This is a genomic window from Jannaschia aquimarina, assembly GCF_000877395.1.
GTDB lineage: Bacteria > Pseudomonadota > Alphaproteobacteria > Rhodobacterales > Rhodobacteraceae > Jannaschia > Jannaschia aquimarina.
Genome location: NZ_JYFE01000003.1, coordinates 1 through 42,592, shown reverse-complemented (window position 1 = coordinate 42,592; position 42,592 = coordinate 1). Strand labels below are relative to the sequence as shown.

The following is a 42,592-nucleotide window of genomic DNA, read 5'->3' as shown; positions in this document are numbered from 1 at the left end:
AGTTCGGTGTCGGCCGGACGCTTGGATCTGCGCCGACAGACACGCGGATCTATGCCGGCCAGGGCACAGGCCCGCCGCTGTGAGCAGCTCTTCTCCGTCATGGCCCAGTCCACGGCATTCCTCCTCGAACCGGGCCTCAGAAGTTTTTTCCAGGCATCTCTTTCAGCGTGGCCACATCCATCATCTGCTCGGCCAGCATCTTCTTCAGCTTCGCATTCTCAGCTTCCAGTGCCTTCAGCCGCTTCGCATCGGCGACCTCCATGCCGCCGTACTTGCGGCGCCAGTTGTAGAAGGTCGCATCGCTGATCCCATGCTTGCGGCACAGGTCCGGCGTGCTCATGCCCGCTGCATGCTCCTTCAGGATGCCAATGATCTGCGCTTCGCTGAAACGGCTTCTCTTCATCTCCTGTCTCCTCAGTTGGAGAACAGCCTAACCTCAAATCGAGGACGTTTCAGGGGAGCAGGTCATCTGGTGCTTCCTGTTCGAAGTCTGCATGCTGTCCCGTGGGTTGCTCGGTCGTCGAAATTCCAAAAAGGCTACTGTAAATCCCACTCTGGGCGGCCACCGTTTCTGGCGGCAACCGTCCCTGTGATGAGATATCCCCTGCCTCGAACAGACCGCCGATCAAATCATCGACTCCCGTTCCGGTTCTCTTGTTCCACTCCGGCGGCACGTAGGAGATGCCAGGTCTGAGCGACCCATCTTCAGCGTATTCAAGATACGTCTTAATTACGAGACCACTTTCTGGATCTACGTGCCGCACAAACGGAACCTGCGATCCATCCGGGAGCACTTCAGTTCCGATAATGCGAACATTTGTCGGATTATCGCCACCCTTCGTCAGAAGATCTGCGATAGCTTATATGCCACTTTCCCCGAGGCCTCCACCTAAAAGCGCGCCACTCAATCCACCGACAAATGCTCCGAGTGGACCATAAGTGCTTCCTGCCTTTGCAAAGAGCGTACCAAGGGTAGCAGCACCTCCCAATGTCCCGGCAATCCCCGATGCTTCAATAAGTGCTTGGCGGTAATTCTCGTCGCCTAGCTCGTCTGCCACGTCAATTGCGCCAAGTGTAACCGTGACCGCCGTACCACCTCTCTTCCCGAATCCTCGCAGGATATCGTCGTCTAGCTCTCTCGCGACATGGTCGACCCCTTCGAAAACAATCGTTGCGCCATAGCCGAGCAGCTCTATTTCCTCGTCCGATGCGTTGACCTCTGCCATTTCTATTTCTTTCTTCTCACCTGACCGGGAAGTTTGATCAGGATAACAGCGCCCGCACTGAAGATGTAACCGACGAGGCATAGCGTGAATACGACAGGCGGGAAGTTAAAAAATCTCGCAGTAATTAATGGGTTACCGCTGGCGCCAATAGGGACAAAAAAAAGGAAACCCAAAAAAGAACGAGGACAAAGGTTGGGAATAAAAAATATATAGATAGCCACTCTATCTTTGGTCCTGGTATCACTGATTTCGTCGATACAAACAAGCCCAAGGCGATATATATCGCAGAAGCGGCAGGCAGAACCGCTAGTGCGGCCATATAATAGGGTATGGTCTCTGGATCGTAGTTCTCGTAATATTCAAGTCTTGCGTCCGCAGTGCTTCTGATAGGCTCCGCAAGAGCGATGATGGCTTCTTGCGATCCGAGCCAGAATATCAAAAGGCTCGAAGCCAATGTATAGGCGATGAAGTTATGACGCTCGATTAGGCGGAACACCGGACGCTCCCTCGGTGGATTTCATTTGCAGGCTTACGGCCCCTCGGAAGCCGCTTCTTTTCGATCAGACGAAACAAGCTTGGTCGGGACCTGCTTTCAAGCCAGGGCGAAATACAATAGATAATTCGGCGTCTATTCTTCATTGTGTTGAGGGGGTCACAATCGGTCAGGCGATTTATTTGCACCAGCTCTGTTGCGCAAATCGCCTGACGGCCGGATTTCCCCTTTCTCCATCTGACGTCAGCCGACGGGCCGCGTGACGGGGATGCCGAGTGTAGTGAAGCGGTTGAGGATGGCGATGCGGACTTGGAGTTCGGCGGTCTGACGGTCGAAGTCTCGTGACGTGAGCTTCTGACCGAGAATTTTCATGCAGTTCATCTTCGTCTCGGCGCGGCTTCTGCGTAAGCGTCCGGCGTTCCTGCCCTGCCTGAGCGGTTAGCGTGGGCTTAGTGTCCATTAGCGATAGTGGACACTACGGGGCGGGTTTGGATGGCGAAGCGGGCGCGGAAGCGGCGCATCTGGGCGGATGACGAGAAGCGGATGATTTGCCGCCAGGCGCGGCTTCCCGGGATCTCGGTGAGCCAGGTGGCGCGGCGCTATGACGTGAACGCGAACCTGGTCTTTACGTGGTTGCGGGATGCGCGGTTCGCGCCGGAGGAGGCGGCGCCGCCGATCGAGGCGCTGGCCGCCCGGGCGGACGAGACGGTGGACGGCGCGACGACGGCCTTCTTGCCCGTGGAGCTGGTCTCGGATGCGGATGCGACGCCGCCACCGGACGGGCCGTCCGGGCCCCTCCCGGCGGGCGTGATGGAGATCGCGCTGGCGGGCGGGCACCGGCTGCGGGTGGAGGGGGCCTACGACCCGGACGCGCTTGCGCGCTTCCTGCGGGCGCTGTCGGAGCCTGCTCCATGATCCCGATCCCCGCCGGCGCGCGGGTCTGGCTGGCGGCGGGCGTGACGGACATGCGGCGCGGCTTCGCGACGCTGGCCGCTCAGGCCGAAGCGACGATGAAGGAGGACCCGTATGCCGGGCATCTCTTCGTCTTCCGCGGCCGGCGCGGCGATCTGATCAAGATGATCTGGTGGGACGGGCAAGGCGCGTGCCTGTTCTCCAAGCGGCTCGAGAAGGGCGTTCGGCGGGGTATCGGTCCACTGGACCGATCCCTGATCCGCCTCACCGTCTGGCCCGCGGCGAAGGACGGCAAGGTCGCGCTGACACCCGCGCAGTTGGCGATGCTCTTGGAGGGCATCGACTGGCGGACCCCGCAGAGGACCTGGCGACCGCTGCGGACGGGATAGAGGATTCCCAGGGGGATCAGGGCGCTGTAGCATTTGGACCATGCTCGACGAGGCCACCGCCCTCCCGGACGATCCCGACGATCTGCGCTCGCTCGCGGAGCGCCTGATCGCCGAGGTGAAGGCCCAGGCGGTCCTGATCGAGAAGCTGCGCCATCAATTGGCCGGGCACCGGGCGCACCGGTTCGGTGCCTCCGCGGAGACGGCCGAGCAGTTGCAACTGGCGCTCGAGACGAGCGAGCTCGCGGCGGCCGCGATGACCGCCAAGCTACGCCTGCCGGAGCCCGCCGAGGAGAAGGGCAAGCCCAAGCGCCGGCCCATCCCCGACCACGTGCCACGGACGGAGATCGAGCTGCTGCCCGCGCAGGACGAGTGCGCCGCCTGCGGCGGGCGGCTGCGGCAGGTCGGCGAGGATGTCACCGAAGAACTCGAGTATGTCCCGGGTCGCTTCGTGGTGAACCGCATCACGCGCCCGCGCTTCGCCTGCTCTGGCTGCGACGGCTTCACCCAGGTGGCTCTGCCATCGCGCCCCATCGAGCGCGGGCGTCCGGGACCCGGGCTCTTAGCTCATGTCCTCGTATCCAAATACGCCGACCACCTTCCGCTCTACCGCCAGTCCCAGGTCTACGCCCGCGAAGGGATCGACCTCGACCGCTCGACGCTGGCGGACTGGGTGGGCAAGTCCACCGCGCTGCTGGAGCCGCTCGCCGAGGCGATCGGCCGCCACGTGCTGGCCGGCCATGCGATCCATGCGGATGACACCCCGGTTCGGATGCTCGCGCCCGGCACCGGCAAGACGCAGACGGCGCGGCTCTGGACCTATGTGCGCGACGAGCGGCCGTGGTCCGGGCCCGCCCCGCCGGCCGCGCTCTACCGCTTCTCGGAAGATCGGAAGGGCAGCCACCCGGCGAAGCACCTCGCGGGCTTCAAGGGTTGGATGCATGCCGACGGCTATGCGGGCTTCGAGGAACTCTATCGCGGCGGGGACATCCGCGAGGTGGCGTGCCTGGCCCATGTGCGGCGCAAGTTCGTCGACGTGCATCGTTCCCAGAGCTCCGCCATCGCCGAGGAGACGATCGCCCGCATCGCGGACCTCTACGCCGTCGAGAAGTCCGTCCGCGGCGCGCCGCCCGAAGAGCGTGTCCAGACCCGTCAGGAGCACGCCGCCCCCGTCTTCGACGCGCTCGAGGTCTGGCTCGCCGAGCAGCTGCCCAGCCTGTCGGGAAAGACCCCGCTCGCGGTGGCGATCCGCTATGCGCTCAACCGCCTGCCGCGGCTCAGGCCATACCTGTCGGACGGACGCCTCGCGCCGGACAACAACGCCGCCGAACGCGCCATGCGCGGCTGCGCCCTCGGTCGCAAGAACTGGCTCTTCGCGGGATCGGCCGCCGGCGGCAAGGCCCTCGCCATCGCCGCCACCCTCATCGAGACCGCCAAGCTCAACGACGTTGACCCCCACGCCTGGCTCGCCGACACGCTCGCCCGCATCCCAGACTACAAGATCACACGCGTCGAAGAGCTCATGCCCTGGAACTACGCCAGGTAGCAGTCAGGCCGGACGCTTACAGATGCGGGAGTGCGCCTTGACGTCTCGAACCAACCGCAGATTGCGGCCGAACTCGGGGTAACACCTTGGCCTATCGACGAACTCCGGCACGTGCGAAACTTCATCGCGCACAAATCTAAGAGGTCGGCGCTTGCTGTCCGGGCAACGGGCATTGTTGGTGCCTCTGCCAACATCGACGTGCTTGAAACCGCGCTTCAATACGGCAACGCCGGCGCCAAGCGCTATATCGAGTGGATCAACTTTTCGAAAGGCGCAGCGGCGCGTCTGGTGGCATGATACTCTACGAGCACGTTAAGGCGGCGGTTCAGGGATAGGTCGGCTTCGAGCCAATCACTCCCGTCGTCCACGGATCAGGTACCGGGAGTTTGAAGAGGCCGCTTCTTTGCGCAGAGCTGCCGTTCCTATAAGTCGCAGCGAACGACCACACCCCGCGATCCAACTTCCTACTCCACCCCATACACCCCCTTCACCCGCTCCACCGCGGCCTCGGGGGAGACCTCCTCGCTCTCGCCCGTCCGGCGGCTCGTCAGCTCCACCTTGCCGGACTGCAGGCCGCGGGGACCGACGGTGATGCGCCAGGGGAGGCCGATCAGGTCCATGGTGGCGAACTTGGCGCCCGCGCGCTCGGAGCGGTCGTCGTAGAGCGGCTCCAGCCCCGCATCGACCAGTTGGCGGTAGATGCCCTCGCAGGCGCTATCCGTAGCGGCGTCTCCCTGCTTGAGATTGACGATGCCGGCGTGGAAGGGGGTCACGCCCTCGGGCCAGATGATGCCGTTCTCATCGTGGCTGGCCTCGATGATGGCGCCGACGAGGCGGCTGACGCCGATCCCGTGGGAGCCCATATGCACCGGCACGGGCTTGCCGTCGGGTCCCTGCACGGTGGCGCCCATCGGCTCGGAATACTTGGTGCCGAAATAGAAGATCTGCCCCACCTCGATGCCGCGTGCGCTGCGGCGGCGATCCTCGGGCACCTGCGCGAAGACGGCTTCGTCGTGGGTCTCGTCGGTGCGCGCGTAGCGGGAGGTGAACTCCTCCAGGATGCCCTGGCACTGGGCCACGTCGTCATAGTCGATGGCCCGGTCGCCGAAGCGCAGGTCGGTGATCTCGCTGTCGTAGAAGACCTCGGATTCCCCGGTCTCGGCGAGGACCAGGAATTCGTGCGTGTCCTCGCCGCCGATGGGCCCGCTGTCGGCGCGCATGGGGATCGCCTGGAGGCCCAGCCGCTCGTAGGTGCGCAGGTAGGTCACCAGGTGGCGGTTGTAGGCGTGGCGGGCGGCGGCCTCGTCGAGATCGAAGTTGTAGCCGTCCTTCATCAGGAACTCGCGCCCGCGCATGACGCCGAAGCGGGGGCGCATCTCGTCGCGGAACTTCCACTGGATGTGGTAGAGCGTCAGCGGCAGGTCCCGGTAGCTGCTCACATGGGAGCGGAAGATGTCGGTGATCATCTCCTCGTTGGTGGGACCGTAGAGCATGTCGCGGTCCTGACGGTCGCGGATGCGCAGCATCTCGGGGCCGTAGGCGTCGTAGCGGCCGCTTTCGCGCCAGAGGTCGGCGGGCTGGAGCGTCGGCATCAGCATGGGATGGTGGCCGGCGCGCTGCTGTTCCTCGTGGACGATCCGTTCGATCCGGCGGAGCACCTTCCAGCCGAGCGGGAGCCAGGAATAGATGCCGGCGGAGGATTGCTTGATCATGCCCGCGCGCAGCATCAGGCGGTGAGACGCGATCTGCGCCTCGGCGGGCGTCTCCTTGAGGACGGGCAGGAAGTAGCGGCTCAGGCGCATCGCGGGGCTCCGGGCGGATCGAGGTGCCTGCGCGGTAGCAATCGCGGCGGGCAGGGGCAAGTTCGCCCGGCCGATCACGTCGGCGTTATCCGGGCATCCGGACCGGTGCGCTTGGCGTTGAAGACGACTACAGCACCCGTTCCCGGTCGGCCTCGCCGTCCCGCAACCTCATCGAACGGATCGAGCGGAGGACCACGATGACCCATCTCAAGGCAGCGGCGTTCGCCGTGATCGCGGCGGCGCCGGCCGGCGCCTCGTCGGTCATCGAGGTCGCGCGAGCGTATGCCCGCCTCGGCACGCTGGTCACCGCGATCGAGGCGGCGGATCTGGCGGACATGCTGGCCGGGCCCGGACCGTTCACCTTGTACGCCCCCACCGACGACGCCTTTGCGGACCTGCCCGCGGGATCGGTCGAGGCGCTGCTCGATCCCGCGAATGGGGACAGTCTGAACCGCATCGTGCTCTACCATGTCGACGACAGGGCCCTGCGATCGACGGACCTGCCGGGCGGAACGATTCGCGTGCGCACGATGCTGGAAAGCGCGCGTCTCTGCGTGACGAACGATCGCGACGGGGTCCGGCTGGCGGATTCCACGCAGCAGGAGGCGCGCGTAGTCGAGGCGGATGTTCAAGCCGATAACGGCGTGATCCACGTGATCGACAAGGTCCTGGTCCCGGGCGGGCTGCTCGATTGCGAGTCCCGCGAATGGGTCATTCGTCCACAGGCCCGCGGAGCGCCTTGACCTCGGCCCGGCGCTTCTTGGCGGCGAGCCGCCGCCGGATGCTGCCCCGCGTCGGTTTGATCGGAACGCGCCGCTTTGGCTTTTCCTGCGCCTTCACCAGTAACTGGACCAGACGGTCGCGCGCGATTTCGCGGTTCTGGGCCTGACTGCGGGCCTCTTGGGCAAAGATCACCACGGCCCCATCCTGCGTCCAGCGCCGTCCGGCCAGCCGGCGCAGACGGGACTTCACCGGACCGGGCAGGTTCGGGGACCGGTCGGCCTCAAACCGCAATTCGACGGCGGAATTGACCTTGTTGACGTTCTGCCCGCCGGGGCCTGAGGCGCGGACGAACTGCTCCGTCAGCTCCCAGTCCTCGATTTCGAGCGCGCCGGCACGCAGGCTCATGAGGCGCGCTGGGTGCGCACCCGGCCTTCGGCGCCCAGCGAGGAGGCGAGGGACCGGAACCGCGCTTCGGCCACTTCCCCGAACAGGGCCTCGCCGTCGCCCGACGGCAGGATCAGTTCCAGTTCCTGCTTTTTGGGATAGAGCTTGAGCGTCCCCATGAGCGCGGGATCCTGGGCCGCGAACATCGCCCCGAAGCGCATGGCCTTGCCGACGATCTCTGCCTGGAGGATGTCCTCTTCGGTCATGAGGTCGGCGAGCGTCTCGAAGGACGTCCCCTCGCGCCGGTTGCGGTAGCGATGGAGCAGGGCCAGCCCGAGGAAGACCCGTTCGGAATGGGTCAGGCCGCCGAGATTGGCCCGCGTCGCGTTGTCGAAACAGACTTCGGCCCGGTAGTCGGGATGGGCGCGCCAACTGACGTCGTGCAGCAGGCAGCAGGCCCGGATCAGGCGCCGGCGGCGGTCGGAGGCCCGCGAGAAGAGCGGTTTGACGAAGTGGTAGAGAACCCGCCCGAAGCCGGGCACGCGGGCATCCTTGGCCTCGGCGAAGCGGCAGCTTTCGATCAGGGGGTCGCGGGCACGCAGGACGTCGGGCATCCGCTCGTAGAGCAGACCCTCCCGGATCCCGTAGGAGGAGACGGCGATATCCTTGGGGCGCAACGTCCGCAGGACGCGGCCCAGAACCTCGGCCGCCACGGGGACCAGCGACATCCGGGCCGAGGACGTGCGCGTGCGCTTGCCCAGATCCGACATGTCGGCCCCGTCGATGAAGTCGAGGGTCGCGCGCAGATCCTTGGGCGTCATGGTATATTCGTGCAGGACCTGGAGGGGATATCCCCGCCGCTCCATGTCGATGCGGGCGATGGCCCGCCAGGAGCCGCCGACGAGGTAGAGATGGTCGGTCCGGTCGCGGCCCAGCTTGGCCGTCATGGCGGCCAGCCCCTCGTCGATGGCGGCCTTGCGCTTGGCGCGCGACTTCAGGTCCTGCAGCTTGAGCGGCCCCAGCTTGCCCGAGACAGCGTTGCCGACATGGCCCCCCGACAGATGCGCCAGTTCCATCGACGAGCCGCCGATATCGCACATCACCCCCTCGGCCTCGGGCCATCCCAGCAGGACGCCCTGCCCCGACAGGCGCGCCTCTTCCGCGCCGTCGACGACCCACAGCCTGAGGCCGGTCGTCGCCTCGACCTCGGCAGCGAAGGCCGGGCCGTCACTGGCCTCGCGGATGGCGGCGGTGGCGGCGGCCGTCAGCGAATTCACCTCGAACCCCCGAGCAAGGATCGCGAAGCGCCGCAACGCGGCCAGCGCCCGCTCCCGGCCCTCAGGGTTGAGGAGGCCGGTTTCGCCCAGCCCCGCGCCGAGGCCGCAGAGGATCTTCTCGTTGAAGAAATAGGCCGGCGAGCGGGCCGCGCCGTCGAAGATGACCAGCCGGACGGAGTTCGACCCCACGTCGATCACCCCGACCCGACGCAGCGAGCGCGCCTCTGGGCCGTCGAAGAGCGGTGCGCCGAACGGGCCGTAGCCAGCCAGATCCTCGGTGTCATCCTTCATGCGTCCCCCCGCCGCTCGATGCGACGACTGGCATGGCCGCGCGGCACAGGTCAACGCGGACGACGTGGCCCGGCCGGAAACGACGTCGCCGGATCGCGTCCGCCGTGGAGCCGCCGGAACCGGCGGATCGGCCGCGGTCGCCCTTCGCATTCCGGCGCGTTCCCGAGCGGAACGTGAACATCAGATTAAATTTTCAGAAATTTTCGCCAAATCGGCACCAATCCGCTTGTCGCGCCGGGGGAAGATTGGCAAATCTCCGCCTGCCCGTGCGGGACGGGTTCACCAGTACCCACGAAACAGGGCGCTTCGCCCGGAAGGACGGTTTTTGATGAGCATCATCCAGGGAAACAATGTCGGCCCCACGAACGACGCCTCCACGATCAGCGGAACGTCGGGCGACGACCGGCTGCTGGGCGGTGGACGGGACGACACCATCGCGGGCAATGACGGCGACGACTTCATCGATGGCGGTCGCGGGCGCGACTTCCTGCTGGGCAACGAAGGTAATGACATCGTCTTCGGTCAGGCCGGCCGGGACGTCGTGCTGGGCGGCCGTGGCGACGACCTCGTTCGCGGTGGCACCGGCTTCGACACGGTCGAGGGCGGCTTTGGCACCGATATCCTCGAAGGCGGCGCCGATGACGACGTCTTCGTGTTCTTCGCGCGCACGGCCGGGTTCGCCGATGACGACGCCGAGGCCGGCAGCGCCATCGACACGATCATCGACTTCGAGGAAGGCGACAGCATCGCCTTGGCCAAGTTCGGCGAGATCGACGTGATCGTGACCCAAGTCGGCGGCGACGTCGTGATCTCGGTCGACGTGGACGGCGAAGGCGGCGAGGACGCCTACAATATCGCGATCGTCGAGAACACGACGGCGCAGGAAGTCGAGTCCGCGATCGTGTTCGACGACTCGCCGTTCTGAGGTCTCTCGACCGACGACGCGGATTGCGGGCGCCCCCTTGGGCGCCCGTTTTCGTCGGGCCTGCCGCGGATCAGGCTGCCCAGGCGAGCTTGTAGGAATGGATCTCGAAGGTCGGGTGCATTTCCGACCCGGCGAGACCGGCCACGTGGTGGCGGTAGGTCGACCGCCAATAGGGCTGAATGATCACGCCCTCGTCGCGGAGGATCTGCTCCAGCCGCTCCATCAGGACGCGCCGTTCGTCGGCATCGGCGATCGAGAGGGCCTGGGCCAGCGTCTCGTCGAATTCGGCGTTCGAGAAGCCGGTCTCGTTCCAGGGCTCGCCGGACCTGTAGGCCAGTGCGAGGACCTGCACGCCCAGCGGCCGCTGGGCCCAGTCGGTGGTCGAGAACGGATATTTGGACCAGTCGTTCCAGAAGGTCGATCCGGGCAGGACGGTGCGGCGAATGGCGATCCCCGCATCCCGAAGCTGGCCCGCGACGGCATCCGCCGTAGGACGCCGCCAATCGTCGTCGATGGAGACGAGTTCGTGCTCGTACTCCTCGAAGCCCGCCTCGGCGAGCAGGGCAAGCGCCGCCTCCGGATCGTGTTCCGGGGCGGGAAGTTCCGCATATTCGGGATGCAGCGGAGAGACGTGATGGTTTTCCGCGACGATGCCGCGCCCGCTATATCCGAGTTCGAGAAGGACGGAATTATCCACGGCGAGGGCGAGGGCCCGGCGGACCCGCGCATCGGCATAGGGCGTCACGCCGTCGATCTCGGCCTGCTGGTTGGTCCGGATCACCAGCGTGTTGGCCGTGATCGCTTCGGAGATCTCCCAGCCGATGCCGTCCAGCACCTCGATGAAGTCGCCCAGCGACTCGTAGACCATGTCCACCTCGCCGGCATCCGCGGCGGCCACGACCGACGCCTGATCCGTCCCGAAATCCACGAACTCGATCCGCTCCATCCGGGCGGGACCGAAGACCTCCGTGCCCCACCATGGGTGGTCCGGGTTCCGCACGAGAACGGCGCGCACGCCCACATCGAGGCTTTCGGGCAGATACGGGCCGGTGCCCTTGGGGTTCTCCATCGGATCGCCGGAAAAGCCTTGGGGAACGATCGCGGCCGGATAGTCGGAGAAGCTGGCGATGAGGGTGATATCCGGTCGGGCCAGCGACAGCGTCACGGTCCGCTCATCCGTCACCGCGATCGCCCCATCGCGCGCGACGCCGGTTTCCTCGTCGATGAGCGAGGCCATCCGGCCGGCCATCGAGTTGCCTTCGACATCACGCTCGCACCAGCGGGCGACGTTGTAGGCGACATCCTCGGCCGTGAAGGGCGTCCCGTCGTTCCAGGTGACCCCAGGCCGGACGTTGAGGACGTACTCGGTCGCGTCCTCGTTGACGGACCACCCTTCCAGAAGCATCGGGCCGATCGAGCCGTCACGGTCGTATTCCACGAGATATTCGAGCCACCCGCGCGAGAAGTTCGACATCTGCGGCCAGTCATAGGTCCGCGGATCGCGGAGTGCCTTGACCGTGCTTTCGATGCGGACGGTTCCACCATCGCTCAGATGCGCGTCGGCGCGGGCGGGTCGCGGCACGCCGATCAGGGCGTAGGCCGCCGCCGCGGACACGCCGAGCGACGTCGCCCGCGTCAGGAACTCGCGTCGCGACAGCGTCCCCTCGGCGACCTCTCGGGCATGGGCGATAGCGGCGGGATGGAGTTCGGTCTTGTTCAGCATGGGCTGCCTCATGGAAAGCACATCACGTGCCGGCCACGGCGCACGCAATCTGGAAATGTCGGGTGAGTGGGTCAGCCCTCCGCGTGGCGGCGCGCAACGTCATGTCGGCCTCAGGCTGCGTGATCGAGTGAACCAGACGAGGGCCGCGATTGCAAATGCCTGCGCGGTCAGCCCCGCGAATGGGTCAGTTCCGGAACATCCGCCGCGCCCGCACTGCCGCGCCCCGAAAGCGACGGGTTCTCCATGAAGAACCGATGGCAACTGAACGGCGTCTCGGTCGCCGACAGGTCGGGGCGGTGCCATTCGCCCTCTGGCTGCAAGACCCAGCTCTGGGCCACGTCGGCCAGGTTCGCCGCCATGATCTGCTCGACGATCTGTGCCTTCACCGTCGGGTTCACGCATTCGACCAGCGTCTCGACCCGGCGGTTCAGGTTGCGGCCCATCCAATCGGCCGAGCTGATATAGACCCGCGCCTTCTTGCCGGGCAGACCGGTGCCGTTGCCGAAGCAGACGATGCGCGAATGCTCCAGGAAGCGGCCGACGACCGACTTGACACGGATCGTTTCGGACAGGTCCTTCACGCCGGGCCGCACGCCGCAGATGCCCCGGATCACGAGGTCGATGGGAACGCCGGCGCGCGAGGCGGAATAGAGCGCGTCGATCACGTCCGGCTCGATCAGCGAGTTCATCTTGGCCCAGATCGCCGCCGGGCGACCGGCTTGCGCATGGGCGATCTCTGCCTCGATGCCGGCGAGCAGCGTGTCCTTCAGCGAGGTCGGCGAAATCGAGAGGTTCTCCAACCCGTCCGGCGGGGCGTAGCCCGAGATGTAGTTGAACACCTTGGTCGCGTCGCGTCCCAGAGCCGGGTTGCAGGTAAACAGGCTGAGATCGGTATAGATGCGCGCCGTGATCGGGTGGTAGTTGCCGGTGCCGAAATGGGAATAGGTGACCAGCTTGCCGCCCTCGCGGCGCACCACGGTGCTGATCTTGGCGTGGGTCTTGTAGTTGGTGAAGCCGTAGACGACGTGGGCGCCCGCCCGTTCCAGCCGGCGGGACTGGCGGATATTTGCGGCCTCGTCGAACCGGGCCTTGAGTTCGACCAGAGCGGTGACCTGCTTGCCCGCCTCCGCCGCCTCGCAGAGGGCCGCGACGATGGGCGAATTGCGCGAGGTCCGGTAGAGCGTCTGCTTGATCGCCACCACGTCCGGGTCGGTCGCCGCCTGTTCGAGGAAGCGGATGACCATGTCGAAGGTCTCGTAGGGGTGATGCAGCAGCATGTCCTTCTGGCGGATCGCCGCGAACATGTCGCCGTCATGGTCCTGCACCCGTTCGGGGACGCGCGGGCTGAAGCTCGGCCAGAGCAGGTCGGGGCGGCTGTCGACCACAAGCTCCTTGAGGCTGGCCAGACCGATCAGGCCGTCCACTTCGATGATCTCGCCATCCTCGACGCCGATCTCGTCGAGGATCTCGTCGCGTAGTCCGGTCGGCGCGTCGGCGGTCATCTTCATGCGCACGATGTCGCCGCGGCGGCGGCGCTTGAGCGCGGTCTCGAACTCGCGGACCAGGTCTTCGGCCTCCTCCTCGACCTCCAGGTCGCTGTCGCGGAGGACCCGGAAGGCGAGATGTCCCACGAGGCGGTAGCCGGGGAAGAGCCGCTCGATCTGCATCAGAAGCAATTCCTCGAGTGGCAGGAAGCGGATGCAGTCGCCTTTGTCGGGCAGGCGAATGAAGCGGTCGATCTGGTTCGGGACGGGCAGAAGGGCGCGCAAGGTTCGCTTGTCGGTCCGACGCTCAAGCTCCACCGCCAACGCGAACCCTTCGTTCGGGATGAACGGAAACGGGTGCGCCGGGTCGATGGCGAGGGGCGAAAGGACGGGAAAGACCTGCCGGAGAAAGTGATCGGCCATCGCCTCCCGCTCGGCCTTGCCGATATCCGCAGAGGACAGAAGACAAATGTCCTCTTCCTCCATCTGCTTGCGCAGCGCCTTCCAGACGTCCTGCTGACGCTCCAGCAGGCGGCCCGCATTCTCGTCGATGAGGATGAGCTGTTCGGCAGGCGTCCGTCCGTCCGCGGCGGGCGTCGTGTTGCCCGCGCGGGCCAATTCGCGCAGGCCGGCGACGCGGACGGTGTAGAATTCATCCAGATTGGCCGCCGAGATCGAGAGGAAGCGCAGACGCTCCAGCAGTGGGACGCGGGGGTTCTCGGCCTCTTCGAGAACGCGCCAGTTGAAGGCCAGCCACGAAAGCTCCCGGTTGAAGACCCGGCCGGGGCCGGTGATGCGCGCGTCGTCCAGCGCCACCGGCTCCGGATGCGGGGCGCGCAGGAAGTCCGCGGCGGGCGGAACGGGGGCGGCTGTGTCCGGCATGGGGCAGCGTCCGTCGGCTATCTGTGAGGGTCGCGTGACAGTAGAAATGCCAGCCCGACTTGTCCAGTTGGCGTCAGTCCGGGCCGAGGACCGAGCGGGCGAGCGCCAGATCGAGCGCGACGCCCTGGGCCAGCGCCTCCCTGTCCAGACGTTCGACGGTCGCGATGGCCGCGGCATGGCTGCGCTCGATCCGGCGGAGAAGCCAGCCGATGAGCGCCGGCCTGACGGAAAGCTGCCGGTCGGCGAAGAGCTTGACGAGGATCATCGACAGGAGCGCGTCGTCGGGTGCCTCGATCGTGACGGGCACGAGCGAGGCGAGGCGCGACGCGAGATCTGGCAGCGCCACATTCCATTCGGACGGCGGCCGGCGCCCCGTCAGCAGCAGCGGCAGACCGGCCTGCGCGGTCGCGTTCCAGAGGTGGAACAGGGCCTCTTCATCCACGCCCCGGTCGGCGTCTTCGACGCAAAGCGGCCCGCCGGCAAGCGAGGGCGCATCCTCGGCGCGCAGCTTGGCGGCTGGCAAGACGGCCGCACCGGCCTCGGCAGCCCAGATGCGGACCAGATGGCTCTTGCCCGATCCTTCGGGACCGATGAGCGCGAGGCGCGCCTGCGGCCAGTCCCGCCAGCCATCCACGGCGGTGGCCGCAGCCGCGTTGGAGGTGGAAACCATGAAGTCCTCGCGCCCGGTCGCGACGCGAACGGGGAGGGGAATGCTCAACTGCATCGGATCACTCCGCGGCGTCGTGCCGTGCTTCGGTCTGCTCTTCCGGGCCCGGATCGGCGACCGTCGGGGGTGGCGGTCCGTCGTCGGGGTTGGCGCCCGTATAGAGCCGGCTCGCCTTGTACTCCGAGACGAGGAACCGCGCCAGCACGCCCAACGCCGCCGCGACCGGCACGGCGACCAGCATTCCGACAAAGCCGTAGATCGTCCCGAAGGCCGAGAGCGCAAAGAGAAGCCAGACCGGGTGCAGGCCGACGCTTTCGCCCACCAGCTTGGGCGTGAGGATGTTGCCTTCGAGGAACTGCCCGGCCGCGAAGATGGCCGCGACCAGCCCGATCGAAGTCCATTCACCCCAAAATTGGAACAGGGCGAGGCCGATGGCGAGGCCCCCGCCGACCAGCGCGCCGACATAGGGAATGAAGGTGATCAGCCCCGCAATGGCGCCGACCACGAGCCCGAATTGCAGCCCAACCAGCATCAGCCCGACACTATAGAACGTGCCGAGGATCAGGCAGACGGTCAGTTGGCCCCGCACGAAGCTGGCCAGCGTGCGGTCGATCTCCGAGGCCAGGCGGCGGATCGTCCCGACATGTTCGCGCGGAAGCAATTCGTCGATGCGGGCCACCATCCGGTCCCAGTCGAGCAGCATGTAGAAGGCCACCACCGGGACAACGACGATGAAGACGAGCGCGTTTACGACGCCGAAGACGCCCGCGACAAGCTGACGGGCGAGGACGCCGCCCCGTTCGCGCGCCATCTCGCCCAGATCCGTCAGGCCGCGGCGGAGCAGACCTTCCTCTTCCATGATGTCCGGGAAACGGATCGTCAGCCAGTCGCGCAGCGCCTCGAACAGGCCGGGCGCGGCCTGTGCCAACGCGGTGCCCTGGCGTATCAGGGACGGGATGATGATCCCGACCGCCAACAGCAGTCCGAGAAGACCCACCAGCGTGATGATGGCCGTCGCGCCCACACGGGGCAGGCCCAGCGCCTCCAGCCGGTCGGCCAGGGGATCGAGGATATAGGCGATCGCCCCACCCACGATGAAGGGCAGCATGACCTCGCCCAGATACCAGAGCAGGATCAGGAAGACGACGGCGGCCAAGCCCCAATAGGTCACCTGCTGTCGTGCCGGCAGCGCCATGCGAGTCCCTCCGATGAACGCAAGGTAGATGACCTTCGCCCGGTCCGGGCGCAAGACTTGGGCGGGATGCGGGCGGCGCCTGTTGCAGCGCAAGCATCGTCGGAGGACCGTGACGTCGAGGCGGCACGCCGCGCATCAGGCGGACCCCTCAATGCGCGGTCTCGTCCACCTCACCGACGGTGAAGAAGAAGCCGGGCGCAGGATCGCCGAACGCCACCTCGTCCGGGACGGCGTCCGGCCCGGCGAGAAAGACATTCGCGCCGAAATGGCGGTGGAGCCGGGACAGTCGCTTCATCCGCTCGCCCGTCACCTCCGAGTAGAAGCGCGCGAAGGCGGGGGCCGCGCGCAACTCGGCGATCCGCGCGCGATGGGCGGCGATGCAGGCGTCATGGGTAGCGCGGATGCCGGGCAAGGCCAGGAGGCGCCCCATCTCGGCTTCGAGCGCGGGAAGGTGGCGCAGGATCGACCGATCCTCCTCGGCGTTGTTGTTCATGCGAAACCAGTAGCCCAGGCCCTGATCCCGCTCGACATGGTTTACCCGGCCACGGTCGCGCTTGACGAGAAAGCTCTCGGCGTCGCGTACGGCATAGTGGTTCAGCGTCACCAGATCGTAGCCGACGGTCGACGTGGTGGAGCGCCAGCCGTTGCGCAGCATCTCCTTCGGCATGGGGCGACCGGAGCCGTTGACCCATGCGATGTCCTCCCACAGCTCGGGGCGCAGGCCCTTGGGCCGGTGGACGCCCATCTTCTTGTAGATGTCCATGTTCCGGAAGAGCGTCTTGAAGCCCCAGGCCTGATGCGGCTTGCGCGTCATCCTGGGCGCGCAACGCAGAAACCGCGCGGAGGTGGGGGTCGTGTCGAAAGTGTCGAGGTCCGCGTTCCCAAACAGCCGCCAGGTCATCGAGATCATGTTGGCGCCGCCCACGGCCGCATAGAGGTCGCTGAGGTGACCCGAACCCACATGGACGTCGATGAACTCGTCCACATCCATGCAGATGCCCCATCCGGCGCGGGCCATCACCGGCTCCGCCTCGGCGGCGGCGAGGGCGGCATGCTGGGGCTTCATATCCTCGTAGCCCGGCTCGCGGAACGGGTTCTGACGGTGTTGGACGATGCCCTGGGATTGCAGCTGGTCCAGCAGCGTGTCCGTCCCGTCGGTGCAATCGTTGGTGTAGATCAGGAAGTCGTCCACGCCGATGGCCCGGTGATGGGCCAGCCATTCGAGGATGAACGGCCCCTCGTTCTTCATGCAGGTCACGATGGCCGTGCGACCCGGCATCGCCGCAGGCAGGGCGCCGGGCCGGGCCGTGGCGCGGGCGGGCGGGAGGACGGGCTTGTGACCCACCTCCCGCGCCAGTGCGACGAGCGCGTCATCGGCCGTCAGCGAGGATTTCGGCGCGAGCGGCAGGCCGCCCCCCTCGGTCACGCGCAGGGCCATCGCCCGCAGGAACGGCTCGGTGTCGTCGGCGTCAGAGGGGACGCCGCCGATCCGCACGAGCCGCCAGGGCTGATCCTCGGGGATGCGGCCGGGCACGCAGACCCAGCGGCGGTTGCCGCGATCCTCGTCGAAGCGGTCGCAGATGTGATCGAAGAGCGTAGGATCGGCGCCCTTGCGGATGCGCCACGGGAAAACGCGGCGCCCCACAAGCGGCGCGACCCCGGTTTCGGCGCCGCGCGCCGTCTCGAAGGCATCGGCATCCGGCGCGAGGTAGTCATGCACGTCCAGACTGGCCACCGCAGCTGCGCGCGACAGGAAGCGCCAGCGCAGCGCCTCGTAGAGACCGATCTGCCCCAGCGGCGCCGTCCAGCGGTCTACCGGTCGCGGGTCCATCCGGTCCTTGCCGGGGGCATCGGGCGCGGTGATCGGATGGCGCTCGCTCGGCAGGTTCTGTCCAAGCGGGACCGGAGCGTGCAAGAGGACGACGCGAACGAGGCCGGGTATGTCCAACCCGTCAAGGTCGAGGGGCGCCTCGTCAGGACGGTGCCTGTCGACGATGAGGGCGGCCTGCACGCCATGGCGTTCGGCGTGCCAGTGAAGCCAGGTTTCCACGTTGTCCCAGCTCTCTCCGTTGCGTGTGCCCATCAGGACGTCGAGACCGGCGAAGAGGCCGGTCTCCGCCTCGCTCAGGGACACGGGCCCGGCGCCGCAGGGCAAGGGCCCCTGCCCGGCCCATGTCAGATGCGCCACCGGACAGCCGCCGACGACGCGGACCGCCGCATCCCGGAGACCGGGCACGGCCTCCAGCCCCAGCCTGCGTGCGTCCGCCCCGGATGCGAGGACGACGTGGATGCGGCTCCGGTCGCGCACGGCTTCGAGCACCGGCAGACCGCCGGGCGTGGAGGTCGTCATCGCGCGGGTCAGGATCTCGGTCATTCCGGATCTCTCGCATGGCCGTCCCCGGATTTGGAGCCATGCGTGGCCCGGGTCAGCGCGAGCAGCCGCCCGAGTTGGTCCGGCGGCGGAACCACACTCGACGGGGCCATGGCGAGCCGGCCCGCGAGGCGCACCCCCTCCTCCGTGGACAGGATGCGGCCGAGTTCAGCCTGATGCCAGGCGCGGCTCGCCGCTTCGGCTTCGGCCACGCCGGGAAGTGCCCGCAGACGCGCCGTCTCCGCCTCGAGCGCGGGGAGGTGGGGATCGAAGCTGCTGTCTTCGACCGTGTTGAAGTTCCGCTCGACCCAATAAGTCAGGTCGATCGCCTTGGAGGTCCGGTTCGGCAGACCGCGCACCGACTTGACGAGAAACTCTTCGACAGAGCGCACGGAATAGTGGTTGAGCTGGACCCGACGCCCCTGCGCCGCGCGCCCGCCGCGCCAGAGCAGGATGCGGCCCGGCCGGCCGGCCAGATCGTCGCGGCGCGCGCCGGTCTCGTCATGGAAGACCGGCGGTCCGGCCTGACGCGGGCGATGGACGCCGAAGCCCGTGAACGGTCCGCGCAAATCGAACAGCGTCTTGAAGAAGCTGGCGAGGACGGGATAGGCAACGGCCTCGGGCGCGGCGCGGCGGAAGCGCGCGGGCGTGGCCCCTTGCCCGGCCTCGAACCGGCCCGAATTCCCGAAGAGCCGCCATGGCAGCGCGATGGCCTGCGCGCCGGGCATGCCCGCGATCAGGTCGGGAAGGCTGCCGCCGACCTGGCAGACATATTCGTCGGTATCGATGGCAAGCGCCCAGTCGCAGGCCGCGCGCAGCGGGTGGTCCCATGCCGCGGCCAGTGCGCGCCATTGCGGCGTCGGTCCGTCCCGCCCCCGGATCGCGCCCTGAGGGACATGCACAAGCCCGGCGGGCGACAGAGCATCGGCCAGCGCCTCCGTCCCGTCGCGGCAATCGTTGGTGAAGGCCAGCACATCGGTGACGCCGATCGCCCGGTGATGGGCGAGCCAGTCGAGAAGGAACGGTCCTTCGTCGCGCAGGGTCGTCACAGCCAGGATGCGCATCTTGGTTTCCATTCGCGAGACAAGTCGGGCGAGATGTGTAGAATTGGTTCCCTCTCATCGACAGATGAGCACCATTTTAGGCAAGACAGGGACAGACTCATGGCGAGACCGGTGCCATATTAGCCACGATTTCCGCGCATTTGCGGAATCGGTTCGACGAGGGTCATCCATCTGAGGGTTTCATGCATCACGACGCGAATTCCGGCGAAGAAACCTTGAGGGCGCTTCTGACCGACGGCCTGCGTCTCGGCGGCTGGGTCCGGGACATCGGACCCGAGCATATCGCGTGCCTCCAACCGGGGATCGGCGAAGGGGCGGCGACCCTGCTGGTCTCGTTCGAGATGATGGACGCCACGCTGGCGCGCGGTCGCGTCTGGCCGGAGCGTCTGGCCGAACGGCGGGGCTGGTCGACCCTGACGATCCTGTCGCGCGGACGCAGCTTCTATCGCGACCCCGCCCTGGCCCATCTCTTCGACGAGATGACCGACGAAGGCGACTTCGACGATTACGACCAGGTGATCTTCATGGGTGGCGGAACGGGCGGCTACGCCGCGGCGGCCTATTCCGTGGCGGCCCCCGGCGCGATGGTGATCGCGATCGCCCCGCTTGCGACCCTCGACCGGTCGGTCGCCCCTTGGGAACGGCGTTTCCGGTCGGCCTGGTCGCTCGACTGGACCACCCGGTACGGGTTCGCGCCGGATATGATCGACGCCGCAAGTCAGGTCTTCGTGATCTCCGACCCGACCGAGGCGTTCGACTCGATGCATGCGTCGCTGTTCCGCGGCTCGCATGTCGCTCACCTCCGCGCGACACATGCCGGTCCCGACCTCGCCGAACGGCTGGAAGCGATCGGCATTCTCGACCGGCTGGTCGCCGGGGCCGCAAGCGGGTCTTTGACGCCTCTGCGCTTCGCACAGCTCTGGCGCGGGCGGCGACGGGACCGGGTCTGGCTTGCACGTGTCATGCGCAAGCTCGATCGTCTGGACCGGCCTTGGCTCAGCGCGCTGTTCGCGCGCCATGTCACCGAACGCCACGATCTTCCTGCTTTCCGGCGGCGCCTCGCGACCGCACGAGCGCAACTGCTGGCCGAGGGCCGCGACTTGCCCGAGCGGGCAGAGGCGCGCCGGGCCGGTTGAGGCGGCGCCGAGACGGGTCAGGCCAGCGCGGCCCGCTCTAGCGCCGGATACCTGAGACCCAGAGTGACGCCCCGCGCGACGAACGAGATCATGAGCGCGGCCCACAGGCCGTGGTTCCCGAACGGCGGGACCAGCAGCAGCGCCGCCACGAGGTAGGTGGCAGCAGAGACGGCCATCATGTTCCGCATGTCCGCCGTCCGGGTCGCGCCGATGAAGACCCCGTCGAGCATCCACGCGGCGACACCCAGGAACGGCGCGGCGATCATCCAGGGAAGGAAGGTCCTCGCCGCTTGTCGCGTTTCGGGGTCGGTGGCCATCAGGTCGATCAGGGCCGGGCCGCCCAAGGCGAAGGCGAGCGCCAGGACCGTGACCGTCGCCAGCGCCCATTGGGAACAGATCGTCACGGACCGCCGCAACAAGGGCCGGTCTCCGGCCCCGAAGTAACGTCCGACCAGCGCCTCGACGGCGAAGGCGAAGCCGTCCATCGCGAAGGCGGTGATATAGAGGAACTGCAAAAGGACCTGATTGGCGGCGAGCGTCACGTCTCCGAAGGCGCCTCCGTAAAGCAGAAAGCTGGTGAAGGTCGCCTGGAGCAGAAGCGTTCGGATCAGAATGTCGCCGTTCACCGCCACCATCCGCTTGAGGCGTGCCGGGTCGGCGACGCGCGCCCGATCGCGCCAGGCCGGGTTGCGGAACGCGTCGCGGCAGAACCAGACCCCGAGCGCCGCGCCCGACCACTCGGCCAAAAAGGTGGCCCAGGCGACGCCGGTCACGCCCCAGTCGAGGCCCAGCACGAACCACAGGTCCAGCACGATATTCATCCCGTTCATGCCGATCTGTATGAACAGGACGGCGTCGGTCCGCTCCTGCGCGATGAGCCAGCCGGTCAGGCCGTAGACCGCGATGGCGGCAGGGGCGGACCAGATGCGGATCGCCATGTAGTCGCGGGCCATCCCCTCGACCTCCGGCGTCGCGGGCGAGACCGCGAAAGCGCCCGCGAAGAGTGCGGCTTGTCCAAGGATCAGCGCCGCCCCCGCAGCCCCCGCGATCAGCAGGGCGCGGGTAAGCAGGGCAGCGACCTCTTCGTCCTCATCCTTTCCCAATGCCTGCGCGACCAGGCCGGTCGTACCCATCCGCAGAAAACCGAAGATCCAGTAGACCGAGGTCAGGATGATCGCGCCGACGCCGACCGCGGCGATGGGCGCGGCCTCCCCCATCTGCCCCACGACGCCCGTATCGACGGCGCCCAGGATCGGAACGGTGGCGTTCGACAGGACGATAGGCAGGGCGATGCGCAGGACGCGCCGATGGGATGGCGCCCCCTTGGGGACGGCCTCGTTCACCCCGGACGCTCCGACCCGCCGGGCATAAGGAAATGCGCGGTGCCCTGCGCGAAGAGACGGGCGCGGTTGTCCTGCCATGCCTCGACATGGACGGAGGCATAGCGGCGCCCCGACCGATTGATGCGCGCGCGGGCATAGGCATCGCGCGGCAGGCCCGAACGCAGGTAGTCCACCGTGAAGTCGATCGTCTTGGGCAGCCGTGGCATGGCGTCCGGGGTCAGGTCCTCCGGCCGCAGGCGCCCCTCTTCCAGATCGTCCCAGAGCATCGACCAGGACAGGGTGACGATGGCGGTCACTTCGAGAAAGGCCGCCGTCACGCCGCCGTGGATCGCGGGCAGGGCGGGATTGCCGATGATCTTGGGGTCGAAGTTCAGCACGCCGGTCAGCTCGTCCCCCCGGCGGTCGAAGGTGATGCCGAGAAAGCGGATATAGGGAACGCCTTCGACAAGGGCCGCAAGCGCGGCATCCCGGCGGCGCTTGATCTCCTGAACGGGCTCGGGCGGCATCACGGGCCCACCGTGAAGGCGCCGTTCGCGACGGCGACGAGGCCGTCCTCGTCGCTGGCCTCGGCGCGCACGAAGGCTGCCGAGCGAGTGACGTGAAAGCAGGTCGCCGTGGCCGTGACGCGCGAACGCGGCTTGGCGGCACGCATGTAGTCGATCCGCAGGTCAATCGTCGCCGTCATCGCGGGCGCATCGGGATGGCAGAGGACGGCCGCGCCGCCGCAGGTATCCATCAGCGCGCTGACCGCGCCGCCATGGATGACGCCGGTGCGGGGGTCGCCCACGAGCTGTTCGGCCCAGGGCATCGACAGGACGGCGACGCCCTCCCCCGCGCGGTCGACCCGCATGCCCAGCGCCCGGCAATGGGGCAGCGCCTCGATGAATTGCCGCGCGGCGCGGGCGCGGGGGTCGTCTTCGCTCATGCTCAAGTCATGCCCGCGACGCGCCGCCGCGGCAAGCGCGCCCGATGGACAGATCCGCCGGCAGCGTGGCAGGATGCCGCAGGGAGGACTTGCATGACCGAACGGTTGGACTTCAAGCAGATGTGCGCGCGGTTCGACGTCACGCCACGCACGCTGCGCCATTACGAGTATATCGAGTTGCTGCGCCCCGAACGCGAGGGGCGCGCGAGGTTCTACGGTCCCCGCGAGATCGCGCGAATGACGCTGATCCTGCGCGGGCGGAAGTTCGGCTTCTCGCTGGAGGAGATCCGGCAATGGCTGGAGCTCTACGATGCCGACCCCGAGGGACGGACCCAGATGGAGACCTGGGTGCGCCTGGCGGACCGCCAACTCGCCGAGCTGGACGAACGCCGCAGGCATCTGGACGAAGCGATCGCCGAGCTGCGCGCGTTGCGGGACGACGTCGCGTCGAACCTAACAAAATAAAGGGGAAACGCGCCTCAGGCTTCCCCGCCAAACCGCTTTGGACGCGACAATTCGTGTCCCAAAACTTGCCGGAATGTTTGCGATCCTTACGTCAATCGCGAAGTGACGCAGCGTCCGGCTTACGTTAACGTCAATTGCGCTTGTATGGTGCGGTCGCGGTCAGCAAATCGGCGTCTCGTTGATGAGGACTGACCAGGAGAAACGAGGATGTCCGATACCTTGATGACGATTCGCGAGATGTGCGACGCCTTCCAAGTGACGCCCCGCACCCTGCGCTTCTACGAAGCGAAGGAGTTGCTCTTTCCAAAGCGGGAGGGACAGAAGCGTCTGTTCACCCGCCGCGACCGCGCCCGCCTCAAGCTGATCCTGCGCGGCAAGCGCTTTGGCTTCAGCCTGGAGGAGATCCGCCAGCTGCTCGATCTCTACGATCTGGGCGACGGCCAGTTCACCCAGTTCGCCCGCACGATCGAGATCGGCCGCGAACGTCTGGCCGGCATGATCCGCCAACGCGACGAACTCAACGAGGCGATCGCCGACCTCGAAGAGCAATTGCGCTGGGGCGAGCAGCAGCTCGAAGACATCGCGCCAACCCGGCGCGCCAGCTGAACCAGACACGCGACAGACGTCGCATATCTACGACCGGAGGAGACGAGAATGCCCACCTACACCGCCCCCACCAAGGACATGCAATTCGTCCTGCACGATGTGTTGGGCATCTCGTCGCAAGACATTCCGGGCTACGAGGATCTCGATCGCGACTTCACGGGCGCGATCCTGGAAGAGGCGGGGAAGATCGCATCGGAAGTGCTCTTCCCGCTCAACGAGGTGGGCGACCGTCAGGGCTGCACCCTGGAGAACGGCGTCGTCCGCACACCCGAAGGGTTCAAGGAAGGCTTCGACCAGCTGCGTGACGGGGGCTGGACGTCGCTCGACTGCGATCCGGAATATGGCGGCCAGGGGCTGCCCTACATCATGTATACCTGCGTGGGCGAAGTGCTGTCGGCGTCGAACATGGCCTTCAACATGTATTACGGCCTGACCCACGGCGCCTATTCCGCGATCCACGTACACGGAACCGACGAGCAGAAGCAGAAGTGGCTTCCCAAGATGGTCACCTGCGAATGGACCGGCACCATGAACCTGACGGAGCCTCATGCCGGCACCGATCTGGGCATGATGCGCACCAAAGCCGTCCCGCAAGAGGATGGCAGCTACAAGATTTCGGGGCAGAAGATCTTCATCTCCGCCGGCGATCACGACATGTCCGAGAATGTCATCCACCTGGTCCTGGCCAAGATCCAGGGCGGGCCGGACGGCATCAAGGGCGTGTCCCTGTTCATCGTGCCGAAGTTCAAGGTGAACGACGATGGCAGCCTCGGGCCCCGCAACGGTGTCTCGGTCGGCAAGATCGAAGAGAAGATGGGCATCCACGGCAACTCGACCTGCGTCATGAACTACGACGAGGCAGAGGGCTATCTGCTCGGAACCGAGCACAAGGGCATGCGCGCGATGTTCACGATGATGAACGAGGCGCGGCTCGGCGTCGGCCTGCAAGGCTATGCCCAGGCCGAGGTGGCCTACCAGAACGCGCTGGCTTATGCCGTCGATCGACTGCAGGGCCGCGACGTGACGGGCGCGAAGAACCCCGACGGCCCCGCGGATCCGCTGATCGTGCATCCCGACATTCGCCGGAACCTGATGGATCAGAAGGCCTTCGTCGAAGGCGCGCGGGCCTTCGTTTTCTGGGGCGCCACGATGATCGACCGGGCAATGCGGGCCGAGGACAAGGATGCGGACGGCCTGATCTCTTTGCTGACGCCGGTCATCAAGGGCTTCCTGACCGACAAGGGCTACGAGATGGCGACCAACGCCCAGCAGGTCTATGGCGGCCATGGCTACATCGAGGAATGGGGCATGTCGCAATATGTCCGCGACGCCCGCATCGCCATGATCTACGAGGGCGCCAACGGCGTCCAGGCGCTGGATCTGGTCGGCCGGAAGCTGGCTCAGGACGGCGGCAAGCACGTCATGGCCTTCTTCGAGATGATCAAGTCGTTCTGCACCGAGCACAAGGACGACGAGGACATGGCCGGCTTCGTCGGCCCGCTGAAGGAGGCGTCCAAGGATCTGCAGGCGGCCGGCATGTACTTCATGCAGGAAGGCATGAAGAACCCGAATGCCGCGCTGTCGGGCAGCTACGACTTCATGCATATGATGGGTCATGTCTGCCTTGGTCTGATGTGGGCCCGGATGGCCAAGACCGCGCAGGACGCGCTCAAGCAGGACGGTGCGGATCGCGACTTCCTGGAGGCCAAGATCGCCACGGCACGCTACTACATGGCGCGTCAGCTTCCGGCGACGAAGATGCATCTGGGCCGAATCCAGACCGGGCCGGAGACGGTGATGGCGCTGGAATCGACGGCGTTTTGATACCTGGGATGGGGGGCGGCTGCGTCTCTCATCCTGCCTGAAATATCCCGGGGGTCCGGGGGCAGGGCCCCCGGTCCTTCCGGTCCGACTGGGAGGATCGGATGGCGATCGAGCTTCACTGCTTCGGAGAGAGCGGGAACTCCTACAAGGCGGCGCTGGCTTTGGAACTGGCCGGTCTCGACTGGGTGCCTGTCAAGGTCGACTTCTTCGCCGGAGAGGCCCGCAGCCCGGAATGGCGCGCGCAGAACCCCATGGGCGAGGCGCCGGTCCTGGTGGACGGCGACTTCCGTTTGTCCCAGTCCGGGGCGATCCAGCAATGGGTCGCCGACCGGACCGGCAAGTTCGGGGGCGAAGGCGACGACCGGTATCAGGTCCTGCGCTGGGTCCTCTGGGACAATCACAAGCTTTCGTCGCAGGCGGGGATGACCCGATTCCTGATGAACTTCCTGCCACCGGAAAAGCGGCCCCAACCGGTCGTCGACTTCATGCAGGGCCGTCTGCGCGCGACCTATGACGTCCTCGAAAGCCATCTCGCGGGCCGCGACTGGATCGTGGGCGACGGTGTGACCAATGCCGACCTCAGCTGCTGCGGCTACCTCTTCTACCCGGAGCCCTTCGGGTTCGACCGCGCGGACTGGCCGAATATCGACCGCTGGTTGTCGAACATCGAAGCGCTCGACGGGTGGAAGCATCCCTACGACCTGATGCCGAGAGCCCTGCCCTCGAAATGACAAACCCGTCTGCATACCGGATGCCCGGAACGGAGGCGTCATGCTGGGACGGATCGCCTTGGGCGGCATCTGGGCGTATCAACGCTGGCTCAGCCCCCGAAAGGGCTGGCGGTGCGCATACTCGGTCGCGCATGGCGGGACCGGATGCTCCGGCTATGTCAAGCACGCCATCCGCGAGCACGGGCTGTGGCGGGCGATCCCGCTGGCCCGCGTGCGGTTCCGCGAGTGCAAGCAGGCCGCCCTGGCTTTCGCAGCGCAGCCCGCGCGCGACGGAGCGCGTACCGAACCCCGCAAGCGCAACGACAAAACACGCAGGCGGTGCAACAACGCCTGCGACTGCGGCACCGGGGCGTTCGATGGCTGTGCCTTTCTGCCCTCGTCCTGCGCCGTTCCTGCGCGGGCGGCGGGCACGTCCAAGGCATGCGATATCATGCCTTGCGACGGCGATATCGGCTGCGGCGCCTGCCAGATCGACGTCTGCTCCTGCGGCTGACCCCTATTTCCGCGCCTGCCCGGCGCGTCCCGATCACTCCCGGAGGATCCGATGACCGAAGCCTATATCTACGATTCCGTGCGCACGCCCCGCGGCAAGGGCCGCAAGGACGGCTCCTTGCACGAAGTCACGAGCGTCCGCCTGTCGGCCAATGTCCTGGACGAGTTGGCGACCCGCAACGGGCTGGATGGACACGCCGTCGAGGACGTCATCTGGGGGAATGCCACGCAGGTCATGGAACAGGGCGGCTGCCTCGCCCGAACGGCGGTGATGGCCTCCAAGCTGGACGAGTCGATCCCCGGCCTCTCGATCAACCGCTTCTGCGCCAGCGGAATGGAGGCGGTGAACCTCGCCGCGAACCAGATCCGCGGCGGAGCGGGCGACGGCTATATCGCGGGTGGCGTCGAATGCATGAGCCGGGTGCCCATGGGCAGCGACGGGGCCGCCGTTGCCGTCGACCCCTCGGTCGCGATGAACGAGTACTTCGTGCCCCAAGGCATCAGCGCCGACATCATCGCCACCGAATACGGCTTCAGCCGCGATGACGTCGATGCCTACGCCGTCGAGAGCCAGAAGCGCGCCGCCGCCGCCTGGAAGGACGGGCGCTTCGACAAGTCGGTCTTCACCGTGCGGGACATCAACGGCCTGCCGATCCTGGACCATGACGAATACATCCGCGAAGGCACCGACATGCAGTCGCTGGGCGGGCTCAAGGCCGCCTTCAAGGACCAGGGTGAGGTGATGCCGGGCTTCGACCAGATCGCGCTGATGAAGTATCCCCATCTCGAAAAGATCGAGCATGTCCACACCGCCGGCAATTCGTCGGGCATCGTGGACGGTGCGGCCGGCATCCTGATCGGCAGCAAGGAATTCGGAGAGAAGTGGGGCCTCAAGCCCCGCGCGCGCATCCGCGCCACCGCCAAGATCGGCAACGATCCCACGATCATGCTGATCGGCCCGGTTCCGGCGACGAACAAGATCCTGACGGAAAACGGCATGTCCATCGGGGACATCGACCTCTTCGAGGTGAACGAGGCGTTCTCGTCCGTCGTGCTGCGCTTCATGCAGGCCTTCGATGTGGATCACGACGTGGTCAACGTGAACGGGGGCGCCATCGCGATGGGTCACCCGCTGGGCGCGTCGGGCGCGATCATCATCGGCACCCTGCTCGACGAACTGGAGCGGGCGGACAAGGAAGTCGGGCTGGCCACGCTCTGCGTTGCAAGCGGGATGGGCGCCGCCACGATCATCGAGCGGGTCTGATGGACGACGCGCGGGAGATCTTCCAGGAGCATCTCGACCGGGTCTCCCAAGCCGTGTGGGATCGCGACTACGACGCCGTCGCGGCCGCGATCTCCTATCCTCACCGCATCGGGATGCCGGAGGGGCCGGGCTATATCGCCCCCGACGCCGAGGCGATGAAGGGACATGCGAAGGCGTTCCGCGAGAGCCTTTCCAGCATGGGTGCGACAGCCTACCACCGCATCTGCCGGGACGCCGCTTTCATGGCGAACGACCGGATCGAGGGGCGCCATGTCACCTATATCCTGAGCGGCGGCACCTACCTCGTCGATCCGTATCCGGCCAGCATGACCCTGATCCTCAAGAACGGGGTCTGGCTTTCCTCGGAGGTCGCCATCGGCGTGCGCTACAGCGTTCTCCTCTATGGGAGCGTGCTCGACCGCGGCGATGACAGCCTGCCCAGAGAGGACGACAAGCCATCTCCCGGAGAGAGCTCATGACGACGGACCCACGCGAGATCTACCAGGACTGGCTGGACCGGTGTGCCGTGCTGCTCTGGGAGGAGGACTTTGAACGCGCGGCCGATCTGATGGTCTATCCACATCGGATCGACACGTCCGAGCGGGGCCAGATGATCGAGAGCCGCGAGGATCTGATCCAATGCGCGGCCAGTCTGCGTCAGAACCTGCATTCGCTGATGGCGACCTCGTATTTCAGGGTCTGCCGGGAGGCGCGTTACGTCGCGCCCGACCGGATCGAGGGCCACCATACGACCTACATCCTCCGGGGGGCCACACCCGTGACGCGGCCCTTCGAGAACGAAATGACGCTTCGCCTGGAAGACGGCGAATGGAAGGGCGCCGGGCTTATTGCACAAGTCCGCAACGCCGACCTGCGCATCAACACGATTGCCCGCCCGAGCGGGACGCATCAGGACGACCGGAAGGAAACGCGATGACCGATTTCACAATGGAGAAGGGCGCCGACGGCGTCGCCGTGATCACCTGGGATGTGCCCGGCAAATCCATGAACGTCATGTCGATGGAGGCGTGGCCGGAATTCGAGGCGCTGATCGACGACGCCCTAGCGGACGAAGCCGTCAAGGGGATCGTGGTCACCTCCGGCAAGCCGGACAGCTTTGCCGGCGGCATGGACCTGAACGTCATCGCCAAGATGAAGGAAAGCGCGGGCGACGATCCGGCACGCGGCCTGTTCGAGGGTCTGATGGGCGCCCATGGCATCCTCCGCAAGCTGGAGCGCGCGGGCATGGATCCGAAGACGTCGAAGGGCGGCAAGCCCGTCGCCGCCGCCCTGCCCGGCACCGCGCTGGGCATCGGGCTCGAAATACCGCTGGCCTGCCATCGCATCTTCTGCGCCGACAATCCGAAGGCGAAGATCGGCCTCCCCGAGATCATGGTCGGCATCTTCCCCGGCATGGGCGGCACCACGCGGCTTGTGCGCAAGATGGGCGCCATGGCCGCCTCGCCCTACCTGCTGGAGGGCAAGATGATGGCACCGGCCAAGGCCAAATCGGCCGGCCTGATCGACGAGGTCGTGGACGACCCGCTGGCCGCCGCCAAGGAATGGGTCCTGTCCGAGCCCAAGATCGTGAAGCCCTGGGACGAGAAAGGCTACAAAATGCCCGGCGGCGCGCCCTACCATCCGTCGGGCTTCCTGACCTTCGTCGGTGCGAGCGCCATGGTGAACGGCAAGACCAAGGGTGTCTATCCGGCCGCCAAGGCGTTGCTATCCGCGGTCTACGAAGGCGCGCTCGTGCCCTTCGACACCGCCCTGAAGGTCGAGGCCCGCTGGTTCACGCATGTGCTGATGAACCCGTCCTCGGCCGCGATGATCCGCTCGCTCTTCATCAACAAGGAAGCGCTGGAAAAGGGCGCGAACCGGCCCGAGGCGCCGGACCAGAAGGTGCGGAAGGTCGGGATCCTGGGTGCGGGCATGATGGGCGCGGGCATCGCTTATGTCAGCGCGAATGCCGGGATCGAAGTCGTCCTGATCGACCGCGAGCAGGCGGCCGCCAACAAGGGCAAGAGCTATTCCGAGGGCCTGCTCGACAAGGGCATCAGCCGCAAGAAGGTGACCGAAGAGAAGAAGGCCGAGGTCTTGGGCCGGATCACGGCGACCACCGATCTGGGTGCTTTGGAGGGTTGCGACCTGATCGTCGAGGCCGTCTTCGAGGACGTCGGCGTGAAGGCCGAGATGACCAAGAAGGTCGAGGCCGTCGTCGGCGAGGATTGCATCTTCGCAACCAATACCTCGACCCTGCCGATCACCGAGCTGGCCAAGGCGTCCGAGCGGCCGGAGCAGTTCATCGGCATCCACTTCTTCAGCCCCGTCGACAAGATGCTGCTGGTCGAGATCATCAAGGGTGCGAAGACCGGCGACCGGGCGGTGGCCAAGGCGCTCGACTTCGTGCGCCAGATCCGCAAGACGCCGATCGTCGTGAACGACGCACGCTTCTTCTACGCCAACCGCTGCATCATCCCCTACATCAACGAGGGCATCCGGATGGTGAAGGAGGGGGTCGAGCCCGCCCTGATCGAGAATGCCGCCAAGTTGCTGGGGATGCCCCTTGGCCCGCTGCAACTGACCGACGAGACCAGCGTCGATCTGGGTGTGAAGATCGCCAAGGCGACGAAGGCCGCGATGGGCGATGCCTACGACGACACGACCGACGAAGTGCTGTTCTTCATGGAAGAGCAGGGTCGCCTCGGCCGCAAGTCGAATGCTGGCTTCTACGAGTACGACGAGAAGGGGAAGCGTCAGCTTCTCTGGGATGGCTTGTCCGAGCGTTTCCCGGTCGCAGACACTCAGCCGGACCTGCACGAGGTGCAGAACCGCCTGATGTTCGCGCAAGTACTGGAAGCGGTTCGCGCGCTGGAGGAGGACGTCTTGCTCGACATCCGCGAGGGCGATGTCGGGGCGATCCTCGGCTGGGGATTTGCGCCCTGGTCGGGCGGGCCGTTCGGCTGGCTGGACATCGTCGGCGCGGCATGGGCCGTCGACAAGACGGCAGAGCTGACCGAGAAGTTCGGAGCCCGTTTCGAGACGCCCAAGACGTTGACCGAGATGGCCAAGAGCGGCGCGACCTTCTACGGCGACGCGGCGCGCGCGGCGGCCTGATCCCTTCGGCCCGGCACCACGATGCCGGGCCGTCCGATCATGCTGCGTGAAGATCAGCCGCGATGAGACCGGCCTCGTAACCGGCGAGCAGCGGCCTTGCCGGGTGACGACGCTGCGCGGCTTCGTCCAGGAGCGGACAACCGGCATCGCCGCGCAACAACGTCTCGACCCATTGACCGTCCGCTCGGACGATCTGATGACGGGCGCATGTGAAGTGGATGTACCGGATCCCGGTCTTCGGCGTGATGCTGCGTCCCAGGAACCGCGCCTCTACCAGCGCTTCGGCCAGACCGGTCAGCAGCGAAAGCGCCGGTCCGCTTCGCAGGACGCGGTGCAGCGGCGACAAGGCCAGGCCGCCGGGCAAACGGATCGGCCGCCAATCGGGGCGGCGAAGCAATTCATCCCGGCTGACGACGCGTTCGCCGACCCATGTGATCTCCTGCGGACCGTCATCCGCCGTCAGGACATGGTCGCCCGGCCGCAACGCCTCGACCAGACGTGATCCGGACGGTGTGTCGAGCCGTGTTCCCGGCACGAAGCAGGGGATATCCGCATAGGCAATGTCACCTGCATTCTGTCCTCCGGACGTCGTGCCGAAGGTCGTTCCCGGCGGAATCGCACCGCCCACCACGGCGTAGGCAGCCGTGATCAGGTTCGGCTCCCCCGGCTGACCGGCGAGCGGATTGGCGATGCGGATCGCGACGATTGTCGGGCCATTGGAGAAATCCTGCTGGAACTCGGCCTGGACCTGGCTGCCGGCCGGAAAGGTGCGCGTGACGACCGATCCGTTCAGCTCGAAGGTGACGGTCACGTCCTCGCCCAGGACCTGCCGCGCACCGGTCCCGTCGTCGAAATCGTCGATGGCGTCATTCGCCTGGTTCGGAGCCGTGGTGTTGAAATCGTCCACGATGGTGACGCGCTGGGCCGTCTCGCCCCCGCTGGTGAACGTCCCGCTGCGCGCGGCCGTGTCGGTATCGCTGAAGGAAAAGACCTGATCGCCCGCCCCGTTCAGCAGGTTCTGCGCCGAGTAGAGATTGATCGTGTAGCTGACCGCCATGCCGAACCGCCCGCGTTCAGGATGACAGCTTCGACGGGACGCCCCGTTGGGCGGTCACGCGATCGAAACAATGCCACCCAACAAAACGAATTGTGCGGTAACCATACTATGTGGCGAGATCGTGGCGAAGTCCCCGGCCGGGACACGGGCTTTTCGAGTGGCGATCTGCCGGACACCGGCCGATCAACGCCGGCCTCACTCGAGCAGCGGACGTCCCGACATGGAGGCGAACGCGATCCGCGCCGCGCCGCGTTCCGCCTCGGGCCGGACCAGTCGGGGCCCGGCCGGCGCCGTCTCGCAATATGCGCCCTCGACCGAAAGGAGGGCATGGTCCGGAAGGCTGAGCTGGAAATACCGGATATCCGACAATGGCCGGTCACGCGCGATACCTCCGATCCCGACAAGGTCGCGGATCGCCACGAGGACTTCGCCGCCGCATCGCTCCGACACGGCGGGCCCCTGCAAGAGAACCCGCATACCCGGCGACAGTCGAAGCGGCGCCGTGTTGCCGAGCGCGCCGACGGGCACCCGGATCGGCCAGGTCGGGGCACGATATGCCCAATCGGGTCGGGAAATGACGAAGCGCTCGACATTCGTGAGCGTGGCTTCCTGACCGCCGTGAAGGACCACACGTTGGCCGGCCTTCAGAACCTCCACGAGGACGGCACCGTCCGGCGTCTGCACCCGGACGCCGGCATGGAGGCAGGGCAACGCCTCCGGCCCGGCATCGAGCGCGGGCACCCGCCTCGGCGCGGGCTCGACGTCTGGCGAAACCCGCTTCGGGCGCGGGGCCACATCCGTTTCCGGGTTTGCGGACGGGGCCGCGAAGATACGGGGCTGACTCATATGCTCGGGGCCTTCTTGGCGGGCGTTCCGGTTGGGCGGCAGGTTGCCGCAGATCGTGCGGGCAGTGATCCGCCGATCCGGGATGACGGGGCGGTCGGCGACTTCATGCCGAATCGCCCGGATCGAAGCGGTAGGAAAAGGCCGAGATGTCGGCGGCGCAGATCTCGGCCACGCGCCGTGTCGTTCGCGCATCATAGAGGGCCCGCCAATCGTCGGGTCGGTCGCTCTCGTTTGCGCGCGGCACGTCGAGCCGGAACCCCAGCAGATCCTCGAAGGGGGCGAGGTCGGCGGCCAAGTGTTCTAGCCGGACAAAGAGCGGATCGCGCCCGCCTTCCACGTAGGAGGTGTAGGGATTGGCCCTGAAACTCGCCGCCGTCGCATCGTCGAGGACGAAATCGCCAAAAGGGACCGCCCTGGCCAGCCTGACCGCGGGATGATCGAAGGTCTGATCGCGCAGCCAGTGATAGTAGCTGATCATCCGGTCCCACGGGTTGCGGACCAGCGTGACCGGGCGCAGGCCATCCAGCGTCGCATCGGGCAGCAATCCGCGGATGTCGCGCAGCTTGGAGTGTTTCCACAAGCGACCCGCAGTCGTTACGCCGGCGATCCGCCGTCGTCGCGCCTTCGCCTTGGGCGTGTCGCCCACGATGATGTCGTCGCGATGGGCCCGCGCCTCCAGCGCCAGCGTGAGTGCGGTGCCGCCGGTCTTGGGCGCGTGGACGAACACGTAGCCACGCCCGGGCGAAACGATCATGCCGGACGTCCCCGCAAGGCGACCACCGCGCCCGCTCCTGCGATCAAGGCCAGGCCTATAAGGCCCAAGGGCCCGGTCACCTGGTTCCAGACCAGCCAGCCGAACAGGGCCGAAAAGCCGAGGACCGAATATTCGAAGATGCTGGCCAGCGACGCTTCGGCCAATTGGTAGCCTCGCGTCAGCAGGATCACCGCTCCGAGGCTGCCGATGGCCTGAATGGCGATCCAGAACCAGACCTCCGCGTCCGGCGTGACCCAGCCGCGCGTCAGAAAGCCGTCTCCGGGTCCGACCAGCCACGCGGTGACGACACCGAACAGGCCCCAGAGGCCCAGTGCGACGAAGGAACTGGTCGCCAGGGTCAATGTGCTCTCGGCCCCGCACCACTCGCGTGTGGCGATCGCGGCGACCGCGTAGAAGGCGCCCGCGACCAGTGGCACGAAGCTGCCTGCCGACAGATCCGACGGGTCTGGCGAAAGTACCAGCAACACTCCGGCAAAGCCCGCCAGCGCCGCCAGTGCGCGCACCGGCCCGATCCGCAGGCCGAACAATCCGACCGAAAAGATCATCACCCAGAGCGGCGCCGTGAAGAGGCCCGCCGCCGCCTGCGCCACCGGGAGAAAACCCAGCGCGCCGAAATAGACGATCATGGCGAGCGACAGGAACGCCGCCCGCCCGGCAACGCCGCGCCACGACACGACGGAAAGCCGCCGTCCCGCGACGAGGAGCCACAACGCGACCAACCCCACCATCATCGTCGAGCGCAGCAGGTGGAACGTCCAGAGGCTGCTGCTTTCGGCGATGACCTGGACGAATTGGTCGATGAGACCGATGACGGCCATCGCGCTCAGGATCGAGGCGGCCGAAGCAAGAGGGGCATTCGTCATCTGGCACTTGTCCTGCGGCGGTCGCGCTGGGACTATCGGGCGCGTTCGAAGGTATCGCAATGGGGGGGTCGCGATGGGATGGATGGCTGACGAGACGGGTCTGGACAAGGGCCCAGCGAACCACGTTGCGCTCACCCCGTTGAGCCACCTCGCCCGCGCGGCGGCGATCTGGCCCGACCGGGAGGCGCTGGTCTACGGCACTGTCCGGCGCTCCTACTCGGATTACCAAGCCCGCGTCTCGCGCCTCGCCTCCGCGCTCGCAGCGCGCGGGGTCACGCCCGGCGACGTGGTGGCGCCCTTGTTGCCGAACGTGCCCGCGCAGGTCGAAGCCGGGTTCGGTGTGCCCGCCTGCGGCGCGGTGTTGAACACGATCAACACCCGGCTCGACCTGGAAACGGTTCAGTATATTCTCGGCCATGGTGGGGCGAAGGTCCTGCTTGTGGACAGCGCCCTGATCGAACTGGCCGAAGAGGCCGCCGCGGTACAGAAGACGCCCCCCCTGATCATCGAGGTTCCCGATCCGGTGGCCGGGATCGAAGCGACCGGCCGGCATCTGACATACGAAGACTTGGTGGCCGAGGGAGACCCTGCCTTCCGCTGGATCATGCCCGAGGACGAGTGGGAAAGCCTTGCGCTGAACTACACCTCCGGCACGACGGGACGGCCCAAGGGCGTCGTGTACCACCACCGGGGCGCCTACCTCATCACTTTCGGCACGGTCGTCTCCTGGCGGATGGTCCTGCATCCGCGCCTGCTGACGGTGGTGCCATTGTTTCACTGCAACGGCTGGTGTCACTTCTGGATGATGCCCCTAGTGGGTGGCACGGTCGTCTGCCTGCGGGAGGTGACCGCCAAGGGCATCTTCGACGCCATCGCCGACGAGGGCGTGACCCATTTCGGCGGCGCGCCCATCGTGCTGAACACGCTGGCCAATGCCGGCGACGACGAGCGTCGCCCCCTGCCCCATGTGGTCGAGGTCTATACAGCCGGCGCCCCGCCCCCCGCCGCCACCCTGGCCAAGGCGGAAGCTCTGGGTCTGAACGTCACGCATTGCTACGGTCTGACCGAAACCTATGGCCACGTCGTCGAGAACGTGTGGCAGGACAAGTGGGATGGCAGCGCGCCGGACGAACGCGCGGCGCTGAAGGCGCGGCAGGGGGTCGCCTATCCGATGATGGAGGGCGTCGGCGTCTTCGATGCCGACGGCTCGCCCGTCCCTCTTGACGGCGAAACCCAGGGCGAGGTTGGGATGCGCGGCAACGCCGTCATGAAGGGCTACTACCGGAACCCGGAGGCCACGGCCGAGGCCTTCGAAGGCGGATGGTTCCGGTCCGGCGACATCGCGGTCGTGCATCCCGACGGCTACCTGCAGATCAAGGATCGCGCGAAGGACATCATCATCTCGGGCGGCGAGAATGTCTCTTCGGTCGAGGTCGAAGGCGTGCTGATGCACCACCCGGCCGTCGACCTTTGCGCCGTCGTCGCGCAGCCGGACGAGAAATGGGGCGAGGTCCCCTGTGCCTTCGTGGAGACCCGCGGCGAGGTCACGGAGGAAGAGCTGATCGCCTTCGCCCGCGAACGGCTCGCCGGGTTCAAGACACCCAAGCGGGTGGTCTTCGGTGAATTGCCGAAGACATCCACCGGCAAGATCCAGAAGTTCGAGTTGCGCAACCGCGCGAAGGACGGCGCATGACGGCAATCGACGGGCTCGAACGTCTCGAGTCACCGGCCATCTGGCACCCCGCCGAAGGCGAACAGCGCCGCGACGTCTATGTCTCGGTCGGCGAGGCGGAGCTGGTCATCTTCGGGACGGATGAAGCACCCCTGTCGCACTGGTCTCTGCCCGCCATGCGGCGTCTCAATCCCGGGGCCATGCCCGCGCGCTATGCCCCTGGCCAACGCGCGGACGAGGAATTGGAGATCGAGGAGACCGAGATGGTCGCCGTCCTCGAACGTGTCCTGGACGCGGTGGAGCGCGGCCGCCCCAAACGCGGGCGTCTTCGCTTCGTGCTGAGTTCAGCCCTGACGGCGGCGGCGATCCTTGGCCTGCTCGCCTGGCTTCCGGGGGCGATCCGGGATCATGCGATCGCGGTGCTGCCCCCCGCCAAACAGGCCGAGATCGGGGACCGCCTTCTGGTCGAACTCGGGGCGCTGACGGGGCCGCCCTGCACCGGTCCGCTGGGGGACGAGGCGTTGACGCGGCTGCGGCTGCGTCTGTTTCCGAACACGCCCGTTCGCATGCGGGTCGTCCAGGATCTGCCCGCGCCCGCGCTGGCCTTGCCGGGCGGATTACTGATCCTCTCGAACGAGGTGCTGGTGGCGCGCGACGACCCGGAGGTGGCGGCGGGACACTTCGTGGCCGCCCGGGCGACGGCGCATGGCGACGGCCCGCTGGGGCGGTTCATCGATGGGCTCGGGACCTGGGGTACCGCACGCCTCCTGATGTCCGGTGACGTGCGCCAGCAGGACGTGGCCGAGGCCGTGGAACGCCTGATCCTGACGCCACCGCCCCTTCCCGCCGACGAGGCGTTGCGCGGCGCCTTCGCAGAGGCTGGCCTGGCCTGGGCGCCCTGGGCGCAGGCGACGGGGCGGCCGGTTCGGGCCGCCGCCTCGGGGCTGGAGCCCGCCCTTGACGATGCCGGCTGGCAGAGCCTGCGCGGCATCTGCGAAAGCTGAGCGCCTAGTGCCCCAGATCGCGCGCCGTCAGCGGGCGCGTGGTCTGGACCGTGCCGCGCAGCCGGCGGGGTACCGTATCGGTCCAGATCGCACGGGTCTGAAGATCGCCTTTCAGCGTCCGCTCCCCCCGGTACGGGTTCAGCCGGTCATCGGTCCAGGCGGCGCGATATCCCGGCGGCGGCGGGGCGACCGCGAACGATCCGGGCGCGCCGGTCACGACGATGGGCCCGCTATCGGACGAAACCGTCGCGCGGGGCACCACGACCTGATCGGTCCGCAGAATGCGCTGTCCCCGCTGTCCCCGCGCGTCGCGCACACCGAACCCGGCCTGACGCAAGGCGGCCACGCAGGCCGGTGTGGCCCGCACCACCCCATCGCCGAGATGGCGTGCCTCGGCACAGATCGGCGGGAAGTCACGCGCAAGCACCGTGTCGGCGCGGGCGGGGCCAGTCAGCATCGTGGCAGCGATACCGACGGCCAAGAGCAGTTTGGGCGTCATAACGGATCTCCAGAGCAGCCGCCCCCAAGCGGTGATCCTATCTGACCGGCGGATGCCGCGGCTGTAAAGGCCGAAGCGGGGTCGCGGTCACTTCGTGCCGAACATCCGGTCGCCCGCATCGCCCAGACCCGGGACGATATATCCCTTCTCGTTGAGCTTCTCATCGACGGCCGCCGTCACGATGGGAACGTCGGGATGGGCGGCCTTCATGCGCTCGACCCCTTCGGGCGCGGCCAGCAGGCAGAGAAACCGAATGTCCGTCGCCCCGGCGTCCTTGAGGAGGTCGATGGCCGCCGCCGACGAATTGCCCGTGGCCAGCATGGGGTCCACCGCGATGACCAGCCGCTCGCCGAGGTTCTCGGGCGCCTTGAAGTAATACTGCACGGGTTCCAGCGTCTCCTCGTCGCGATAGAGGCCGACGAAGCCCACCCGCGCCGAAGGGATCAGCTCGAGGATGCCGTCCAGTAGCCCGTTCCCCGCCCGCAGGATCGACACGAGCGCCATCTTCCGTCCCGCAAGCACCGGCGCGTCCATCGGCGCGACGGGCGTTTCGATGCGCTTCATCTCCATCGGCAGCTCGCGGGTGATCTCGTAGGCGAGAAGCTGGCTGATCTCGCGCAGAAGCTGACGGAAGACGGCGGTCGGCGTTTCCTGCTCTCGCATAAGGGTCAGCTTGTGCTGGACAAGGGGGTGTTTGACGACGGTCAGATGCTCCATCATTGCAGCCTTTCGAGCAGGGTCTTTCGGGTATCGGCGTCGCAGAACGCGGCGCGGGCGGCGGTGCGGGCGATCTCGGCGAAGAGGCTCTCGTCCCAATCGAACGCATCGGACAGCGCGTCGTATTCGGCACTCATGTCGGTGTGGAAGAAGGGCGGATCGTCGGTGGAAATCGTGACCGGCACGCCGCGCGCGCGCAGCCGCTCGACCGGATGGCGGCGGATGTCGGGATAAAGGCCGAGCGCCACGTTCGAGCCGGGGCAGACTTCCAGCACGATGCCATCCTCGGCCAGCCGGTCCACCAGCGCGTCGTCTTCGATGCTGCGAACGCCATGGCCGATCCGCGACGGGCGCAGACGCAGAGCGTCGCGTACGCTGTCAGGGCCGCCGAACTCTCCGGCGTGGCAGGTGATCCCGAGCCCCGCCTCGCGGGCGCAGTCGAACGCCCAGGCGAAATCGGTGGCCTTGCCCATCCGTTCGTCCCCGCCCATGCCCCAGCCGGTGACGAAATCGCCCGCCGTCTCGGCCGCGCAGATGGCCGTCTCCCTCGCCTTCTCCGGCCCTTCGTGGCGGATGCAGGTGACGATGCCGCGCATCGAGATCCCGTCCACGCGGCGTGCGGCCTCCCGGATTGCGGCGAGGTAGTCACGCCAGGCCGACAGGTCACGGCCGCCGCAGAAGTCGGGGGACAGGAAGATCTCGGTGTAGATGACGCCGTGGTCGCGCTGACGTTCCAGCACCTCGGCGGTCAGGCGCGCGAAGTCTTCGGGCGTCTGCAGGACCGAGGTCGCGGCCTCGTAGCAGCGCAGGAACCCGGTGAAGTCGTCGTAAGCATAGGCGCCATCGGTATCGAAGATACGGGAAAGATCGACATGCTTCTCGTCTGCGAGACGGCGGATGAATTCGGGCGGGGCGGCGCCTTCGAGGTGCAGGTGCAGCTCGACCTTCGGGATCATGCGAAGGGCTTCCCCGGTCCGACGGAGGGGACGCCAAGCCATTTGCATACGTATGCAGCCACATCGGCGAAAGCGATCAGCCCGGCCTCGCCCCGTGCTCCGGCGCAGATCACGGGCACCCGTTCGCGCGTGTGGTCTGTGCCGCGGAAGGTCGGATCGTTGCCATGATCCGCGGTGAAGACCATCAGATCCTCCCCGCGCATGTCCGCGAGGATCGGCCCGATGGCTGCATCGAACCATTCGAGATGTCCGGCATAGCCTTCGGGGTCGCGGCGATGACCGTAGAGACTGTCGAACTCCACGAAGTTGGCGAAGGTCAGAGACCCGTCCGGCATGTCGCGCACGGCGTCCGCCAGATGGTCCATCAGCATCGCATCCGGCCCTTTGGCCACGGTGTCGATCCCGCGCATCGAGAAGATATCACCGATCTTGCCGATCGCGTGGACCCGGCGCCCGGCCCCCTGGACCACATCGCAGAGCGTGGGTCCCGGTGGCTCGATTGCGTAGTCCTTGCGGTTGGCTGTCCGCTGCCACGGCCCATCCCCGATGAAGGGCCGAGCGATGACCCGGCCGACGCGCATGTCGTGCAGCGTGGGCGCCAGCGCCTCGCAGAGCGTATAGAGACGGTCGAGACCAAACCATTCCTCGTGTGCAGCGATCTGGAAGACGCTGTCCACGGAGGTGTAGCATATGGGCCAGCCCGACGACCGGTGGGCCTCGGCTTCCTCCTCGATGATCAGCGTGCCCGAGGCGTGGCGATTGCCGAGGATCCCGTCGGTGCCCGCCTTTTCCTTCACGAGATCGACCAGATCCGGCGGGAAACAGGGGTCGGTGTCGGGGAAGTAATGCCAGTCCCAGGGCACGGGCAGACCGGCCAGTTCCCAATGCCCCGACGGCGTGTCTTTCCCCGGAGAGACTTCGGTCGCCGCCCCCCAGAGCCCTTCGGGCGCGGCACCCAGCCCCGGTGCCGTGGCGCCGGAGGCCAGCTTGACGGCGGCCCCCAGGCCGAGCCTGTCGAGATGCGGCATCTGCAGAGGCCCTGCCTGGCGTTTGGAGGCGCACCATTCGGCGATATGGGCAAGCGTGTTCGCGCCCTCGTCCCCGAACGCGGCGGCATCGGGGGCGCCCCCGCACCCGACCGAGTCGAGCACGACCAGAAATACGCGGCTCATCGGATCACCTCGCGGATCAGGGGGGCCGGCGTGACAGCGCCCGGCACCAGCGTCATGGCCGCGGCCACACGCTCCGCGGCCTCTTCGGCGGCATCGGCATCGGCGGCGTGGACACGGGCCAGCGGCGTTCCTTCGGTGACGACCGCGCCGAGCGCGACCAGATGCGACACGCCCACCGTCGGATCGATGCGATCGTCCTCGCGCCGCCGCCCGCCGCCCAGATCGACCACGGCCTCGCCCAGGGCCCGGGTGTCAATCGCGCCCATGACACCGGGCGTGTCGGCGCGCAGTTCAGCCACGACGGGGGCGGCCGGCAGGCGATCGCGCCAGCGTTCCAGGAAATCGGACGGGCCGCCCTGAGCCGCGATCATCTGTCCGAACCGTTCGGCGGCCGCCCCGGACTCGAGCGCGCTGGCCACGCGGACCGCGCCGTCCTCGGCATCGGCGGCAAGCCCCGCCAACGCCAACACCTCTCCACCGAGGGCCTTGGTCAGCGCGACCAGACGGTCGCTTCCCCGCGAAGTGGGGTCCGCCAGCGCCTCCATCGCGGCGATCACCTCCAGCGCGTTGCCCGCGCAGGTGGCGACGGGCTGATCCATCGAAGTCAACAGCGCAGAGGTCATGACGCCATTCGCCTGCGCCGTCTCGACCAGCGCGCGGGCCAGTCTGCGGGCATCGTCTTCGTCCGGCATCAGCGCGCCGGAGCCGGTCTTGACGTCGAGGACCAACGCCTCGGGTCCCTCGGCGAGTTTCTTGGAGAGGATCGACGAGACGATCAGATCCAGACTTTCGACGGTGCCCGTGACGTCGCGCACCGCATAGAGGCGCCGATCGGCGGGGGCGATATCGCCGGTCGCACCGCAGATCACGCAGCCCACTTCGCGGACGATGCGCTGCATCTCACCGGTAGTCAGATCCGCGCGAAACCCCGGGATCGCGGCTAGCTTGTCGAGCGTGCCGCCCGTATGCCCCAGCCCCCGGCCCGAAATCATCGGCACGAAGGCCCCGCAAGCCGCCAGCGCCGGAGCGAGGACCAGCGACACGCAATCGCCGACGCCGCCGGTCGAGTGCTTGTCGACGACCGGACCGTCGAGATCCCAGCTCAGGACGTCTCCGCCATCGCGCATCGCACGCGTAAGCGCCGCCCGCCCCTCGCGTGACAGCGGCGTGCGGCAGACCCCCATGGCAAAGGCTCCGGCCTGCGCATCCGACACGGACCCATCGGCAAGGCCCGCGGCGAAGGCGGACACGTCCTTGGCGTCAGGGGCCTTACCCGCCCGCAGGTTCGAGAGGGTACTTCGGACGCTCACGCCATGTGATCCGCATCGAAGGCGCCGGGCAGCAGATCGGCGATCGTGGTAAGCTGCTCGTGGCCCGAAGTGGTGGCGAGGGTGACGGAAACCTCGCCCGCCCCGAACTCCGCCAGTTTCTGGCGGCACCCGCCGCAGGGCGGAACCGGACTGGGAGAGCCGGCGACGACGTAGGCTTCGGTCAGGACGGTCTCTCCGGCGGCGACCATGGCGGCGATGGCGCCCGCCTCGGCGCAGGTCCCTTCCGGGTAGGCGACATTCTCGACGTTGCAGCCGGCGTAGACCGCACCGGAGGCGCCCCGGATCGCGGCGCCGACCTTGAAGCCGGAATAGGGGGCATAGGCATGGTCGCGCACCTGGAGCGCGGCATCTCTGAGATCGGTCATCGGCATGCCTCCTGCTCTCGGTGCTAGGCCGGTCGGAGAGCGGGGGCAAGCGGTGGGGCGGGAATGGCCGCGCCGGGGCAT

At 67.0% G+C, this 42,592-nt stretch carries 41 protein-coding genes and 2 pseudogenes; 18 read left to right on the top strand and 25 right to left on the bottom strand.

What is annotated here, in order from left to right; all coding sequences use genetic code 11:
• From jaqu_RS00520 to jaqu_RS00515, 3 genes and pseudogenes are all read right to left on the bottom strand, one after another.
• Positions 1 to 403: pseudogene (locus jaqu_RS00520) on the bottom strand (transposase); the annotation flags it as partial.
• A gap of 457 nt (positions 404 to 860) precedes the next feature.
• Positions 861 to 1,226 carry a hypothetical protein gene (locus jaqu_RS21265; RefSeq protein ID WP_141134379.1) on the bottom strand — a complete coding sequence of 122 codons (366 nt, stop codon included), beginning with the start codon at positions 1,224 to 1,226 and terminating at the stop codon, positions 861 to 863.
• Between the two features lie 736 nt (positions 1,227 to 1,962).
• Positions 1,963 to 2,136 (bottom strand): annotated as a pseudogene (locus jaqu_RS00515) (IS5/IS1182 family transposase); the annotation flags it as partial.
• A gap of 75 nt (positions 2,137 to 2,211) precedes the next feature.
• Between jaqu_RS00515 and tnpA the strand changes: the two are divergent.
• The 4 genes from tnpA to jaqu_RS00495 are packed head-to-tail and all read left to right on the top strand — an operon-like array spanning position 2,212 to position 4,860.
• Positions 2,212 to 2,634 (top strand): IS66-like element accessory protein TnpA, encoded by a 423-nt coding sequence (gene tnpA / locus jaqu_RS00510; RefSeq protein WP_043916967.1) that lies wholly within the window; start codon positions 2,212 to 2,214, stop codon positions 2,632 to 2,634.
• Positions 2,631 to 3,020: an IS66 family insertion sequence element accessory protein TnpB gene (gene tnpB, locus jaqu_RS00505; protein ID WP_043916966.1), complete on the top strand. Its 390-nt coding sequence runs from the start codon at positions 2,631 to 2,633 to the stop codon at positions 3,018 to 3,020. The genes tnpA and tnpB overlap by 4 nt, the downstream gene beginning before the upstream one ends.
• 40 nt (positions 3,021 to 3,060) lie before the next feature.
• Positions 3,061 to 4,563 carry an IS66 family transposase gene (gene tnpC / locus jaqu_RS00500; RefSeq protein WP_043916965.1) on the top strand — a complete coding sequence of 501 codons (1,503 nt, stop codon included), beginning with the start codon at positions 3,061 to 3,063 and terminating at the stop codon, positions 4,561 to 4,563.
• Positions 4,564 to 4,593: 30 nt separating this feature from the next.
• Positions 4,594 to 4,860 carry a hypothetical protein gene (locus jaqu_RS00495; RefSeq protein WP_043916964.1) on the top strand — a complete coding sequence of 89 codons (267 nt, stop codon included), beginning with the start codon at positions 4,594 to 4,596 and terminating at the stop codon, positions 4,858 to 4,860.
• Positions 4,861 to 5,027: 167 nt separating this feature from the next.
• On the opposite strand, the gene proS is transcribed toward jaqu_RS00495, so the two are convergent.
• Positions 5,028 to 6,365 carry a proline--tRNA ligase gene (gene proS, locus jaqu_RS00490; protein ID WP_043916963.1) on the bottom strand — a complete coding sequence of 446 codons (1,338 nt, stop codon included), beginning with the start codon at positions 6,363 to 6,365 and terminating at the stop codon, positions 5,028 to 5,030.
• 197 nt (positions 6,366 to 6,562) lie between these two features.
• Here proS and jaqu_RS00485 point away from each other — a divergent pair, with 197 nt between their 5' ends.
• Positions 6,563 to 7,108: a fasciclin domain-containing protein gene (locus tag jaqu_RS00485; protein ID WP_084629217.1), complete on the top strand. Its 546-nt coding sequence runs from the start codon at positions 6,563 to 6,565 to the stop codon at positions 7,106 to 7,108.
• Here jaqu_RS00485 and arfB read toward each other — a convergent pair.
• Entirely contained in the window at positions 7,077 to 7,493 is a 417-nt protein-coding gene (gene arfB, locus jaqu_RS00480) for an alternative ribosome rescue aminoacyl-tRNA hydrolase ArfB (RefSeq protein ID WP_043916962.1), read from the bottom strand. The two genes, jaqu_RS00485 and arfB, sit on opposite strands and share 32 nt — an antisense overlap.
• Positions 7,490 to 9,040: a Ppx/GppA family phosphatase gene (locus jaqu_RS00475; protein ID WP_043916961.1), complete on the bottom strand. Its 1,551-nt coding sequence runs from the start codon at positions 9,038 to 9,040 to the stop codon at positions 7,490 to 7,492. The genes arfB and jaqu_RS00475 overlap by 4 nt, the downstream gene beginning before the upstream one ends.
• A 328-nt stretch (positions 9,041 to 9,368) precedes the next feature.
• Here jaqu_RS00475 and jaqu_RS21540 point away from each other — a divergent pair, with 328 nt between their 5' ends.
• Entirely contained in the window at positions 9,369 to 9,965 is a 597-nt protein-coding gene (locus jaqu_RS21540) for a calcium-binding protein (protein ID WP_052500678.1), read from the top strand.
• 70 nt (positions 9,966 to 10,035) lie between these two features.
• Here the strand turns inward: jaqu_RS21540 and jaqu_RS00465 are convergent, their stop codons facing one another.
• The 6 genes from jaqu_RS00465 to jaqu_RS00440 form a co-directional block, all read right to left on the bottom strand.
• Positions 10,036 to 11,688 (bottom strand): ABC transporter substrate-binding protein, encoded by a 1,653-nt coding sequence (locus jaqu_RS00465; protein ID WP_043916960.1) that lies wholly within the window; start codon positions 11,686 to 11,688, stop codon positions 10,036 to 10,038.
• A gap of 167 nt (positions 11,689 to 11,855) precedes the next feature.
• Positions 11,856 to 14,054, bottom strand: a complete 2,199-nt coding sequence (locus jaqu_RS00460; RefSeq protein ID WP_043916959.1) for an RNA degradosome polyphosphate kinase — start codon at positions 14,052 to 14,054, stop codon at positions 11,856 to 11,858.
• Positions 14,055 to 14,127: 73 nt separating this feature from the next.
• Positions 14,128 to 14,778, bottom strand: coding sequence for a P-loop NTPase family protein (locus tag jaqu_RS00455; RefSeq protein ID WP_043916958.1), 651 nt, complete (start codon positions 14,776 to 14,778; stop codon positions 14,128 to 14,130).
• A 4-nt stretch (positions 14,779 to 14,782) separates the two neighbouring features.
• The gene (locus tag jaqu_RS00450; protein WP_084629213.1) at positions 14,783 to 15,916 is read right to left on the bottom strand and encodes an AI-2E family transporter; all 1,134 of its coding nucleotides are present in this window, start codon (positions 15,914 to 15,916) and stop codon (positions 14,783 to 14,785) included.
• Between the two features lie 148 nt (positions 15,917 to 16,064).
• Positions 16,065 to 18,290: a glycosyltransferase family 2 protein gene (locus tag jaqu_RS20320; RefSeq protein WP_052500677.1), complete on the bottom strand. Its 2,226-nt coding sequence runs from the start codon at positions 18,288 to 18,290 to the stop codon at positions 16,065 to 16,067.
• Entirely contained in the window at positions 18,287 to 19,363 is a 1,077-nt protein-coding gene (locus tag jaqu_RS00440; protein ID WP_052500676.1) for a glycosyltransferase family 2 protein, read from the bottom strand. Before jaqu_RS00440 ends, jaqu_RS20320 begins: the two co-directional genes overlap by 4 nt.
• A 170-nt stretch (positions 19,364 to 19,533) precedes the next feature.
• On the opposite strand from jaqu_RS00440, the gene jaqu_RS00435 reads away from it, so the two are divergent.
• Positions 19,534 to 20,487: a hypothetical protein gene (locus tag jaqu_RS00435; RefSeq protein ID WP_052500675.1), complete on the top strand. Its 954-nt coding sequence runs from the start codon at positions 19,534 to 19,536 to the stop codon at positions 20,485 to 20,487.
• Between the two features lie 17 nt (positions 20,488 to 20,504).
• On the opposite strand, the gene jaqu_RS00430 is transcribed toward jaqu_RS00435, so the two are convergent.
• Genes jaqu_RS00430 through jaqu_RS00420 form a run of 3 tightly spaced genes read right to left on the bottom strand, consistent with a single transcriptional unit; the run spans position 20,505 to position 22,755 of the window.
• Complete coding sequence (locus jaqu_RS00430; protein WP_043916957.1) at positions 20,505 to 21,830, bottom strand: MATE family efflux transporter; 1,326 nt, start codon at positions 21,828 to 21,830, stop codon at positions 20,505 to 20,507.
• A complete protein-coding gene (locus jaqu_RS00425; RefSeq protein ID WP_043916956.1) occupies positions 21,827 to 22,336 on the bottom strand; it encodes a PaaI family thioesterase in 510 nt (169 codons plus the stop codon). Before jaqu_RS00425 ends, jaqu_RS00430 begins: the two co-directional genes overlap by 4 nt.
• Complete coding sequence (locus jaqu_RS00420; protein WP_043916955.1) at positions 22,336 to 22,755, bottom strand: PaaI family thioesterase; 420 nt, start codon at positions 22,753 to 22,755, stop codon at positions 22,336 to 22,338. Before jaqu_RS00420 ends, jaqu_RS00425 begins: the two co-directional genes overlap by 1 nt.
• A 93-nt stretch (positions 22,756 to 22,848) precedes the next feature.
• Here jaqu_RS00420 and jaqu_RS00415 point away from each other — a divergent pair, with 93 nt between their 5' ends.
• The 9 genes from jaqu_RS00415 (at position 22,849) to jaqu_RS00375 (ending at position 31,254) form a co-directional block, all read left to right on the top strand.
• A complete protein-coding gene (locus tag jaqu_RS00415; RefSeq protein ID WP_043916954.1) occupies positions 22,849 to 23,220 on the top strand; it encodes a MerR family transcriptional regulator in 372 nt (123 codons plus the stop codon).
• Positions 23,221 to 23,427: 207 nt separating this feature from the next.
• A complete protein-coding gene (locus tag jaqu_RS00410; RefSeq protein ID WP_043916953.1) occupies positions 23,428 to 23,826 on the top strand; it encodes a MerR family transcriptional regulator in 399 nt (132 codons plus the stop codon).
• A 48-nt stretch (positions 23,827 to 23,874) separates the two neighbouring features.
• Positions 23,875 to 25,650 (top strand): acyl-CoA dehydrogenase C-terminal domain-containing protein, encoded by a 1,776-nt coding sequence (locus tag jaqu_RS00405; RefSeq protein ID WP_043916952.1) that lies wholly within the window; start codon positions 23,875 to 23,877, stop codon positions 25,648 to 25,650.
• 101 nt (positions 25,651 to 25,751) lie between these two features.
• Positions 25,752 to 26,381: a glutathione S-transferase family protein gene (locus jaqu_RS00400; RefSeq protein WP_043916951.1), complete on the top strand. Its 630-nt coding sequence runs from the start codon at positions 25,752 to 25,754 to the stop codon at positions 26,379 to 26,381.
• A 40-nt stretch (positions 26,382 to 26,421) separates the two neighbouring features.
• Positions 26,422 to 26,874, top strand: coding sequence for a membrane protein insertion efficiency factor YidD (gene yidD, locus jaqu_RS20315; RefSeq protein WP_052500674.1), 453 nt, complete (start codon positions 26,422 to 26,424; stop codon positions 26,872 to 26,874).
• Between the two features lie 51 nt (positions 26,875 to 26,925).
• Positions 26,926 to 28,137 carry an acetyl-CoA C-acetyltransferase gene (locus tag jaqu_RS00390; RefSeq protein WP_043916950.1) on the top strand — a complete coding sequence of 404 codons (1,212 nt, stop codon included), beginning with the start codon at positions 26,926 to 26,928 and terminating at the stop codon, positions 28,135 to 28,137.
• A complete protein-coding gene (locus tag jaqu_RS00385) occupies positions 28,137 to 28,616 on the top strand; it encodes a hypothetical protein (RefSeq protein WP_043916949.1) in 480 nt (159 codons plus the stop codon). Before jaqu_RS00390 ends, jaqu_RS00385 begins: the two co-directional genes overlap by 1 nt.
• Positions 28,613 to 29,074, top strand: coding sequence for a hypothetical protein (locus jaqu_RS00380; RefSeq protein ID WP_043916948.1), 462 nt, complete (start codon positions 28,613 to 28,615; stop codon positions 29,072 to 29,074). The genes jaqu_RS00385 and jaqu_RS00380 overlap by 4 nt, the downstream gene beginning before the upstream one ends.
• On the top strand, positions 29,071 to 31,254 hold the full coding sequence (locus jaqu_RS00375; RefSeq protein WP_043916947.1) for a 3-hydroxyacyl-CoA dehydrogenase NAD-binding domain-containing protein: 2,184 nt from the start codon (positions 29,071 to 29,073) through the stop codon (positions 31,252 to 31,254). The genes jaqu_RS00380 and jaqu_RS00375 overlap by 4 nt, the downstream gene beginning before the upstream one ends.
• A gap of 37 nt (positions 31,255 to 31,291) precedes the next feature.
• On the opposite strand, the gene jaqu_RS20310 is transcribed toward jaqu_RS00375, so the two are convergent.
• From jaqu_RS20310 to jaqu_RS00355, 4 genes are all read right to left on the bottom strand, one after another.
• Positions 31,292 to 32,311 carry a Hint domain-containing protein gene (locus jaqu_RS20310; RefSeq protein ID WP_052500673.1) on the bottom strand — a complete coding sequence of 340 codons (1,020 nt, stop codon included), beginning with the start codon at positions 32,309 to 32,311 and terminating at the stop codon, positions 31,292 to 31,294.
• A 195-nt stretch (positions 32,312 to 32,506) separates the two neighbouring features.
• The gene (locus jaqu_RS00365) at positions 32,507 to 33,157 is read right to left on the bottom strand and encodes a Hint domain-containing protein (protein WP_043916946.1); all 651 of its coding nucleotides are present in this window, start codon (positions 33,155 to 33,157) and stop codon (positions 32,507 to 32,509) included.
• Positions 33,158 to 33,260: 103 nt separating this feature from the next.
• The gene (locus jaqu_RS00360) at positions 33,261 to 33,911 is read right to left on the bottom strand and encodes a sulfotransferase family 2 domain-containing protein (RefSeq protein ID WP_043916945.1); all 651 of its coding nucleotides are present in this window, start codon (positions 33,909 to 33,911) and stop codon (positions 33,261 to 33,263) included.
• Positions 33,908 to 34,795, bottom strand: a complete 888-nt coding sequence (locus jaqu_RS00355; protein ID WP_043916944.1) for a DMT family transporter — start codon at positions 34,793 to 34,795, stop codon at positions 33,908 to 33,910. The genes jaqu_RS00360 and jaqu_RS00355 overlap by 4 nt, the downstream gene beginning before the upstream one ends.
• 73 nt (positions 34,796 to 34,868) lie before the next feature.
• Between jaqu_RS00355 and jaqu_RS00350 the strand changes: the two genes are divergently transcribed.
• Positions 34,869 to 36,488, top strand: coding sequence for an AMP-binding protein (locus jaqu_RS00350; protein ID WP_043916943.1), 1,620 nt, complete (start codon positions 34,869 to 34,871; stop codon positions 36,486 to 36,488).
• Entirely contained in the window at positions 36,485 to 37,471 is a 987-nt protein-coding gene (locus tag jaqu_RS00345) for a hypothetical protein (protein WP_043916942.1), read from the top strand. Before jaqu_RS00350 ends, jaqu_RS00345 begins: the two co-directional genes overlap by 4 nt.
• A gap of 4 nt (positions 37,472 to 37,475) precedes the next feature.
• Here the strand turns inward: jaqu_RS00345 and jaqu_RS21820 are convergent, their stop codons facing one another.
• The 6 genes from jaqu_RS21820 to jaqu_RS00315 all read right to left on the bottom strand — a co-directional run bounded on the left by jaqu_RS21820 (position 37,476) and on the right by jaqu_RS00315 (position 42,511).
• Positions 37,476 to 37,970, bottom strand: a complete 495-nt coding sequence (locus jaqu_RS21820) for a hypothetical protein (protein ID WP_043916941.1) — start codon at positions 37,968 to 37,970, stop codon at positions 37,476 to 37,478.
• 87 nt (positions 37,971 to 38,057) lie between these two features.
• Positions 38,058 to 38,690, bottom strand: coding sequence for a uracil phosphoribosyltransferase (gene upp, locus jaqu_RS00335; protein ID WP_043916940.1), 633 nt, complete (start codon positions 38,688 to 38,690; stop codon positions 38,058 to 38,060).
• Positions 38,687 to 39,643, bottom strand: a complete 957-nt coding sequence (locus jaqu_RS00330) for an adenosine deaminase (protein WP_043916939.1) — start codon at positions 39,641 to 39,643, stop codon at positions 38,687 to 38,689. The genes upp and jaqu_RS00330 overlap by 4 nt, the downstream gene beginning before the upstream one ends.
• Positions 39,640 to 40,815, bottom strand: a complete 1,176-nt coding sequence (locus jaqu_RS00325) for a phosphopentomutase (protein ID WP_043916938.1) — start codon at positions 40,813 to 40,815, stop codon at positions 39,640 to 39,642. The genes jaqu_RS00330 and jaqu_RS00325 overlap by 4 nt, the downstream gene beginning before the upstream one ends.
• On the bottom strand, positions 40,812 to 42,125 hold the full coding sequence (locus jaqu_RS00320; RefSeq protein WP_043916937.1) for a thymidine phosphorylase: 1,314 nt from the start codon (positions 42,123 to 42,125) through the stop codon (positions 40,812 to 40,814). The genes jaqu_RS00325 and jaqu_RS00320 overlap by 4 nt, the downstream gene beginning before the upstream one ends.
• The gene (locus jaqu_RS00315; RefSeq protein ID WP_043916969.1) at positions 42,122 to 42,511 is read right to left on the bottom strand and encodes a cytidine deaminase; all 390 of its coding nucleotides are present in this window, start codon (positions 42,509 to 42,511) and stop codon (positions 42,122 to 42,124) included. Before jaqu_RS00315 ends, jaqu_RS00320 begins: the two co-directional genes overlap by 4 nt.
• Between the last annotated feature and the right edge of the window lie 81 nt (positions 42,512 to 42,592).

Bases quoted from the DNA above. Each gene is read 5' to 3' on its own strand.
- jaqu_RS21265 (WP_141134379.1), bottom strand. From the start codon at position 1,226: ATGGCAGAGGTCAACGCATCGGACGAGGAAATAGAGCTGCTCGGCTAT.
- tnpA (WP_043916967.1), top strand. From the start codon at position 2,212: ATGGCGAAGCGGGCGCGGAAGCGGCGCATCTGGGCGGATGACGAGAAG.
- tnpB (WP_043916966.1), top strand. From the start codon at position 2,631: ATGATCCCGATCCCCGCCGGCGCGCGGGTCTGGCTGGCGGCGGGCGTG.
- tnpC (WP_043916965.1), top strand. From the start codon at position 3,061: ATGCTCGACGAGGCCACCGCCCTCCCGGACGATCCCGACGATCTGCGC.
- proS (WP_043916963.1), bottom strand. From the start codon at position 6,365: ATGCGCCTGAGCCGCTACTTCCTGCCCGTCCTCAAGGAGACGCCCGCC.
- jaqu_RS00485 (WP_084629217.1), top strand. From the start codon at position 6,563: ATGACCCATCTCAAGGCAGCGGCGTTCGCCGTGATCGCGGCGGCGCCG.
- arfB (WP_043916962.1), bottom strand. From the start codon at position 7,493: ATGAGCCTGCGTGCCGGCGCGCTCGAAATCGAGGACTGGGAGCTGACG.
- jaqu_RS00475 (WP_043916961.1), bottom strand. From the start codon at position 9,040: ATGAAGGATGACACCGAGGATCTGGCTGGCTACGGCCCGTTCGGCGCA.
- jaqu_RS21540 (WP_052500678.1), top strand. From the start codon at position 9,369: ATGAGCATCATCCAGGGAAACAATGTCGGCCCCACGAACGACGCCTCC.
- jaqu_RS00465 (WP_043916960.1), bottom strand. From the start codon at position 11,688: ATGCTGAACAAGACCGAACTCCATCCCGCCGCTATCGCCCATGCCCGA.
- jaqu_RS00460 (WP_043916959.1), bottom strand. From the start codon at position 14,054: ATGCCGGACACAGCCGCCCCCGTTCCGCCCGCCGCGGACTTCCTGCGC.
- jaqu_RS00455 (WP_043916958.1), bottom strand. From the start codon at position 14,778: ATGCAGTTGAGCATTCCCCTCCCCGTTCGCGTCGCGACCGGGCGCGAG.
- jaqu_RS00450 (WP_084629213.1), bottom strand. From the start codon at position 15,916: ATGGCGCTGCCGGCACGACAGCAGGTGACCTATTGGGGCTTGGCCGCC.
- jaqu_RS20320 (WP_052500677.1), bottom strand. From the start codon at position 18,290: ATGACCGAGATCCTGACCCGCGCGATGACGACCTCCACGCCCGGCGGT.
- jaqu_RS00440 (WP_052500676.1), bottom strand. From the start codon at position 19,363: ATGGAAACCAAGATGCGCATCCTGGCTGTGACGACCCTGCGCGACGAA.
- jaqu_RS00435 (WP_052500675.1), top strand. From the start codon at position 19,534: ATGCATCACGACGCGAATTCCGGCGAAGAAACCTTGAGGGCGCTTCTG.
- jaqu_RS00425 (WP_043916956.1), bottom strand. From the start codon at position 22,336: ATGCCGCCCGAGCCCGTTCAGGAGATCAAGCGCCGCCGGGATGCCGCG.
- jaqu_RS00420 (WP_043916955.1), bottom strand. From the start codon at position 22,755: ATGAGCGAAGACGACCCCCGCGCCCGCGCCGCGCGGCAATTCATCGAG.
- jaqu_RS00415 (WP_043916954.1), top strand. From the start codon at position 22,849: ATGACCGAACGGTTGGACTTCAAGCAGATGTGCGCGCGGTTCGACGTC.
- jaqu_RS00410 (WP_043916953.1), top strand. From the start codon at position 23,428: ATGTCCGATACCTTGATGACGATTCGCGAGATGTGCGACGCCTTCCAA.
- jaqu_RS00405 (WP_043916952.1), top strand. From the start codon at position 23,875: ATGCCCACCTACACCGCCCCCACCAAGGACATGCAATTCGTCCTGCAC.
- jaqu_RS00400 (WP_043916951.1), top strand. From the start codon at position 25,752: ATGGCGATCGAGCTTCACTGCTTCGGAGAGAGCGGGAACTCCTACAAG.
- yidD (WP_052500674.1), top strand. From the start codon at position 26,422: ATGCTGGGACGGATCGCCTTGGGCGGCATCTGGGCGTATCAACGCTGG.
- jaqu_RS00390 (WP_043916950.1), top strand. From the start codon at position 26,926: ATGACCGAAGCCTATATCTACGATTCCGTGCGCACGCCCCGCGGCAAG.
- jaqu_RS00385 (WP_043916949.1), top strand. From the start codon at position 28,137: ATGGACGACGCGCGGGAGATCTTCCAGGAGCATCTCGACCGGGTCTCC.
- jaqu_RS00380 (WP_043916948.1), top strand. From the start codon at position 28,613: ATGACGACGGACCCACGCGAGATCTACCAGGACTGGCTGGACCGGTGT.
- jaqu_RS00375 (WP_043916947.1), top strand. From the start codon at position 29,071: ATGACCGATTTCACAATGGAGAAGGGCGCCGACGGCGTCGCCGTGATC.
- jaqu_RS20310 (WP_052500673.1), bottom strand. From the start codon at position 32,311: ATGGCGGTCAGCTACACGATCAATCTCTACTCGGCGCAGAACCTGCTG.
- jaqu_RS00365 (WP_043916946.1), bottom strand. From the start codon at position 33,157: ATGAGTCAGCCCCGTATCTTCGCGGCCCCGTCCGCAAACCCGGAAACG.
- jaqu_RS00360 (WP_043916945.1), bottom strand. From the start codon at position 33,911: ATGATCGTTTCGCCCGGGCGTGGCTACGTGTTCGTCCACGCGCCCAAG.
- jaqu_RS00355 (WP_043916944.1), bottom strand. From the start codon at position 34,795: ATGACGAATGCCCCTCTTGCTTCGGCCGCCTCGATCCTGAGCGCGATG.
- jaqu_RS00350 (WP_043916943.1), top strand. From the start codon at position 34,869: ATGGGATGGATGGCTGACGAGACGGGTCTGGACAAGGGCCCAGCGAAC.
- jaqu_RS00345 (WP_043916942.1), top strand. From the start codon at position 36,485: ATGACGGCAATCGACGGGCTCGAACGTCTCGAGTCACCGGCCATCTGG.
- jaqu_RS21820 (WP_043916941.1), bottom strand. From the start codon at position 37,970: ATGACGCCCAAACTGCTCTTGGCCGTCGGTATCGCTGCCACGATGCTG.
- upp (WP_043916940.1), bottom strand. From the start codon at position 38,690: ATGATGGAGCATCTGACCGTCGTCAAACACCCCCTTGTCCAGCACAAG.
- jaqu_RS00330 (WP_043916939.1), bottom strand. From the start codon at position 39,643: ATGATCCCGAAGGTCGAGCTGCACCTGCACCTCGAAGGCGCCGCCCCG.
- jaqu_RS00325 (WP_043916938.1), bottom strand. From the start codon at position 40,815: ATGAGCCGCGTATTTCTGGTCGTGCTCGACTCGGTCGGGTGCGGGGGC.
- jaqu_RS00315 (WP_043916969.1), bottom strand. From the start codon at position 42,511: ATGACCGATCTCAGAGATGCCGCGCTCCAGGTGCGCGACCATGCCTAT.